Source organism: Streptomyces sp. NPDC047000 (genome assembly GCF_040644295.1).
Classification (GTDB): domain Bacteria; phylum Actinomycetota; class Actinomycetes; order Streptomycetales; family Streptomycetaceae; genus Streptomyces.
In genome coordinates this window covers 1-54,400 of sequence record NZ_JBEYWE010000016.1, presented here as the reverse complement: position 1 = coordinate 54,400, position 54,400 = coordinate 1, and the positions used below count along the sequence as shown (strand labels likewise).

Below are 54,400 nucleotides of genomic sequence, written 5' to 3'. Positions count from 1 at the left end.
CTGTTCTTTTTTTTTTTTATAACCTCAACCCCCACCCACCCCGGGGGGGGGGTTTGTGGGTTTTAACCAACACACCCCCCCCCACCCCCCCCCTCCACCGGACTCAGTGCGCGGCTTCGGCGAGGTGCTGCGTACCGATCCGCTTGCGGAAGACCCAGTATGTCCACCCCTGGTAGAGCAGGACGACCGGCGTCGCGATCCCCGCGCACCACGTCATGATCGTCAGGGTGTACGAGCTCGAGGAGGCGTTGGAGACCGTGAGGCTCCAGGCGTCGTCGAGGGTGGACGGCATGACGTTCGGGAAGAGCGTCAGGAAGAGCATCGCGACCGCGGCCACGATGGTGACGCCGGACAGGGCGAACGCCCAGCCCTCACGGCCGATCTGGTTGGCGCCCAGCGCCCCGAGCAGGGCGAGCACGGCCACGACCAGCGCGACCAGGCTGGCGGCGTCACCGCCGTCGAACTGCGTCCACACCAGGAAGACCAGCGCCAGGACGGCGGTGGCGATCCCGACCTGGAGGGCGAGCTTGCGGGCCCGCTCCCGGATGTCCCCGACCGTCTTCAGCGCCGTGAACACCGCACCGTGGAAGGTGAACAGGGTCAGGGTGACCAGTCCGCCCAGCAGCGCGTACGGGTTGAGCAGGTCGAAGAAGGTGCCCGCGTACTCGTGGTTCTGGTCGATCTTCACGCCGTGCACGATGTTGCCGAAGGCGACACCCCACAGCAGGGCGGGAACGAGCGAGGACCAGAAGATCGCGTGCTCCCAGTTGGTCTGCCACTTCTCGTCGTCCCTCTTCGAGCGGTACTCGAAGGCGACACCCCGGACGATCAGGCTGACCAGGATGATCAGCAGGGGCAGATAGAAGCCGGAGAAGAGCGTGGCGTACCACTCGGGGAACGCGGCGAAGGTCGCGCCGCCCGCCGTGAGCAGCCACACCTCGTTGCCGTCCCAGACGGGGCCGATGGTATTGATGAGCACCCGGCGCTCGGGCCGGTCGCGGGCGAGCAGCTTGGTGAGGATGCCGACCCCGAAGTCGAAGCCCTCGAGGAAGAAGTACCCGATCCACAGGACGGCGATCAGGGTGAACCAGACGTCGTGCAGTGCCATGACTGTGCAGCTCCCTCGGCCTAGTAGGAGAAGGCCATCGGCTTGTCGGCGTCACGGGAGTCGCCGCCGATCTTCGTGGGCGGGTTGAGATCGGCTTCCGTGAGCTCGGGCGGACCGACCTTGACGTACTTGACCAGCAGCTTGACCTCGATCACGGCGAGGATGGCGTAGAGCAGGGTGAGTACGGTCATGGAGGTGAGGACCTCGCCCTGGGAGACACCGGGGGAGACCGAGTCGGCGGTGGTCAGCACGCCGAACACCGACCACGGCTGACGGCCCATCTCGGTGAAGATCCAGCCCCAGGAGTTGGCGATCAGCGGAAAGGCCAGCGTCCACAGAGCGATCCGCCAGAACCAGGTGGTGGACTGCTCGCCGAGGGCCTTGGTCTTGAAGAGAACCAGGTTCGGCACCTCGTCCTCACCCACCCGCAGGTGCTCGGGCAGCATGAACTTCTTGCGCGTCATCCACAGGCCGACCAGGCCGAGCGCGAAGGAGGTCATGCCGAAGCCGATCATCCAGCGGAAGCCCCAGTAGGTGACCGGGATGACAGGCCGGTAGTCGCCGGGGCCGTACTTCTGCTGCTCGGCCTTGTTGACGTCGTTGATGCCGGGGACGTGCGAGCCGAAGTCGTTGTTGGCCAGGAAGGACAGCAGGCCGGGGACCTCTATGGCGACGGAGTTGTGGCCCTTGTCGACGTCGCCGTAGGCGAAGATCGAGAACGGCGCGGAGTCCTCACCGTTCCACAGGGCCTCGGCGGCGGCCATCTTCATCGGCTGCTGCTTGAACATGACCTTGCCGAGGGTGTCACCGCTGACGGCGGTGAGCAGACCGGCGATGACCACGGTGATCAGGCCGAGACGCAGCGAGCTCTTCATCTCCGGGATGTGGCGCTTGCGGGCCAGGTGGTAGGCCGCGATGCCGATCATGAAGGCGCCACCGGTCAGGAACGCGGCGGACAGCGTGTGGAAGACCTGGCTCAGCGCGGTGTTCTGGGTCAGCACATGCCAGAAGTCGGTCAGCTCGGCCCGCCCCTTGGCCTTGTTGATCTTGTATCCGACCGGGTGCTGCATCCACGAGTTGGCCGCGAGGATGAAGTACGCCGACAGCGCCGTGCCGAGCGCGGTCATCCAGATGGTCGCCAGGTGGATCTTCTTGGGCAGCTTGTCCCAGCCGAAGATCCACAGCCCGATGAACGTCGACTCGAAGAAGAAGGCGATCAGGGCCTCGAAGGCGAGCGGCGCGCCGAAGATGTCACCGACGAAGCGGGAGTAGTCGGACCAGTTCATACCGAACTGGAACTCCTGCACGATGCCGGTGACGACACCCATCGCGACGTTGATCAAAAAGAGTTTGCCCCAGAACTTGGTGGCCCTGAGGTACTTCTCCTTGTCCGTTCGCACCCAGGCGGTCTGCAGGCCGGCCACCAGGGAGGCCAGCGAGATCGTGAGGGGGACGAACAAGAAGTGGTAGACGGTGGTGATTCCGAACTGCCATCGCGCCAGCGTCTCCGGCGCCAAAGCCAATTCCACGTCGTCAGTCTCCTTATGTCGCCGTGGTCACAAGCGGCAGTTTGCCCCGGACGCATCGGACATCACGGGAGCAACCGGGACACGTTTGTGAACGCGTTCACATTCACAAGGATTATGCAGCATGTCTTGAACATGTTCGAGGGCCGGGGGTCCCTGATGCGAACCGGCGGACTCAGGCACACCGTCCCCCGACGACCCTGCCGTGGTGGCCCCTACGGCCCATGGCCGGGCCGGACGTGTGGCACGCAAGCTGGGAATTTCATCGGCCGACACCTTGTCGGCACGCGGTGAGCGGGCGGAGTGATCTTCTTCACCCGCGCACGGCCGCGCCCGGGACCGTGCGGGCCGGAGATCACGGCCCGCGAGCCGAGCGCGGGGCCCGGGTCGGGGCCGGTGCGGGACTCCCGGCCGGCCCCTTGCCTGCGGGGTACCGGGCGCCGTCCGGGCGTACCGGAAGCCGACCGGAGTCCCCGCCGCAAGACGGCCGGAAGCCGAGCGAGCCGGAAACCACCGGAGGCCGGCCGGGCCGGAAACCGAGCCGACCGGGAACCGACCGGGCCGGAAACCACCGCAGCCCGGCCGGGGCCCGGCCGGAGCCCCGGGCCGGGCCCGGACCTGCCGGCTAGAGCTCCCTGCGGAACGCCTCCGCCGCCTTCAGGAAGATGTCGTTCCCCTCGGCCTCACCGATGGTCACCCGCACGCCGTCGCCCGGGAACGGCCGTACGACGGCTCCCGCCTGCTCACAGGCCTGTGCGAACGCGACCGTGCGCTCCCCCAGCCGCAACCACACGAAGTTGGCCTGGCTCTCCGGAACGGTCCAGCCCTGGGCGGCGAGCGCCTCGGCCACCCGGGTGCGCTCGCACACCAACGAGCCGACCCGGCCGAGCAGCTCGTCCTCGGCGCGCAGCGAGGCGATCGCCGCCTCCTGGGCCAGTTGGCTCACCCCGAACGGCACCGCCGTCTTGCGCAGCGCCGCGGCCACCGGATCGTGCGCGATCGCGAATCCGACCCTGAGCCCGGCGAGGCCGTACGCCTTGGAGAAGGTCCGCAGCACGCACACGTTCGGCCGCTCGCGGTACAGCTCGACGCCGTCGGGCACCTCGGGGTCACGGATGAACTCCCGGTACGCCTCGTCCAGCACGACGAGCACATCGCCGGGAACCCGGTCCAGGAACCGCTCCAGCTCGGCCCGCCGGACCACCGTGCCGGTCGGGTTGTTGGGGTTGCAGACGAAGACCAGCCGGGTCCGCTCGGTGATCGCGTCGGCCATCGCGTCCAGGTCGTGCACATCACCCGGCGTCAGCGGCACCTGCACGGCGGTGGCGCCGGAGATCTGCGTGATGATCGGATAGGCCTCGAAGGACCGCCAGGCGTAGACGACCTCGTCGCCGGGGCCGCTGGTCGCCTGGACCAGTTGCTGGGCGACGCCGACCGAGCCGGTGCCGGTGGCGAGGTGGGAGAGCGGGACGGCGAAGCGTTCGGCGAGCTCGGCCGTCAGTCCGGTGCAGGCCATGTCGGGGTAACGGTTGAAAGAGGCCGCGGCCGCGGTGACGGTCTCCATCACGCCGGGCAGCGGGGGGTAGGGGTTCTCGTTGGAGGACAGCTTGTAGGCCACGGGGCCGCCCGCCGCGGCGGGCCTGCCCGGCTTGTAGGTGGGGATACCCTCCAGCTCGGCTCGTAGCTTGGGGCTCGTCTCGCTCACCGCAGTCCTCCTCGTGACCACCGGCGGCCCGTCAGCGCCGCCGGCTTCCCATACTTCTCACCTTATGAGCACGGGGCACCCCTGCGAACGGGGGCCGGCGACCTCGTTCAGCGACCCGCGCCACGGATCCCGGCATGGCTTTCCGGCCAGGAATCCGGACCTCTTCCGGCACGGGAGCAATCAGGGGCATCACCGGACGGAATCACACGAATCAGGGGCGCGTCGTACATATATCTACGCGCCGGTGGCTCACGCCGTGGCGCGCATCGCTCGTGCAGGTGAGTTGAGACCTCTTCGAAACATGAAGAACTTGGCAGGCCCATCCGCTCCGATGCCGCACGTACCACCATGGGATCGTGCAACTGGCTTGCTTTCCAAGGCCGTTGATATGTTTTGACCTTGCAGAAACGTGCCTGTCGATGCCTGCATATGCGTCCGCCCTACCCCACCGCAGGAGCCCTACTATCGGCACGCCATGACAGCAGCAGGGAAGCACCAGGTGAGCCGCGCGGAAACCTCACGCCGAGGCAACAGGCCGGGACGGGCGGGCATCAGGGACGTGGCCGCCGCCGCCGGAGTCTCCATCACGACCGTATCCGACGCCCTGAACGGCAAGGGCAGGCTCCCGGACGCCACCCGCCGCCACGTCCGCGAGGTCGCCGAACGGCTGGGCTACCGCCCGTCGGCCGCGGCCCGCACGCTCCGTACCGGCAAGTCCGGTCTCATCGGCCTGACCGTGACCACGTACGGGGATGAACCTTTCACCTTCACCGAGTTCGCGTACTTCGCCGAGATGGCGCGCGCCGCCACCTCGGCCGCGCTCGCCCGCGGCTACGCCCTGGTGATCCTGCCCGCGACCTCGCGCCACGACGTGTGGTCCAACGTCGCCCTGGACGGCACGGTCGTCATCGACCCCTCCGACCAGGACCCCGTGGTCAGCGAGCTGGTCCGGCAGGGCTTACCCGTCGTCTCCGACGGCCGCCCCGCCGGCGCGCTCCCGGTCACCGCCTGGGTCGACAACGACCACGAGGCCGCCGTCCTCGGCATCCTCGACCATCTGGCCGAGTCCGGTGCCCGCCGCATCGGCCTGCTCACGGGGACCAGCACCGACACCTACACCCATCTGTCGACCAGTGCCTATCTGCACTGGTGCGAACGCGTCGGCCAGGAGCCGGTGTACGAGGCCTACCCGGCGCACGACCCGTGTGCGGGCGCCGTCGCCGCCGACCGGCTGCTCGCCAGGCCCGACCGGCCCGACGCCGTCTACGGCCTGTTCGACCCCAACGGCACCGATCTCCTCGCCGCCGCCCGGCGCTACGGACTGCGCGTCCCGGAGGACCTGCTGCTCGTGTGCTGCAGCGAGTCCACCGTCTACGCCAACACCGAGCCGCCCGTCACCACCCTGTCCCTCAAGCCGCGCCGTATCGGCACCGCCGTGGTGCAACTGCTGATCGACGCCATCGAAGGGGCCGGGACCGACGATCCCGTCGAACAGGTGATACCGACCGAGCTGATCGTGCGCACGTCGTCCCAGCGGCGACCGCCACGCACGACGGTCAGCCCGCCGAGATCACCCGAGCAGGGGTGAACCAGGCCCTCACCGAGGGCCGAACCCCTGCCCAATCGGGGCGAAAACGGCTGTGAACCGGAGTCCGGTCCCGATTCACCACCCCTGGGTCATCACATGGCGCGATCCGCATTCCTATGATGGGCCCACGACACCGCGGGCCGCTGCGACCAGGCAGTCCGAGGAGGTGCAGATGCGGCGCGATGGTGGAGGGGTCTGATGACTCAGGGGGCCGGTCAGGGACCCGAGGTGGAGCGGACGGCGACGTTGCGCGACTTCCGGGTACCGGCATACGTCCACGAGACCGGAGCGTACGACCAGGAAGCGGCCCCCGGTGAGGCCGGCCGGCCGCTCCCCGAGCCGCCGGCGGAGTATCCGGAGGACTACACGCCGACGCAACGCGACCTGCCCGTCATCCACCGCGGTGACACGGTCCAGGTGACCGTCGACCCGGCGGCGCTCGCGGCAGCACGGCCCGCCGACGGTCCGGGCCCGCTCTACGTCGTCGGCGATGTGCACGGCTATCTCGACGAGCTGGTCGCCGCGCTCCGGGAACAGGGCCTCGTCGACGCCGAGGCCCGGTGGTGCGCGGACAACGCCCGCGTCTGGTTCCTCGGCGACTTCACCGACCGGGGCCCTGACGGCATCGGCGTCATCGACCTCGTGATGCGGCTGTCCGCGGAGGCCGCGGCCGCCGGCGGCTACTGCAAGGCCCTCATGGGCAACCACGAGCTGCTGCTGCTCGGCGCCAAACGGTTCGGCGACACCCCCGTCAACTCCGGCGCGGGCACCGCCACCTTCCAGGCCGCCTGGCTCCTCAACGGCGGCCAGAAGACCGACATGGACCGCCTCCAGGACCACCACCTCCAGTGGATGGCACGCCTGGACGCCATGGAACTGGAGGACGGCTATCTGCTGGTCCACTCCGACACCACCTCCTACCTCGACTACGGCGACTCGATCGAGGCCGTCAACGACACCATCCGCGAGACCCTCACCCGTAACGACGCGGACGAGGTCTGGGACCTCTTCCGCAAGTTCACCAAGCGCTTCTCCTTCCGCGACGAGGGCGGCGCCGACGCCGTGCGCTCCCTGCTCGATACGTACGGCGGCACCCGCATCGTTCACGGGCACAGCCCCATCCCCTATCTGCTCGGTGAAGTCGGTTCCGAGGACGGCGAGGAGGGAACGGGCCCGGTCGTCGAAGGACCACACGTGTACGCCGAGGGCCTCGCCATCGCGATGGACGGCGGGGTGACCATGGCCGGAAAACTGCTGGTCCAGCAACTGCCCACGGAGAACTGAGCGTTCACCGGGCGGGCGACCGCGGGCGGCGAGCCCGGGGACAGGGGGGCCGAATTCGGCAAACCCCCTGTCACCACGTGCCGTCGCCGCTCTACCATCGGAATATCCGTAGCAGGCTCCCCTCCGTTTCTGCCCGACGGCTCGTCAGCGTGCGAGCCCCAAGCCCTACGGAGCATCGGGGGATGCACATGAACAGCGTTCCGCAGCACCTGCTGAACGAGGACCGCGTCGAGTTCGAGCGGATCCTCGACGAGGCGCTGCGCTCCGCACCTCAGCACCCGGAACTGGCCGCTGTCACCCAGCGGCTGAACACGGAACAGCTGCGCACCGCGGCGCTCAACGCCTCCGCGCTCATAGCGGCGGCCGCGGCGACCGAGTACCAGCACTATGTGAAGGTCCGCGAGGAACTGCGCCACCCGGCGCCGTCCACCCCGTCGGCCGCCGACCTCACCGGCATCCTGGATCCGGACGGCGCGACGGGGCTCGCCACCACCATGGAGGGCGTCGCGGAGACGACCGGCGCGGGCGCCGTCGCCGTCGCCGCCGTCCTCACTCCCGTCCTCGCCGGAACCGCCGCGGCGATCTTCCTGCTCGTGGGTTACATCCTCAAGATGCTCGACCCGCAGCCGGCGTTCGCCCGGACCATGCTCACCACCGGATGGGTGTTCGGCGCCCTGACCGCGGCAGCGATCCTCGTCGCCGGTGCGGGACTGCTGCTCACGGCCGTGCGCAACCGCCCCGCCCTGGACGACGGACCGTACGGCGAACTGCCGGCGGACGTCGCCGAGGCCAGGGACGCCTGGCGGGAGGCCCTGCTCGAACGGGGCATACTGCCCTTCCTTCAGGAAGCCGTCACCGGGCCCGGCGCGACCGCCGCACCGCCCCGCCCGACCCCGCCGGCACCGACCAGCCGCATACCGCGCCTCGGCTACGACAGCCCCGGATTCAGCAGCCCGGACGACGGACCCTCCCCGGGCCACCGCCCGAGCTTCACGAGCCCGGACTTCACCAGCCCGGACGACGGACCCGCCCCCGGTCACCGCCCGAGCTTCACCAGCCCGGACTTCACCAGCCCGGACTTCGGGGGACCGGAGCACCAGCCCGAGTAGCCCTCGGCCCGCGGACCGAGCAGCCCTCGGCTTGTGTCTCCGGGAGCCGGCACACCGGCCGAACCGGCGCCGACGGCCACAGGGACCCCTCGCGAGGCAGGCCCCTTCTCCGGGGCGGGCCCGCGAGGTCAGTCCGTCACGGGCAGATAGACCCGGTTGCCCGCGGCCGCGAACTCCTCCGATTTCTTCGCCATGCCCTCCTCGATCTCCTCCCGAGTGCCGCCGTGTTCACGGCGGATGGTCTGGCTGATCTTCATGCTGCAGAACTTGGGCCCGCACATGGAGCAGAAATGGGCCGTCTTGGCCGGCTCCGCCGGCAGGGTCGCGTCGTGGAACTCCCGTGCCGTGTCCGGATCGACGGCCAGGTTGAACTGGTCCTCCCAGCGGAACTCGAAGCGGGCGTCCGACAACGCGTCGTCCCAGGTCTGCGCGTCCGGGTGCCCCTTGGCCAGGTCGGCCGCGTGCGCGGCGATCTTGTAGGTGATCACACCGGTCTTGACGTCGTCGCGGTCCGGCAGGCCCAGATGTTCCTTGGGTGTCACGTAGCAGAGCATCGCCGTACCCCACCAGGCGATCATCGCGGCACCGATGCCCGAGGTGATGTGGTCGTACCCGGGAGCGACGTCCGTCGTCAGCGGGCCGAGCGTATAGAACGGAGCTTCATCGCAGATCTCCTGCTGAAGGTCGATGTTCTCCTTGATCTTGTGCATCGGGACATGTCCCGGGCCCTCGATCATGGCCTGAACGTTGAAACGCCTGGCGATCCGGTTGAGTTCCCCGAGCGTGCGCAGTTCCGCGAACTGCGCCTCGTCGTTGGCATCGGCGATCGAGCCCGGTCGCAGACCGTCACCCAGCGAGTAGGTGACGTCGTAGGCGGCCAGGATCTCGCAGAGCTCCTCGAAGTGCTCGTACAGGAACGACTCCCTGTGGTGCGCCAGGCACCAGGCCGCCATGATCGAGCCGCCGCGCGAGACGATGCCGGTCTTCCGGTTCGCCGTCAGGGGGACGTACGCCAGCCGGACACCCGCGTGGACGGTCATGTAGTCCACGCCCTGCTCGGCCTGCTCCACGACGGTGTCCCGGTAGATCTCCCAGGTCAGCTCCTCCGCCCTCCCGTCGGTCTTCTCCAGCGCCTGGTAGAGCGGAACCGTGCCGATGGGCACGGGGGAGTTGCGCAGCACCCACTCACGCGTGGTGTGGATGTTGCGGCCGGTGGACAGGTCCATGACCGTATCGGCGCCCCAGCGGGTCGCCCAGGTCATCTTCTCGACCTCCTCCTCGATGGAGGACGTGACCGCGGAGTTGCCGATGTTCGCGTTGACCTTCACCAGGAACCGCTTGCCGATGATCATCGGCTCGCTCTCCGGATGGTTGACGTTGGCGGGCAGCACGGCCCGGCCGGCCGCGATCTCCTCACGGACCACCTCCGGAGAGACGTTCTCGCGCAGTGCCGCGAACTCCATCTCCGGCGTGATCACGCCCCGTCGCGCATGGGCGAGCTGGGTCACCGCCGTACCGTCCCGGCCGCGGCGCGGCTGCCGGGGCCGTCCCGGGAAGACCGCGTCGAGATTGCGCAGGCCGCCCCGCGGCGAGGTGTGCCGGATGCCGTCGTCCTCCGGGCGCACCGGCCTGCCCGGATACTCCTCGGTGTCACCGCGGGCGGTGATCCAGTTCTCCCTCAGCGGCGGCAGACCCCTGCGGACATCGGTACCGACGAGCGGATCGGTGTACGGGCCGGAGGTGTCGTACAGCGCGACCGACCGCCCGTCGGTGAGATGCACCTGACGGACCGGCACCCGCACATCGGGGCGCGAACCCTCGAGGTACGCCTTGTGCCAGCCGACGGACCCCGCGGCCTCCGGGGACCGCCCGTCCTGGACGGAGGCAGGCGTGCGCACGTCCTTGTTGGTCATGAGACCTACTCCCTACGCCGGCATTACCCGGTAACAGGTTCGGCGGTCGGCGCAGCGGTTCACCGTCGTCCGGTGTTTCCCGGTGAAACAGCACTCGTTCCACGTGAAACATCGCGAAGACGGAGGTCAGCGCCCTCTCAGCCCGGTGCTCCGAGCTCCCGCGTGTGCAAAGGTGCCTCCACGCTAGCGGCACATGTGACGCGCTGAACAGTGGGCGCCCGCCGTTCTTGCGATGATCTGGCGGTGACCTCGACGCACCAGCCCCCACACCCGCCGCCGCCCGGGCCGCACGCCGGTGACGGACCCGGTCCCCCGCCGGACCTCCGAGGCGGCCACGGGCACAGCCACAGCCATGGCCCGGCGGCGCCCGTCTCCAAGCGGCTGCGCAAGGTCATCGCGGCGGTCCTGATCCCGTTCACCGTGGCGGTCGTCGCGGGACTCGTCGTGCTGTGGCCCGGTGACGCCCCCGCGCACAAACGCACCGGTGTCGGCTTCGACCGGCAGTCGCACCAGGCGACGGTCACCGAGGTCGTGGGCGTGAGCTGCAAGTCCGTGAACGCCTCGGGCTCGGTGCCGACAGGCGACACCGCCGGCACCGGGAACACCGCCGGGGCGGAGAAGGAGGGCGGCACCTGCAAGAAGGCGACGATCCGGGTCGACACCGGAAGCGACAAGGGCAGGACCTTCACGGAGATCGTGCAGCCCGACCAGTCGCGGCAACTGCACCAGGGCGAGAAGGTCGTGGTCGCCTACGAACCCTCGGCGCCGAAAGACCTGCAGTACTCGGTCGCCGATGTGAACCGCAGACTGCCCGTGGGACTGCTCGCCGCCGTCTTCGCACTCGCCGTGGTCGTGGTGGGCCGGATGCGCGGTGTCATGGCGCTGGTCGCACTGGCCGTCAGCTTCCTGGTGCTGACCCTCTTCATCCTCCCGGCGATCCTGGAGGGCTCGGATCCGCTGGTCGTAGCGGTGGTCGGGGCGAGCGCCATCATGCTCATCGCCCTCTACCTGTGCCACGGTCTGTCGGCCCGTACCTCGGTGGCGGTGCTCGGCACCCTCGTCTCCCTGACCCTGATCGGCGTCCTGGGCTCCCAGTTCATCGGCTGGGCCGCACTGACCGGCAACACGGACGACAACACCGGTCTGATCCACGGTCTGTATCCGTCGATCGACATGAGCGGTCTGCTGCTCGCCGGTGTCATCATCGGCTCGCTCGGCGTCCTGGACGACGTCACGGTCACCCAGACGTCCGCCGTGTGGGAGCTGCACGAGGCGAATCCGTCGATGGGCCGGCGGGCGCTGTACCGCGCCGGTATCCGCATCGGCCGCGACCACATCGCCTCCGTGGTCAACACCCTCGTCCTCGCCTACGCGGGCGCGGCGCTCCCCCTGCTGCTGCTGTTCTCGATAGCGCAGAGCAGCGTGGGCACGGTGGCCAACAGCGAACTCGTCGCCGAGGAGATCGTCCGGACGCTGGTCGGCTCGATCGGGCTCGTCGCATCGGTGCCGGTCACCACGGCACTCGCCGCCCTGGTGGTCGCCGCCGACCGCCCCGGCCCGCAGCAGGCTCCCGCGGATCCGGCGCAGGCTCCCGCACGCGGGGGACGGGGACGGCGCCGCAAGCGCTGAGAACGCCTCAAGGGCGCTTCTGAGGCCCTTGGAGGACCGGGACGGGGACGGCGCCTGAAGAAGCGTTACGGCACCGCCCTGGGCCTCACCGGCCGCCCTCAGCCCGCGTTCTGTTCCTCGGTCAGGATCCTGTCCAGCACGTCGTCGAGACGGTCGTCGAGGTCGGCCCCGGCACCCTCCTGGCCGATCGGCACCAGCCGGTCGGTCCGGTCCAGAAAAGCCACCAGGGGCGCCGCCCCGGAGCGGAACAGGGCCTGTTCGCCGCCCACCTGAAGCCGGATCAGCACCTCGCCGGCCGACTCCCCGTCCGCGGGCGCGATGCGCACATCGCCGTCGCCGGTCGGTGCGCCGATTCCGTCGACCATCAGCTCCCGGGCGAACGTCCAGGTCACCGGGGCGTCGCCGGGCAGATGAAAGGTCAGCCGCACGGCGTAGGGATCACAGGTCTCGTAGCGCAACTCCACCGGGATCCGGAACGAGAGCTCCTCGGAGACGAGGAAACTCATCATGACTTCTGCCTGTACGGACTCGCCCATCGCCTACCCCGCATATGACACCGACTGGCCGGGAATGATCCCCCACACATTGTGGGCATCTTGCTCACCGTAGGCATCAGATCACAAGGAGTAAGTTTTCAGATACTGATAAAGAGGGCGCGCGAACCCATCAGCCGCTCCAGTTCCGCCTGTAGCCAGCGGGCCGCGGGCAGCAGCCGTTCCGCCTGGTCAGAGGGCAGGGAGATGGCCATACTGGCCGCCGCGCCGCCGATCGTGATGGGGATCGCGGCACACACCGTGCCCAGGGCGTATTCCTGGCGCTCGACCACCGGTTCGGCCCGCCGGGCCCGCTCCAGACGGCGTAGCAGGGTGTCACTGTCACGCACCGTGTACGGAGTGAGAGGGCGCACGGGGTGGCGCTCGAGGTGGTCACGGCGTGCGTCGTCGTCCAGCTGGGCCAGCAGACACTGACCGATGGCGTGCGCGTGCGCCGTCTCGCGCAGGTCGGCCCACTCCTCGACAGCCGGGTTCCCTGGAGTGTCGGCGACGCCCAGGATGTCGATCTCGCCGTCGCGATAGACCGCGTAGTACACAGGTGCGCCGATCGAATCACGCCACCGGCCGAGTGTGTCGGCGATCGTGCCGCGACGTTTCTGCTCGGCGGCGCCGATGCCGAGCCGCTCCACAGCGGCACCGAGATGGAACCGCCCTCCGTCGCGCCGCAGATAGCCCTCGTGCACCAGGGTGCGCAGCAGGTGGTACGCGGTGGGGAGGGCGAGCCCGGTCTCCCGGGCGAGTTGCTTGGCGGGCGCTCCGCGCTCGTGCCCGGCGACGGCTTCCAGCAACCGCATGGCCCGCTGCACGGACCCGATGAGCGTCACCTCACGCGTCCGGTCCGCCGGAGCCCGCTGTCCCGGGGGCCCTGCCGTGCCGGCCTCCGGGGAGCGCCGCTGCTTCGGTGGTGCGGGGAGTGCCTGGGGTTGTGCGGGTGCGGTGTCAGCCGTGGCCAAGGGTCACTCCCGGAGCGCGAGGGGGGCCGACCCGTGCCGGAGAGGAACACGGGCGGAGTCGTACGGCGCCCGTGGGGACCGGTCCCACGGGGAACTTCGGACTCTAACCTCGCCCCGCCGTCCGCAGTCACCCCGCGCGGGCAAACTTCCCTCCCGCGAGGGAACGAGCGGAACCGGATCCCTCACCGGTCACCGGTCACCGGCCGCCGCGGCGCTCACCAGTCGCCGCGCGACGAGGAACCCGACATGAACCTCCGCACCACATAGATCAGTCCGCCGACCAGGGCCACGAAGACCAGCAGCTTGAACAGCAGACCGATCACGAAGCCGACGACGGTGGCGATCAGCCCGCCGAACACGACCAGCGCGATGACCGGCACCGCGATCCACTTCACCCACCACGGCAGTCCTGTGAAGATCTCACCCATTGCCTTCGTCCTTTGCCTCTCTGCCCGTCGTCACTGCCGGGGTCCGTAGAGGTCCCGCACCTTCGGGTGCCGGATCCTCCTGTCCTCTGCCCTTGATGCTAGGCCGGGCAGTGCCCGGGCGGGGGCCTCGCGTCCCTTGTCCGCCCCTGAGCGATCCCCTAGGGAATCGGGGAGAACCCCTCAGGCTTCCGGGGGAGAGAAGACGACGAGCACCCGGAGGTCCTCGCTGATGTGGTGGAACTTGTGAGCCACCCCGGCCGGCACGAACACCACGCTGCCGCGTGCCACCTGGGTGGTCTCCAGGCCGACGGTGAGCGAGGCACGACCGCTCACGACGAAGTACACCTCGTCCTGGCGGTGCGGGTTCTGGGGGTCGTGCGCACCCGCGTCGAGGGCGTAGAGACCGACCGACATGTTCCGCTCCCGCAGGAACTGCAGGTAGGCCCCGTCGTTGGCGGCGCGTTCCGCCTCCAGCTCGTCCAAGCGGAATACCTTCATCGTCCTCGCCCGTACTCGTGACCGATCTCGTCTGCCACGATCAGACACATGAAGAATTTCGTAGTCAAGACGATCGCCAACGCGGGCGCCCTGGCCGTGGCCGTATGGCTGCTCGACAAGATCACGCTGACCGGGGACAACACGGGCCGGAAGGCCTGGACGCTGATCCTCGTGGCTCTGGTGTTCGGCCTGGTGAACGCCGTGGTCAAGCCCCTCGTCAAGGTGCTGACCTTCCCGCTGTTCATTCTGACGCTGGGTCTGATCACCTTGGTGGTCAACGCCTTGATGCTGCTGCTGACCTCCTGGGTGTGCGACAAGCTCGACCTGAGCTTCCACGTCGACGGCTTCTGGGCGGCCATATGGGGCGGATTGATCATCTCGATCGTCTCCTGGGCCCTGCACCTGGTCCTGCCCGACGAGGACTGAGCCCGATGGCCTATCGCGTCTGCTTCGTCTGTACGGGCAACATCTGCCGTTCCCCGATGGCGGAGTGGGTCTTCCGCGCACGTGTCGAGGAAGCCGGCCTCGACGGTCTGGTCGAGGTCGACAGCGCCGGCACCGGAGGCTGGCACGCGGGAGACGGCGCGGATCCGCGCACGGTCTCAGCGCTCGCGGCGGGCGGCTACGGCACCGCCCACACGGCACGCCGGTTCGAGCCGTCCTGGTTCGCCGACCGGGATCTCGTGATCGCCCTCGACACCGGTCATCTCAGAGCACTGCGCAGCATGGCGTCGGCACCGGAGGACGCGGCGAAGGTGCGGCTGCTGCGCTCGTACGACCCGGCTGCCGGGGGCGACCTCGACGTACCGGACCCTTATTACGGCGACATGAGCGGTTTTCTCGAGTGTCTCGAGATGGTGGAGGCGGCCAGTTCCGGTCTGCTGGACGCGGTGCGCGACCACTTGGAGAGGCGAGCGGCCTGAAGAACCCCCGCCCGCGAGGCGAACGGTCCGAGCCTCCCCCCTCGTGGCTCGGACCGTCCCCGGTTCCGCGCGCCGAGAACCGCGCGAACAAGGCTAGTTGACTGTGTGTCAGTGTCCAATCACTGTAGCGACAGAGACCTATCGACTTATTTATAGTTGGGCCCTGCCGCGGGGGCGGGGAGAAGGGCAGGGACCGTGGAGGGACCCACCATGGATCTGGCCTTGCTGCGCACTTTCGTGACCGTGCACCGGGCCGGTTCCTTCACCCGTGCCGCCGCGTTGCTCGGCCTCTCCCAGCCCGCCGTCACCTCCCAGATCCGTACCCTGGAACGGCAGGTGGGCCGCCCGCTGTTCCTGCGGCAGGCCCGCGGGGTGATCCCCACATCCATCGGCGACGAACTCGCCCACAAGGCCGCCCCGCACCTCGACGCGCTCGTGGAGATCACCGAATCCGGTCTGGACGACGACTCCTCCTTACGCACGCTGCATCTCGCCGGACCACCCGAATTCACCGCCGAACGCGTCCTGCCGGCCCTCGTGGCGCTCACCGGCGAGGACGGCCAGGGCATCGCGTTGCGCGCCTCCTTCAAAACCGCCGATGAAGCGCTGGAGGGACTGGCCGCCGGACACCACGATCTGGCCGTCAGCACGGCCCGGCCACGCGGCCCGCTGCTCACCGCGACCCCGCTCTGCGACGAGGTGCACATCCTGGTGGCCGCCCCCCGCTGGGCCGCGCGGATCGACGCCGACGCCCTGCGCCACAAGGGCGCGTCCGCGCTGGAGAACCTGCCCGTGGTCGAGGTCCACGAGTCGCTGCCGTTCGTCTCCCGTTACTGGGCCTCCGTGTTCGACGCCCTCCCGGCCACCTCCGGCGCCGTCGTCGCGCCCGACCTGCGGGCGGTCCTGTCCTGCACGACCGCGGGCGCGGGACTCGCGGTCCTGCCCCGCTACCTGTGCACCGGCGCGCTGGAACGCGGTGACGTGGTCGCCCTGCACGAGCCCGCGGTACCGCCGCTGCGGACATACTTCCTGGTGGTCCGTACCGGAACGCTGTCCCTGCCGCCGGTCACCCGCGCGCATGAGTGTCTGCAGCGCGCGGCCGCCGACTGGTGCTGAACGGCACTGCACCCAAGATCACACAACGGGGTCGGTTGGTGACGTTTCGCGATGTTTCACGTGGAACAAGCTGGGCCACATTTCTCCCATGACCGTCCGACCCGTGGTCAAGCGCACCGCCCGAGCCGTCCTGCTGGACGGCGACGACCTCATCCTGATCAAACGCACCAAACCCGGCATCGATCCCTACTGGGTCACTCCAGGTGGCGGGGTCGAGCCGGACGACACGACCGTCGTCGACGCCCTGCACCGCGAGGTGCACGAGGAACTCGGCGCCAAGATCACCGACGTGGTGCCCTGCTTCGTCGACACCGTGGAGCACATCGGCGAGGACGGCGGGGCGACCGGCGTCAAAGTGCAGCACTTCTTCGTCTGCCACCTGGAATCCATGGACCCGGCCCTGCGGCACGGGCCCGAGGTGGAGGCACCCGCCGGCGAGTACGAGATCGTACGGGTACCCTTCACCAGGGTCGGCATCGCCTCCGTCCATCTCGTCCCGCTCTCGCTGCGGCACTACCTGGACGGCAACATCGAGGGCGTCCGCGCCCTGCACGCCCCCGACCTGGGCTGACACCGGGTTCCCGTCACCCCTCGGCCCGGGCCGCCTCCTCCTCCACGGGGTCGTGCCGGATGCGGTGGGCCGCCACTCCGTTGTCCGCCAGAGCGCTCACGGCACTGCGGATCAGGGCGGGCGGGCCGGCGACACAGCCGTCATAGCCGTCCCAGGGCCCCAGCGCCCTGACGGCATGCGGGAGCTGGTGCACCCCGTTGCGGTCCGGCACCGGACGGACCTCCAGCCATGTGTGGCGCTTCTGGAGGAGCCGCAGATCCTCGAGTCCGTACAGGTCCCGCTCGCTACGGGCGCCGTACACCACCTCGACGGTCCGCCGGCCGCCCTTCCCGGCGATGTCCTCCACGATCGCTTTGACCGGGGCTATACCGGTGCCGCCGGCGACGCAGACGATTCCGCAGTCGGTGGTGTGGTCGACGGTCATCGTGCCGGTCGGGGCACCGAGCCGGACGACATCGCCGAGTCGGGCCCGGTGCACCAGGGCGTTCGACACCCAGCCCGCGGGGACGGCCTTCACATGGAAGGTCAGCAGCCCGTCGGGCCGAGGAGCCGAGGCGAAGGAGTACGAGCGCCAGACCCGGGGCCACCACGGGGTCTCCACCCCGGCGTACTGCCCGGCCAGATAGGGGTAGGGCTGGTCGGGGCGGACGGTCACGGCCGTCACGTCCTGGGTCAGCGGCTCATGCGCGACGATCTCCGCCTGCCACCACGCCGGGGCGCGCAGTTCGTCTGCGGCCGCGGCATCGATCATCTCCTGGGAGAACGTCGTGTACGCCCGCACCCACGCCGCCTCCGTCCCGGCGCTCCAGACGCGGCCCGCGTAGAAGCTCAGAGCACCCAGAAGGCACTCTCCGACGGCCGGGTAGTGCTCGGCACGGATGCCGTACTTGCGGTGGCTGCGCCCCAGGGTCTGCAGATAGCCCACCAGGAACCGGGCGTCGTCGAGGTGCTCGGCCGTGGTGAGCAGCGCCTTCAGCAGACGGTCCCGCTGGGTGTCCATCCCGGCGGGGAACATCGGGCGCAGTCCCGGGTGGCGCACGAAGAGCAGCGCGTAGAAGTAGGCGGTGAACTCGTCGGCCACGGGAGCGATCTCGGCCATGGTGCGACGGATCAACTCGCCGTCCGGGGGCGTACCGGGAGCCGTGGGGGCGCCCGGTACGGACACGGCCGCAGCGGCGCCCGGACCGGACGGCTGCAGAGCGGCGTTCGGACCGGACGGGGACACGGCGGTGTGAGGGTCGTCCGGGGTCCGGGCGCCGGAGGGCGGCGCCGCCCGGCCAAGCGGTCCGCCCCGGACCGGCGGCACGGTGCCGGCGGGCACGGGCGGTATGCCCTCCTGGGCCGCACCGGCCGGGCCGGATCGCCCGGTACCCGTACCCGGGACGTTGCCGTCCGCCGCAGGGCCCTCCACCCGCCGCACCACCGCAGGACGCAGTCCCTCGCCCGCCCCCCGCGCGCCGGACGGCCGTTCCTCCACCGGCCTGTGCGGGCTGAACCAGCCGCCCTCACCGGGTGCACCGTTGTCGGCCGACGGGGTGGTAGGAGCGTCCATCGTGTGCCTCGCCTCGAACTGCCTTCGGTCGGTCGGCGCCTTCCCTGCACGGAAAGACACGCTTCCTCCGTGGACGACGTGCTTTTCACCGTTCCGGCCGGACGTCCGCAGCTCGTCCGGCGTCGGGTTCAATCCATTCACATTGAACCCGCATTCCCGCCCCCTACGGGTGAGTAAGGCAAGAGTGCGCCAAGCTCGCCGCTGCTCATTTCCTTCAATTCCCGGGCGGGCCGGACGACTTGTCCGGACCCGGTCACACACCGCAGATCCGTGGCGGCCACCGGCCGGGAGCTCCACGGGAAACAGCGGCCATCTGTCCGAACCCTGTACACGCGGCCACGGCATGGCCAAAAGCACGTATGTCTCCCGGGAAACGGTGGACGCCGAGGGTGCCTGTCGGACAGCCTGACCTGCGTGCCGACTCCTGCCCTCGCAACCCTTCCCATTCGCCGGCTGACGATTCGCGATCTGGCCGCCTGCGCCGACTTGTCCGAGGATCGGGGGTGGCCTCGCGAAGAACACAAATGGGGCTTCCTTCTGACCGCGGGAAAGGGATATGGCATCGACGATCCCGGCGGCGGACTGGTCTGCGCATGCGTGGTCACGGAATACGGCCCCTGGGACCGTCCCTCACTGGGCGCCGTCGGAATGGTCCTGGTCTCCGAACGCCACGCCCGGCAAGGCGTCGGGCGCCGGTTGATGCGGCATGTCGTCACGACGATGAGTACCACTCCGCTGACCCTCTACGCGACACCGGACGGCCGCCCGCTGTACGAGGAAATCGGCTTCAAGGTGACCGGCGGCGCGCATACGGTGCGCGGGCACTTCACACCCGGGGAAACGCGGCCCCGGGTGGCGACCCGCCCTGCCACCGGCGAGGATCTTCCCGCGATCCTCCGGCTCGACGAGGAGGTGTTCGGCGCCGACCGCACCCATGTCGTCACCCGGCTTCCCGCCTTCACCGACCGGCTCCGCGTCGCCGAGGAAGGGGGGCGGATCATCGGTTACGCGGGGTCGTGGCCCACCGACGGCGTCCAGGTCGTCGGACCGCTGATCGCTCGTGACACCGAGACCGCGAAGGCGCTCGTCAGCTCGCTCGCCGCCGGTACGGACCGTCCCCTGCGTACGGACATCGACGTACGGCACGAGGAACTGCTGGCCTGGGCCGTGGAACACGGCCTCACGGCCACCGCGCTCCACTCCGTGATGACGTACGGGACCGGGGAGTTGCCCGGCGACTGGAGCCGACGGTTCGCACCGGTGACGGTCGCGGCGAGCTGACGGTCGAGACACCCGCGGGCGCGTCGGTGCGCACCGGAGGCCCGAAACGCCGTTCCGCGACGGCCGCCCGCATAGGCTGCGCTCATGGGAGATCCCGAAACCGGAGCAACGGACCTCACCGTCCGCACCGCCGTCGCCGACGACGTACCGGCGATCGTCGCCCTGCTGGCCGACGACCCGTTGGGCGCCCTGCGCGAGTCACCGGACGATCCGGCCCCGTATCTGGCCGCCCTGCAGCGGCTGAGCGCCGATCCGCACCAGCACCTCGTCGTCGCGGTGCGAGAGGGTCGTGTGGTGGGCACCCTCCAGCTCACGATCGTGCCCGGACTGTCCCGCAGGGGTGCGACCAGATCGATCATCGAGGGTGTCCGCGTCCATGCCGATGAACGCGGCAGCGGCCTCGGTACCCGGCTCATCGAGTGGGCGATCGACGAATCCCGCCGACAGGACTGTCAGTTGGTCCAGCTGACCTCCGACAGCACCCGCACCGACGCGCACCGCTTCTACGAGCGGCTCGGATTCACCGCATCACACATCGGTTTCAAACTCCCTCTGTGACACGGCTGTGGGTGGGCTGTTTCACGTGAAACAGCCCACCCACAGCGGGAACCCGCGGCACGGGACGGGCTACTTGATGCCGCGCCATCCCTCCGGGTCGACCCCGCCGGGCACAGGGGCTCCCTCCTCGTACGGCTGACGGGTGAAGACGAACGATCCGAGGTCCAGGTGGCTCAGCGTCCCGTCCGGGCGCCGTACGGCCCGCAGAAGCTCTCCGTCGTAGTAGTCGTCCCGTCCGGTCCAGGTGCCGTCGCCATGGGGCTCGAACCGCGACCGGCGGCCGTCACCCGTCAGAGGCTCCAGCACGAGCAGTCCGTCCGCCGTCACCCGCAGACCGAAGCCGTAGGTTCCCCAGTACCACTGCCCCGCCAGCTCCAGGAGGGCCGGGTCGACCTCCCGCAGAGGGCGCCACGGCTCCGGGATCCTGGGCTCGGCCTCGGCGACGATGCCCACGAGATCGGCGGCCACTCCTGACAGCAGCGGACCCGAGGTGCAGTTGGCCAGCACCACGGCCGCGATGTCGTCCGCCACACCGATGGTGAGATGGGCCAGGAAGCCCGGCAGCGAACCCGAGTGTCCCACCAGCAGCCGCCCCCCACACTGCCGGACCTGCAGCCCGAGTCCGTACGACACGCCGTCCGCCACGTCCGCGGCGTCGGCCGGCGCCGACGGCGTCCGCATCTCCGCCACGGAAGCCGCACTCAGCACCCGGTCGTCACCCCGGGCCAGGAAGGCGGCGAACCGGGCCAGGTCACCGGTCGTCGACCAGAGCTGCCCTGCGGGTGCCATCCTGCCGAGATCCTCGGCGGGCTCCGGCAGCAGCGCGTCCGCCCACGGGTGCACGGCCCAGCCGACCGCGTACGGTGCCACGGGCCGCACGGTCGTACGGCTCAGGCCGAGCGGCTCGAGCACCTCCCGCCGCAGCACGTCCTCCCACCGCGCGTCCCGCAGCGCCTCCACCAGCGCGCCCAGCAGAGTGAAACCGGTGTTCGAGTAGTGGTGACGGCGGCCGGCGGGATGGACAAAAGGCCTCTCACCGAGGACGTCCGACAGTTCGGGACGCAGTGATCCAGGAGTCCGCTCCCACCACGGGCCCGGCGACTCGGCCGCCAGCCCGCTGCTGTGGGCGAGCAGTCCGGCGATCGTCGCCTCCCCCGCACCGGTGCCCGGCAGATGCTTCTCCAGCCGGTCACCGAGATCGAGCACGCCCTCGTCACGCAGCCTGAGCACCAGAACGGCGGTGAAGGTCTTGGTGATCGAGCCGATCCTGAACTGCACGTTCTCATCCGGAGCGGCCCCGTCGACCGCGCTGCGCGCTCCCGTCCACACGGCTGCCCCGCCCCGTACGACCGTCGCCACGAGCGAGGGTGCCCGGCCGTCGGCCTGGGCCACGGCGATCCGGTGCAGCAGCGCGCGGCGGGTGGCGGGAAGCAGTTCGTCCTGAGGTGTTGTCATGATCCCAGTGCACCCGCCCGGGCCGCCGTACGTCGAGTCCATTTGGCCCGACGGGTCTGACAGATCGCTTTTCCGTCAGACCCGTTTACCGACGGCCGGACGGGTGCACCGGCCGGCCGGGCGGATCAGGTCTGTGCCATGTCGACGAACCGTGAGTAGTGGCCCTGGAAGGCCACCGTGATCGTCGCGGTCGGACCGTTGCGGTGCTTGGCGACGATCAGGTCGGCCTCGCCCGCACGCGGTGACTCCTTCTCGTAGGCGTCCTCGCGGTGCAGCAGGATGACCATGTCGGCGTCCTGCTCGATGGAGCCGGACTCACGCAGGTCGGACACCATGGGCTTCTTGTCGGTGCGCTGCTCGGGACCGCGGTTGAGCTGGGAGAGCGCGATCACCGGGATCTCGAGTTCCTTGGCCAGGAGCTTGAGGTTGCGGGACATGTCGGACACTTCCTGCTGCCGGCTCTCGGCACGCTTGGAACCGCCGTTCTGCATCAGCTGGAGGTAGTCGATGACGACGAGCTTGAGGTCGTTGCGCTGTTTCAGACGGCGGCACTTGGCCCGGATCTCCATCATCGACAGGTTCGGGGAATCATCGATGTACAGCGGTGCGGCCGACACGTCCGGCATACGGCGGGCCAGCCGCGTCCAGTCGTCGTCGGTCATCGTGCCGGAGCGCATGTGGTGCAGGGCGACCCGGGCCTCGGCGGACAGCAGACGCATCGCGATCTCGTTGCGCCCCATCTCGAGGGAGAAGATGACGCTGGGCAGGTTGTGCTTGATCGACGCGATGCGCGCGAAGTCCAGCGCGAGGGTGGACTTGCCCATGGCCGGGCGGGCCGCGATGACGATCATCTGACCCGGGTGCAGTCCGTTGGTGAGAGAGTCCAGGTCGGTGAAGCCGGTGGGCACACCCGTCATCTCCCCGCTGCGTGAGCCGATCGCCTCGATCTCGTCGAGAGCGCCCTCCATGATGTCGCCCAGCGGCAGGTAGTCCTCGCTGGTGCGCTGTTCGGTGACGGCGTAGATCTCACCCTGGGCGCGGTTGACGATGTCGTCGACATCACCGTCCGCCGCGTATCCCATCTGGGTGATGCGCGTGCCCGCCTCGACCAGGCGGCGCAGGACGGCACGTTCGTGAACGATCTCCGCGTAGTACTCGGCGTTCGCCGCCGTCGGCACCGTCTGGACGAGGGTGTGCAGATAGGAGGCGCCGCCGACCTTGTTGATCTCGCCGCGTTTGGTCAGTTCGGCGGCGATGGTGATGGGGTCCGCCGGCTCACCCTTGGCGTAGACGTCGAGGATCGCCTGGTAGATCGTCTCGTGCGCGGGCTTGTAGAAGTCGTGGCCCTTGAGCAGTTCCACGACGTCGGCGATGGCGTCCTTCGACAGCAGCATGCCGCCGAGCACGGACTGCTCGGCGTCCAGGTCCTGCGGGGGGACCCGCTCGAAAGCCGGTCCTCCGCCGTCCCACTCCCCGCTCTCCCGGCCCCGGTCATGCTGATCGTCCCGGCCTCGGCCGCCCTCGCCGCGCCGACGCGAGGCAGGCAGACGATCACTGGGCCCGCTCTCGGCCCACGGGTCGTCCAAGGGCTCGGAAATGCTCACCGAGCCACCTCCTCCCGTCCGCCCGGCGGACCTCGCCGTGCCTCTCTTTTCTACGGCACGGCACTGACAAATGAGAGGCCCTGCTCCACTGGTGGCGCGTCGGTTCTACGGCATGTCCGAGGCCGGTGCGCGGAGCGGGCGCCGCACCACGGTAGGCCCGTCGGCACCGTCAGCCAATCTGGTTATCCACAGGCCATGTGGACGACGGGCCGGATGCTGTGGAGAAGTCGCCCAAACCTGTGCACGAGCCGGTGGACAGTGTGTGAACAAGCCAGCAAATGTTCCCCCCACACCCTTCTGACCTGCACTTTCACCGCCCAAGGGCTGTGCAGAAGAAAAACTTTTCCAGTCAGCCCAAGATCGCTTCGAACGCCGCGCGAAAGTACACCCCGTGCGAATCACAGTAAGGGTCACAAGTGGCTTGCATCACTTACCTGTGGACGATTAGATTGATGCCCATGACACAGGCTCCTCCGACCTCCCGCGCCGCCCGGCGACAGCACGACCGTGAGATCGTCGCGCTGGCCGTCCCGGCCTTCGGCGCCCTGGTCGCCGAGCCTCTCTTCGTCATGGCCGACAGTGCGATCGTGGGGCATCTCGGCACGGCTCAGCTCGCCGGACTCGGCATCGCCTCGGCCCTCCTCACCACGGCGGTGAGCGTCTTCGTCTTCCTCGCCTACGCCACCACGGCGGCCGTCGCACGCCGTGTCGGTTCGGGCGACCTGCCGTCCGCCATCCGCCAGGGTATGGACGGCATCTGGCTGGCGCTGCTGCTCGGTGCAGCCGTCATCACCGTCGTCCTTCCCACCGCACCCGCCCTGGTGCGGCTCTTCGGCGCCTCCGGCACCGCGGCACCGTATGCGACCACCTATCTGAGGATCTCCGCCCTCGGCATCCCGGCCATGCTCGTCGTGCTCGCGGCCACCGGTGTCCTGCGCGGGTTGCAGAACACCAGAACGCCGCTCTATGTCGCCGTCGCGGGCTTCGTCGCCAACGCCGTTCTCAATGTGGGGCTCGTCTACGGCTTCGGTCTCGGTATCGCCGGTTCGGCGTGGGGCACGGTGATCGCCCAGTGCGGGATGGCCGCGGTCTATCTCACCGTGGTCGTCCGCGGGGCCCGTGAACACGGTGCCTCTCTGCGGCCGGATGCCGCAGGTATCCGGGCCTCGGCACAGGCGGGCGTGCCACTGCTGGTCCGCACGCTCTCCCTGCGGGCGATCCTGATGATCGCCACCGCCGTAGCGGCCCGCCTCGGCGACGCCGATATCGCCGCCCACCAGATCGTCCTGTCCCTGTGGAGCCTGCTCGCCTTCGCGCTGGATGCCATCGCGATCGCAGGGCAGGCCATCATCGGCCGCTATCTGGGCGCCGACGACGCCCAGGGTGCCCGGAACGCCTGCCGGCGCATGGTGCAGTGGGGCATAGCGGCGGGATGCGTCCTCGGTCTGCTGGTGGTCGTGGCCCGGCCGGTCTTCCTGCCGTTGTTCACCGGTGACCCGACGGTGCAGGACGCGGCGTTTCCGGCACTCCTCCTGGTGGCGCTGTCCGAGCCGGTGTGCGGCGTCGTCTTCGTCCTGGACGGCGTCCTGATGGGCGCGGGAGACGGCCCCTATCTCGCAGGAGCGATGGTGCTCACCCTGGCGGTCTTCACCCCGGTCGCCCTGCTGGTGCCCGTCCTCGGCGGGGGCCTGACCGCCCTGTGGGGGGCGATGGCCTTGATGATGACGGTGCGGATGCTGACACTGGGATGGCGTGCCCGCTCGGGCCGCTGGGCCGTGACGGGTGCGGCGCGCTGAATCGGCACGAGGAACCGACCGTTTCACGTGAAACCGCGTGAAGCATCGCAGCTGTCACGTTTCACGTGAAACATGCGGATCACGCATGACCCGTCCAAGCAGGGGCGCCCGATACCGGATCACCGACGCCACCCCGTCCGTACGAGAGGGGCCGCACCCGGTAACGGTGCGGCCCCTCTTGTCACAACCGGCCCGGTGATCAGCCCGCGACGACCTCGATGCTGACCTTGGCGGCAACCTCGGGGTGCAGACGCACGGACGTCTCGTGGGCGCCCAGGGTCTTGATCGGCGAGCCGACCTCGATCCGGCGCTTGTCGACGTCGGGACCACCGGCGGCCTTGATCGCCGAGGCGATGTCGGCCTGGGTGACGGAGCCGAAGAGACGGCCGGAGTCACCGGAGCGGACGGCCAGGCGTACCTTGACGCCCTCGAGCCGGGCCTTCACGACGTTGGCCTGCTCGATGGTCTGAATCTCGTGGATCTTGCGAGCACGGCGGATCTGCTCGACGTCCTTCTCGCCGCCCTTGGTCCAGCGGATCGCGAACTTCCGCGGGATCAGGTAGTTGCGGGCGTAGCCGTCCTTGACGTCGACGACTTCGCCGGCGGCACCGAGGCCAGAGACCTCGTGGGTGAGGATGATCTTCATGAGTCGGTCACCCTTCCCTTAGCGCGCGGTGGACGTGTAGGGCAGCAGCGCCATCTCACGGCTGTTCTTAACGGCCGTGGCGACATCACGCTGGTGCTGGGTGCAGTTGCCGGTCACGCGGCGGGCACGGATCTTGCCGCGGTCGGAAATGAACTTCCGCAGCATGTTCGTGTCCTTGTAGTCCACGTACGTGACCTTGTCCTTGCAGAACGCGCAAACCTTCTTCTTCGGCTTGCGCACAGGCGGCTTCGCCATGGTGTTTCTCCTGTGTGATCAAGAAGTGTGGGTACGGCCCACCCTCGGTCCGGGGACCTAGAAGGGGGGCTCGTCCGAGTAGCCGCCGCCACCGCCGCCGCCGGAGTTGCCACCCCAGCCGCCACCGCCGCCCTGGTTGCCGGCGGGAGCGCTGGTCGCCCAGGGGTCGTCGGCGCCGCCGCCGCTCTGCTGACCGCCGCCGGGGCCACCGCCCCAGCCGCCGCCACCCTGGCCGCCACCGCCGCCCGGCCCGCCCTGGCCACCGCGGCCGGAGGTCTTGGTGACCTTGGCCGTGGCGTTGCGCAGGCTGGGGCCGACTTCCTCGACGTCCAGCTCGTAGACCGTGCGCTTGACACCCTCCCGGTCCTCGTAGGACCGCTGCTTCAGCCGGCCCTGCACGACGACGCGCATGCCTCGCTGGAGCGACTCGGCGACGTTCTCAGCCGCCTGGCGCCAGACCGAGCAGGTCAGGAACAGGCTCTCGCCGTCCTTCCACTCGTTCGTCTGCCGGTCGAAGGTGCGGGGGGTGGACGCGACACGGAACTTCGCGACCGCCGCACCGGAGGGGGTGAAACGCAGCTCGGGGTCGTCGACAAGATTGCCGACCACCGTGATGACGGTCTCGCCTGCCATGGATGAACCTCTCGGCGGGTGTGCTGCTGCTGGTTGCTGCTACTCGAAGTCCCGGGACCTGCTGAGCGGAGGAGCTCAGTGGGTCTCGGGGCGGAGGACCTTGGTCCGGAGGACCGACTCGTTCAGGTTCATCTGGCGGTCGAGCTCCTTGACGACCCCAGGCTCGGCCTGGAGGTCGATGACCGAGTAGATGCCCTCGGGCTTCTTCTTGATCTCGTACGCGAGCCGACGACGGCCCCAGGTGTCGACCTTCTCGACCTTGCCGCCGCCGTCACGGACGACGGACAGGAAGTTCTCGATCAACGGAGAGACAGAGCGCTCCTCGACATCGGGGTCGAGGATGACCATCACCTCGTAGTGACGCATGTGAAACCCACCTCCTCTGGACTCAACGGCCACGGTCGTTCCGTGGCAGGAGGGTTGTGATGCGTACGCAACGGTATCGGCCGCCACTGACAATCGGGGCAGCTCTCCCCGGATCCTGGCGGACCCACGGGCGCGGACCCCGGCCGCAGACGGGCCGCGGATCGTCCGCCGGGCCCGGACAGACGCACCCGGGACGGACTTGTGGCCCGGACAGACACCGGTGCAGACGGTACACACTACCCGCACACCCGCTTCCGGTTGAAATCAAGCGGCCCGGACAGTCAGTCTGTACACGTCGGGTGTACGAGGCGCTACGATGCGCCGCCTTCCGCAGGAGGTGCCCCATGGCACAGGCATTGCGACCCAACACCGCCGGATCCCTCTTCGCCACGGACGGCAGGTCCCACCCCCTCCAGGACACCCTGCTCGCGGTGACCCTGACCCTGGGTGTGACGGCCTTCGTCACGGGATTCTTCGACCAGCTGAACCTGCTCGCCTCCTGGACCGGCCTGGCCGGGATCGTCACCGGGGCCTACGGTCAGTGGATCTCGGAGACCACGCGCGAACGCTTCGGACTGGTCCTGGGCCTCGGTGCCGCAGGCGTCGGGTTCTATCTCGGCATGGCGCACGGCGGCCTGTTCGGCTGACGCGGCAAGAGCCTCACGGACCGCGGGAAGAGCCTCACGGACCGCGGGAGGGACCTTCGGACGCCGAACAAACCACCGCACACACCATCACATCGTCACCCCGTCACCACCACGTGGCGGTCCTGGCCCGCCCCGGCCCCCAAACGGCCGGGGCGCCGGGTGCGTCTGCCCAGCCAGGCCATGGCCAAGGCGCAGTAGGCTTCGGCGCGTGAGCCGGCACCCCTGACCCATGGGGACACACCAGCCCGAGGAGCGCCCCGACATGAGCCTGACACTGAGGACCATCAGCCGCGAGCAGCATCTGGCGTACATCCAGAGCCTGCCGGCGGCCAGTCACATGCAGGTCCCGGCCTGGGCCGACGTCAAGGCGGAGTGGCGCTCCGAGAGTCTCGGCTGGTTCGACCCCCGTACCGGTGAACTGGTCGGTGTCGGCCTGGTGCTCTACCGCCAGCTGCCCAAGATCAAGCGGTATCTGGCCTATCTGCCCGAGGGCCCGGTCATCAACTGGTTCGCGCCGAACCTGGACGACTGGATGCAGCCGATGCTGGCGCACCTCAAGCAGCAGGGCGCGTTCTCCGTGAAGATGGGCCCGCCGGTGATCATCCGGCGCTGGAACTCGAACTCCATCAAGCAGGGCATCCAGAGCCCCGACGTGAAGCGGCTGCGTGACATCGAGGCCGACTTCATCGAGCCGCGCGCCTTCGAGGTGGCCGACAAGCTGCGCCGGATGGGCTGGCAGCAGGGCGAGGACGGCGGTGCGGGCTTCGGCGACGTACAGCCGCGCTACGTCTTCCAGGTGCCGCTGGCGAATCGTTCCCTGGAAGAGGTCCACAGGAACTTCAACCAGCTGTGGCGCCGCAACATCAAGAAGGCCGAGAAGGCCGGCGTCGAGGTCGTCCAGGCCGGCTACCAGGACCTCGAGGAGTGGCAGCGGCTGTACGAGATCACGGCCGTGCGCGACCACTTCCGGCCGCGCCCGCTGTCGTACTTCCAGCGTATGTGGACGGCCCTCAACTCCGAGGACCCCAACCGCATGCGGTTGTACTTCGCACGCCACAACGGGGTGAATCTGTCGGCGGCGACCATGCTGATCGTCGGCGGGCACGTCTGGTACTCGTACGGCGCCTCCGACAACATCGGCCGTGAGGTGCGGCCGTCGAACGCCATGCAGTGGCGGATGCTCCGTGACGCGTACGCGCTCGGCGCCACCGTCTACGACCTGCGCGGCATCTCCGACTCGCTGGACGAGACCGATCACCTCTTCGGTCTGATCCAGTTCAAGGTGGGCACCGGCGGTGAGGCCGCCGAGTACCTCGGCGAGTGGGACTTCCCGCTGAACAAACTCCTCCACAAGGCGCTGGACATTTACATGTCGCGCCGCTGACCCGGCACAATTGCCTCTTGTCCCTCACACGTCCCCCATAACGTCGCAGCAACAGGAAGGGTCCGGGTCACGCCATGGCGCTCACGCTCTACGTCGACACCGCGCGCTGGCGGGCGCATCACAAGCACGTGCAGGAGCAGTTCCCGGGACTGGTCCCGGTCTGCAAGGGCAACGGCTACGGCTTCGGTCATGAGCGGCTCGCGGAGGAGGCCACCCGTATGGGCTCGGACGTCCTCGCCGTCGGCACGACCTACGAAGCCGCGCGGATCAAGGACTTCTTCAGCGGTGACCTGCTGGTGCTGACGCCCTACCGGCGTGGCGAGGAGCCCGTCCCGCTGCCCGACCGGGTGATCCGCTCGGTGTCGTCCGTGGACGGCGTCTACGGCCTCGTGGGAGCCCGCGTGGTCATCGAGGTGATGTCCTCGATGAAGCGGCACGGCGTCAGCGAGCAGGACCTGCCTCAGCTGCACTCGGCCATCGAGAGCATCCGGCTCGAGGGCTTCGCCATCCATCTGCCGCTGGACCGCACCGACGGCTCGGACGCCGTGGAGGAGGTCATCGCCTGGATGGACCGGCTGCGCGCGGCCCGGCTGCCGCTGCACACGATGTTCGTCAGCCATCTGCGGGCCGAGGAACTCGTCCGGCTGCGGCAGCAGTTCCCGCAGACGCAGTTCCGCGCCCGGATCGGCACCCGGCTGTGGCTGGGGGACCACGAGGCGACCGAGTACCGCGGCGCCGTCCTGGACGTCACCCGCGTCGCCAAGGGCGACCGGTTCGGCTACCGGCAGCAGAAGACCGCGTCCGACGGCTACCTGGTCGTCGTGGCGGGCGGTACGTCGCACGGGGTGGGCCTGGAGGCCCCCAAGGCGCTGCACGGTGTGATGCCGCGCGCCAAGGGCGTCGCCCGGGCCGGTCTGGCCACGGTGAACCGGAACCTGTCGCCGTTCGTGTGGGGCGGCAAGCAGCGCTGGTTCGCCGAGCCGCCGCACATGCAGGTGTCGATCCTGTTCGTGCCGTCCGACGCGCCCGAGCCGAAGGTGGGCGAGGAGCTGGTGGCCCATCTGCGGCACACCACGACCCAGTTCGACCGCATCGTGGACCGCTGACCCCTGGGACACCCGCAGCATCAGCCACAGCCGAAAGGCCGTACACGGAAGGTTCCGTGTACGGCCTTTCGGTTCCGGGCATACGGCGCCCACGCCGTGTTCGCTCAGACTGTGTTCGCTCAGAGCGAACCGTCGGTCGGCCCGCGCGTGCCCCACTCCACGGTCGGCCCCCCGAACGGAACGGCGGGCTGTGGACGGCGGGCGGCGGAGCCGAGCACGAAGACGTCCTCCGCACCGTCGAGCACCCCGCCGGAAGGGTCGTCGTCACCCGAGCGGCGCACCACGTCCCGCTCCGGCAGGAGAATGTCCCGGACGACGACGGCGCACAGGTACAGCGTCCCCAGCAGGTGCACGGCGATGGCCCAGTGGTAGCCGTGAGTGGGCAGTCCCTTGTGTGCGTCACCGCTGGTCGTGTACGCGAGGTACATCCAGATACCGAGGTAGTACGTCACCTCGCAGGCCTGCCAGACCAGGAAGTCCCGCCACTTCGGCCGGGCCAGCACCGCCAGCGGGACCAGCCACAGGACGTACTGGGGCGAGTAGACCTTGTTGGTGACGATGAAGGCCGCCACGACCAGGAAGGCCAGCTGGGCGAAGCGGGGGCGCCTGGGCGCGGTCACCGTCAGGACGGCGATGCCGGCGAAACAGAGCACCACCAGTGCCATGGCCGCGGCGTTCACGAAGTCGGTGCTGGGCGGGGTGGTGGTGTTCTGCGCCCAGATGAGCCAGAAGGACCCGAAGTCGACGCCGCGTTCCTGGCTGAAGCGGTAGAACTTCGACCAGCCGTCGAAGGCGAAGAGCATCACCGGAAGGTTCACCACAAGCCAGGACAGGGCCGCGCCCCCCAGCGCCCTCCCGAAGTCCCGCCACTTGCCGGCGCGCCAGCACAGCAGGAAGAGCGGGCCGAGCAGGAACACCGGGTAGAGCTTGGCGGCCGTGGCGAGGCCCAACAGAAGGCCGAACGCGAGGGAACGGCCACGGGACCACATCAGCATCGCGGCGGCCGTCAGAGCGACCGCCAGGAGGTCCCAGTTGATGGTGGCGGTCAGGACGAAGGCGGGGGCCAGCGCGAGCAGCAGGCCGTCCCAGGGACGCCGGACGTGGGTGCGGGCCACACAGACGGCGATGACGACCGCGCAGATCATCAGCATCCCGGCGTTGACCATCCAGTACCACTGTTCCTGGTGCTGGATGCTGCCGCTGCCGCTGCCGGGGGTCAGCCAGGCGGCCACCTCCATGAACACACCGGTCAGCACCGGGTACTCGAGGTAGTCCATGTCGCCGGGCAGCTTGTCGAAATAGGGCACGAGCCCGTCGGCGAATCCGCGGCCCTGGTAGAGGTGCGGAATGTCCGAGTAGCAGGCGTGCGTGTACTGCGAACTGGCGCCGAAGAACCAGGCGCCGTCATAGCAGGGCGCCTTCTGTACCAGGCCGAGGGCGAACATCCCGATCGCCACGAACACGACCACGCGCACCGGGGTCCACCAGGTCGCACCGAGCAGGGCGTGGCGACCGACCGGGCCTCCGATCAGCTCGCTGCCGCTCGCGGCGATCTCGTCGTCCCTGGTCGGCAGCACCGGCTCGGACTCGTCCACGCTCGCTGGCGTCGTTTCTGCACTGGGCATGGGGTCATCCTGCCGTATAGGCCTGGGAGCGGGGGAACTCGTCGCCACACCAAGCACCGAGACCCGTTTCATGCGGATAAATACAGAATCGAGAAATTTAGTGATCTTGCCGAAGCTGAACCTGCGCGATAGTTTCTGAGAAAAGAAGGAGGGTACATATGAAAATGCGAGGAAAGGCTTCCTTAGTGGCTGCCGGTTCCATGCTGCTCATCGGCTTCACGGCCGGCCCGTCGCAGGCCGCCGTGACGCACATCGCCGGCTGTTCCACCACCGGCGCCAGCGGGACTGTAAACACGAGCGGCTGGGATTACGGCGACAACAGCATTCCCTCACTCACTCTGACGGTCTGGGACACCGAGTCGGACGGCCATCATGCGCAGATCCGCCTTGTGGCGCAGTACCCGGACACCGTGAGCTTCTTCCCGTGGCACTCCAACTATGACGGATACGCCACCTCCAAGGAGTTCGACTCCTATGTAGCTGCGGGGGGAAGTATCTCGGACGTCGGAATTCAGGTGGCCAGGTACGAAGGAAGCACCCAATTGAATCACTGTACGAAATGGGTGTCCGGCTCCACCATGGAACCCTGAGCATTTCCGGTCGAGACCGAGGCGAACACAGTGGCCCGTGTCTGCATCTCTCCCCCAAGGGATGCAGACACGGGCCAGCTCTTTTCGGCGGGTCAGCCTCCGGAACCTCCGAAGAGGCCGCCCCCGTTCCCGTTGCCCTTGGTGCTGGAGGCACTCGCCGTCGGCGACAGGGTCACTCCGCCGGTACTGCCTCCGGTGGAGGTGCCTCCGTTGTTGTCACACTTCCAGCTGAAGCCGTTGCAGGTGTTCGTGGCGGACGGGGTGGGCGACTCCGGCGTGGCGCTGGGCGTCTCGCTCGGCGTCTCGCTCGGCGTCTCGCTGGGGGTGATGGTGACGGACGGGGTCGGGGACGGGGCGCCGTCCTCGTCCTGGAGCACACCGATCTTCGCGGCGTCCGGGAACCCGGGGTCGGACTTCCCCTTCAGAGCGCCCTTCATGTACTCGGTCCACACCAGCGTCGGGATGTCACCGCCGTGGATGGACGCGACGCCCGCGGTGCCGTTCATGGAGAGCAGCTCGTGGTCCTTGGGGTTCTCGCGGAACATCGCGACCGAGGTCGACAGCTGCTGGGTGTAGCCGACGAACCAGGCCGACTTGTTGCTGTCGGTGGTACCGGTCTTGCCGGCCGCGGTACGGCCCAGGGCCTTGGCGTTCTCGCCGGTGCCGTTCTGGATCACGTTCTCCAGGGTGTCCGTGACGTTGTTCGCCACGTCGGCGGGCAGGGCGCTCGTGGACTTCGGCTTGGTGAAGTCCGACTGCTCCTGGCCGTCCTTCTTGACGGCCGTCACCGAGTACGGGTCCACGTGCTTGCCCGACGCCGCGAACGTCGCGTAGGCGTCGGCCATGCGGATCGCACTGGGCGTCGACGTACCGATGGCGAACGATGGGTTGAGATCCTGCGACATGCTGTCCGGCAGGATGCCGGACGCCTTCGCGACGTCCCGCACCTTGGTCATCCCGACGTCCACACCGAGTTGCACGAAGGGTGTGTTGATGGACTGCTCCATCGCCTTGCGCAGGGTGATGTAACCCCAGGCGTGGTCACTCTCGTTGCGCTGCCGGAAGACCGACTGGTCCTTGTTCAGGTAGTAGCTGCCGTCCGGCTTCCGCACCTTGAGGTTGTCGTCACCGTTGTACTTGGCCAGCGGTGACAGCCCGTCAGGGTTGGTCTTGTACGTGCCGTACTCCATGGCCGCGGCGAGCACGAACGGCTTCCACGTCGAACCCACCGGGACACCGGAGGTGTCGGCGTTGTTGGTGAAGTGGTTGTTCTCGTAGCCCTCGCCGCCGTACAGCGCGACGATCGCGCCGTCGTTGGGCACCACCGAGGCCGCTCCGAACTGGACGTACTTGTCCAGATCGCGCTTCTTCGGGTCGAGGCGGGCCTTCTGGATCTTCTTGACGGCCGCGTTCAGGTCGTCGACCTTGCTCTTGTCGAAGGTCGTGTAGATCTGGTAGCCGCCCTGGTCGAACTGGGTCTGGGAGATGTCCGAGTGCGTCAGGACGTACTTCTTGGCGGTGTCCACCAGGTAGCTGATCTGTCCGGTCATGCCCTTGGTCGCCTTGCGGCCGTCGGGCTTCGGGTACTTCTTGATCGCTTCCTGGTACTGGGCGTCCGTGAGGTGCTTGTCCTTGTGCATCTCGCCGAGGATCCAGCTCCAGCGCTCCTGGGAACGCTTGAGGTTGGCGGACGCGGTCGCGGCGGGATCGATGCTCTCGTTGCCCGCCGGGTCGTAGTACGTCGCGCCTTTCAGGAGGGCCGCGAGGACGGCGCACTGGCTCGCCGTGAGTCTCTCCGCGTTCACGCCGTAGTACGTCTGGGCCGCCGCCTGGATGCCGTAGGCACCCCGGCCGTAGTACGAGGTGTTCAGATAGCCCTGGAGGATCTGCGACTTCTTGAGCTTCGTGCCCACCTTTATGGAGATGAACATCTCCTTGAACTTCCGGGAGACCGTCTGCTCCTGGCTCAGGTAGGTGTTCTTCACGAACTGCTGGGTGATCGTCGAACCACCCTGCGTCTGACCGCCCTTCGCCATGTTGACCAGGGCACGGGCGATGCCCATGGGGTCGACGCCGGAGTCCTGGTAGAAGCTCTTGTTCTCCGCGGAGATCACCGCGTACTGCATGGGCTTCGGGATCTTGTCGATGGTGACGTTCTGGCGGTTGACGCCGGTGCCGGTGGCCACCATCTGCTCGCCGTTGGCCCAGTAGTAGACGTTGTTCTGCGACTGGGCCGCGGCGTTCTCGTCAGGGATGCCCACCATGGCGTAGGCGACGCCGACCATGGCCACCAGGCTGCCGAAGAAGAAGATGCCCAGCCCGGTGACGAGCCTCCAGGACGGCACCCAGCGGCGCCAGCCGTACTTGTCGAAGCGGGGGTAGTCGACGAACCGCTTCGGACCCCCGGCGTCGGCTCTCCCACGCCCCGGACCGCCCGGACCGCCGGGTCCGCCGGGTCCGCGGCCGTTGTCGGGGGCCCTGCGGCGGTTGCCCGGGCCTCTCTGTGCGGCGCGCCTTGCCTCGGCACGGCTGCTGTACGAGGACTCGCCGCCCTCGTAGCGGTTCGGTCCACTCGGCCCATAGGAATCGGAAGGAGACCCGGTGGCGCCTCGCGGTGCCGCGCGGCGGCCGGCGGACGAGCCGGGCTGGCCGCGTCGGGCCGCGGCACGTCCGTCTCCCTGCGGCTGCGGCGGTTTGCGACGGTGCTCGCTCATCGAACGATTACTCCTCGGGCAGGCGCACCCTTGGGCGCCTGGAAACGGCGGCTGGTTTCCGGTCCCCCCGAAGTACGGATGTGGTCGGTCCTGCATTCACCCGTACTGCACCAAGGACGAGGACGCCCCCCAGGTGTCACTCGGTTCCCGGTGGTGTGCATGGCGCACAGACTACGCACCGCCAAAACCCGTCGTGGGACGAAGTTCACCTCAAACCAGGCACTTCGCCGCCGATGAATCCATGATGTGACCCCGTTCACTTTTCCCCCTCTTGTCGCATCCGGAAGGCCGTTCTATCGTCGTGATGTATCGAGTCGATACATCGGAGCGAGATAAAGTGGCCAGGACAGGGAGGAGGCGACGATGAGCCGGCGTGCCGGGATCCTCGAGTTCGCTGTTCTCGGTCTGCTCCGCGAGTCTCCGATGCACGGCTATGAGCTGCGTAAACGGCTCAATACATCGCTGGGTGTGTTCCGTGCGTTCAGCTACGGGACGCTGTATCCGTGCCTCAAGACACTGGTCGCGAGCGGCTGGTTGACCGAGGAGACGGGGAGAACCCCCGAGGAGGCCCTTGCCGCTCCGCTCGCGGGCCGCCGCGCCAAGATCGTCTACAGGCTGACGGCGGAAGGCAAGGAACACTTCGAGCAGTTGCTCTCGCAGACGGGTCCCGACGCGTACGAGGACGAGCACTTCGCCGCTCGTTTCGCGTTCTTCGGACAGACGTCGCGCGATGTCCGCATGCGCGTGCTGGAAGGCCGCCGCAGCAGGCTGGAGGAGCGACTGGAGAAGATGAGCCTCTCGCTGGCACGCACCCGGGAGCGGCTGGACGACTACACGCTCGAGCTCCAGCGCCACGGGATGGAGTCCGTGGAGCGCGAAGTGCGCTGGCTGAACGAGCTCATCGAGAGCGAACGGACCGGGCGGGACCTCACGGGTCCCCCCGCCGGGGGATCCGCCCAGCAGGACATCGCAACTGGATCGACGGGCGGCCTGCCCCGTCCCGGGGACACCCCGGAGACGGATACGCCCGGCGACACCGCCACGTGACGGCCCGTTCAGGGCGTCACTCGCACACACAGGGAGCAACCGGAATGGGTTCGGTTCGCGTAGCCATCGTCGGCGTGGGCAACTGTGCCGCCTCGCTGGTTCAGGGAGTCGAGTACTACAAGGACGCCGACCCGGCGTCCAAGGTCCCCGGCCTGATGCACGTGCAGTTCGGCGACTACCACGTCCGCGACGTCGAGTTCGTCGCCGCGTTCGACGTGGACGCCAAGAAGGTCGGCCTCGACCTCGCGGACGCCATCGGCGCCTCCGAGAACAACACGATCAAGATCTGCGACGTACCCGCGTCCGGTGTCACGGTCCAGCGCGGTCACACCCACGACGGCCTCGGCAAGTACTACCGCGAGACCATCGAGGAGTCCGCTGCCGAGCCGGTCGACGTCGTCCAGGTCCTCAAGGACAAGCAGGTCGACGTCCTGGTCTGCTATCTGCCGGTCGGCTCCGAGGACGCGGCGAAGTTCTACGCCCAGTGCGCCATCGACGCCAAGGTCGCCTTCGTCAACGCCCTCCCGGTCTTCATCGCCGGCACCAAGGAGTGGGCGGACAAGTTCACCGAGGCCGGCGTGCCGATCGTCGGTGACGACATCAAGTCCCAGGTCGGCGCGACCATCACGCACCGCGTCCTGGCGAAGCTGTTCGAGGACCGGGGCGTCGTCCTGGACCGCACGATGCAGCTGAACGTCGGCGGCAACATGGACTTCAAGAACATGCTCGAGCGTGACCGTCTGGAGTCCAAGAAGATCTCCAAGACGCAGGCCGTCACCTCCCAGATCCCCGACCGCGACCTCGGTGCGAAGAACGTCCACATCGGCCCGTCCGACTACGTGCCGTGGCTCGACGACCGCAAGTGGGCCTACGTCCGCCTCGAGGGCCGCGCCTTCGGCGACGTCCCGCTGAACCTGGAGTACAAGCTCGAGGTCTGGGACTCCCCGAACTCCGCCGGTGTGATCATCGACGCCGTGCGTGCCGCGAAGATCGCCAAGGACCGCGGTATCGGCGGCCCCGTGCTGTCCGCGTCCTCGTACTTCATGAAGTCCCCGCCGGTCCAGTACTTCGACGACCAGGCCCGCGAGAACGTCGAGAAGTTCATCCGCGGCGAAGTCGAGCGCTGACACCCAGCTCGCACAGCGCACCGCACACCGCGCGCCGGCCAGGCCGGACGGCGCGCGGTCACACAGCTCCTGCCAGGGCCGGAGAGGGTCCCCGGGTCGTCCGCCCGGGGACCCTCTCGGTATGTGAGGCTGGGGCCCATGCCCGTCGTCCGCGACCTGCGCGTCCTGCTCCGCTTCCGGAACTTCCGCCGTCTGCTCGCCGTGCGGCTGCTGTCCCAGGGCTCCGACGGGGTCTACCAGGTCGCACTCGCCACGTACGTCGTCTTCTCGCCGGAGAAGCAGACCTCGGCCGCCGCGATCGCCTCCGCGATGGCCGTCCTGCTGCTCCCGTACTCTCTGGTGGGCCCGTTCGCCGGAGTCCTGCTGGACCGCTGGCGGCGCCGTCAGGTCTTCCTGTACGGCAATCTGCTGCGCGCCCTGCTGGCGGCGGGAACGGCCGTGCTGATGGTCAGTCATGTCCCTGCCTGGCTTTTCTACCTCTCCGCCCTGTGCGTCACCGCCGTGAACCGGTTCGTCCTTGCGGGACTGTCGGCCGCTCTGCCCCGGGTGGTCGACGCCGAACGCCTGGTGATGGCCAACTCCCTGTCCCCGACGGCCGGGACGCTCGCGGCGACGGCAGGTGGCGGACTCGCCTTCACCGTACGGCTCGCGATCGCGGACTCGGACGCGGCCGTCGTCCTGCTGGGCGCCGTCCTGTATCTGTGCGCGGGCCTGACGTCGCTGCTGATGGCACCGGAGCTGCTCGGCCCGGAGCGGGCACTGGTCCGGCCGCACCTGCGAACGGCCCTCAGCGGCACCGTGCGCGGCCTCGTGGCGGGACTACGGCATCTGGGGGCGCCGGAGCGCCGTGCGGCCACCTGGGCGCTCACCTCGATGACGCTGATGCGCTTCTGCTACGGCGCCCTGCTGGTCCTGGTCCTGATGCTGTGCCGCTACGCACTGAGTTCCGGCACCGACGACGGGCTGCGGCTGCTGGGGCTGGCTCTGGGCGTCTCCGGAGCAGGTTTCTTCGCCGCCGCCGTCATCACGCCCTGGGCCGCGGGGCGGCTCGGTCCAGGCCGCTGGATCGCGGTGTGCGCCGCCTGCGCGGCCGTCCTGGAACCCGTGCTCGGGCTGCCCTTCGCCACGGGACCCATGCTGGTCGCCGCCTTCGTACTGGGGCTCACCACCCAGGCCGCGAAGATCGCCACGGACACCGTCGTACAGTCCACCGTCGACGACGGCTTCCGCGGCCGGGTCTTCTCGCTCTACGACGTGCTCTTCAACGTCGCCTTCGTCGGCGCCGCCGGGGTGGCCGCCCTGATACTCCCCCCGGACGGCCGCTCGGCGCCACTGGTGGTCACGGTGGCCGCGGTCTACGCGATGGTTGCTGCGGCTATGGCCCGCTTTGAGCATCGCCAAGTGTCACATCAATGACACAGAGGCCTCTGGGATTACTACGTTGTCAGAGGGTCCCGATACCTTACGTGCGTCTTAACTCGTGCGTTTCGCGCTCACGTTCTAGGGGGACCCCTGTGACCGTTCCACCGCCGCCTCATGGCCAGAATCCGTACGCCCAGACGCCCCCTCCTCCCATGGGGCAGCAACCCGGGGTCCCCCAGCAGCCCTACCCGCCGCAGCAACCGTACGCGGCCTTCCCCCAGCAGGGGGCACCGTTCCCTCAACAAGGCGCTCCCTTCCCCCCGCCGCCGGCCCCGCCCCGGCGAGGCGGCAAGAAGGTGCTCGGCATCCTGGGCGCGATAGGTGTCTTCGTCCTGATAGCCGCCCTGAAGTTCGGCGTCGGCTTCGGCCTCGGCTGGTTCCTGAACCGTGACGACGCGGAGACCACCTCGGTGGGCTCCTGCATGCACAACGACGGCACCTACACCTCGCCCGACCTCAACGAGGTCGACTGCTCATCCGGCAACGCGCAGTACAAGGTTCTCCAGAAGTTCGACGACTCGAGCGACGAGAACAAGTGCAAGTCCGTCACGGACTCGACGATCTACTACGTCCAGACCGGCGGAGGTCACGACGTGGTGCTCTGCCTGAAGGAAACCAAGTAACGGCGGTACCGGATCAACGGGCCTGGGGGCGGTGTTTCACGTGAAACACCGCCCCCAGGCCATGTCCGGATCCCCGCCACCGACCCCTTCGGGGGCATGTTTCACGTGAAACATGCCCCGTTCCACGGCTCAGCCCTGACCGGCCCACCACTCCTTGAGAGCGGTCACAGCCGCGTCATGTCCCATCGGGCCGTTCTCCAGACGCTGTTCCAGCATGTACGTGTACGCCTTGCCGACCACCGGCCCCGGCCCGACACCGAGGATCTCCATGATCTGGTTGCCGTCGAGGTCCGGGCGGATCGCGTCGAGCTCCTCCTGTTCCTGGAGCTGGACGATGCGCTCCTCCAGGCCGTCGTAAGCACGCGACAGCACGGCGGCCTTGCGCTTGTTGCGGGTGGTGCAGTCGGAGCGGGTCAGCTTGTGCAGACGGGAGAGCAGCGAGCCCGCGTCCCGGACATAGCGGCGCACGGCCGAGTCCGTCCACTCCCCGGTGCCGTAGCCGTGGAAGCGCAGGTGGAGTTCGACGAGGCGTGAGACGTCCTTCACGAGCTCGTTGGAGTACTTGAGCGCCGTCATCCGCTTCTTTGTCATCTTCGCCCCGACCAGTTCATGGTGGTGGAACGAGACGCGGCCGTCCTTCTCGAAACGGCGGGTACGAGGCTTCCCCACGTCGTGCAGCAGGGCCGCGAGACGGAGAGCGAGGTCGGGGCCGTCCTCCTCCAGCGCGATCGCCTGTTCCAGGACGATCAGCGTGTGCTCGTAGACGTCCTTGTGCCGGTGGTGCTCGTCGCTCTCCAGCTTCAGGGCCGGCAACTCGGGCAGGACCTGCCCGGCGAGGCCGGTGTCGACGAGCAGGGTGAGTCCCTTACGGGGGTGCGCCGACAGAATCAGCTTGTTCAGCTCGTCCCGGACCCGCTCGGCCGAGACGATCTCCAGCCGCCCGGCCATGTCCTTCATCGCCCCGACCACCTCGGGCGCGACCTCGAAATCGAGCTGGGCGGCGAAGCGGGCGGCACGCATCATACGCAGCGGGTCGTCGGAGAAGGACTCTTCCGGGGTGCCCGGGGTGCGCAGGATCCGCGCGGCAAGGTCGTCGAGCCCGCCGTGCGGATCGACGAACTCCTTCTGCGGCAGCGCCACGGCCATCGCGTTCACCGTGAAGTCCCGCCGGACCAGGTCCTCCTCGATGGAGTGCCCGTACGACACCTCGGGCTTGCGGGAGGTCCGGTCGTACGCCTCCGACCGGTAGGTGGTGACCTCGATCTGGTAGCCGTCCTTCTGCCCCCCCACGGTGCCGAAGGCGATCCCGACCTCCCACACCGCGTCCGCCCACGGCCGCACGATCCTCAGGACGTCCTGAGGACGCGCGTCGGTGGTGAAGTCCAGATCGTTGCCGAGCCGCCCGAGCAGCGCGTCCCGGACCGATCCGCCGACCAGCGCCAGGGAGAACCCGGCCTGCTGGAAACGGCGGGCCAGATCGTCGGCGACGGGGGCCACTCGCAGAAGTTCGGTCACGGCATGTCGCTGCGCATGACTGAGGGTGGCGGAGGAGGTGTCTTCGTTGGCGTTCGGCACAGCAGAACAGGGTACGTGGCCCGGACCCGCCACCGCGCCTCGATTGAGCGCGGACGGCCACCCTCTTCCTTTATCAGGGCAAGATGCGCCTTTAGGACTTTCATCAGCACATCGCCCCATACAGATTCATACAGAACCGCCCGGTGGATTCTCCGATCTTGTGAAGGCCCTCCATGGCACTTCCGCTCGGCGGGCATCGTTACGATGCGTGGACGTACATTGCGACGACCACTGACGACAAGGGACGGGCGAGCGCGTGGCCGAGGCGGCAGAACTCCTGGGGACGGTTCCCTCACCTGCCCGCCGGTGGTTGCGGCGGACCGGAGCGCTGCTCGCCGGGGCGCCCCTGCTGGCCGGTGTGCTCCAGCTGCCCGCCGCACTGCCCGCGCAGGCGTCCGCCACGGCCTCGGCCAAGGAGGCGTCCGGCTCCGGAACGGTCGCTGTCTCGGTGGACACCCTCAGCCCCAGCGTCCCCTCCGACGGGGACACCCTGACCGTCACCGGCACGGTCACGAACAGGAGCAAGCAGGCCGTCACCGGTGCCCATGTGGGCCTGCGGGTCGGACCGGCCCTGACCACCCGGTCGGCGATCGACAGCGCCGCCGGCCGCTCCGGCTACCAGCCCGGCGCCGACGCCGACGAGGTCGGCGACAAGTACACCGAGAAGTTCGCCACTCTCGCCCCCGGCGTCGCCGAGCACTTCCGGATCTCCGTACCGGTCGGCAAGCTCGGCCTCGACGCCGACGGCGTCTACCAGCTCGGGGTCTCGCTCTCCGGGCAGACCTCCGCGCAGCCGTGGGAACAGGTGCTGGGCATCCAGCGGACCTTCCTGCCCTGGCAGCCCGACGAGGCGGACACCAGGACGAAGACCACGTACCTGTGGCCGCTGATCTCCACCGTCCACATGACGGCCGAGTCGGGACCCGGCGAACAGCAGACGCCGGTGTTCCTCGACGACAGCCTCGCCGAGGACCTCGCCCCCGGCGGGCGGCTGGCGGAGCTGGTGTCGCTGGGCAAGAACCTGGACGTCACCTGGGTACTCGACCCCGACCTGCTGGCGGCCGTCGACGCCATGGCCGGCACCTACAAGGTCAGGAACAGCGACGGCACCACCGCCGCGGGCACCCACCAGGCGGTCGCCAAGCAGTGGCTCGCCGGGCTCCAGCAGGCGGTGGCCGGCAAGGAGGTCGTCGCGCTGCCCTACGGCGACCCCGACCTCGCCTCCCTCGCGCACAACGGCACCGGCGTCACCGGTTCGCTCAACCAGCTGAAGGCGGCCACGGACGTCGTCACGAACACCGTCGAGCCGATCCTCCACGTCAAACCGTCCACCGACTTCGCCTGGCCGGTGGACGGCGCCGTCGACCCGTCGATCGTCAAGGTCGCCACCTCCGCGGGCGCCGACACGGTGATCGCGCGCAGCGACAGCCTCCAGGAGACCGGCGGCCTGTCCTACACGCCCTCCGCGGCCCGCCCCGTCGGCGGCGGCACCACAGCCGTGGTCGCCGACGCCCGGCTGTCCACGGCCTTCCAGAGCGATCTCACGAAGACCGGCGCGAGCACGCTCGCCGTCCAGCGGTTCCTGGCCCAGAGCCTGGCCGTCGACCTCCAGTCGGACAAGCAGCGCAGCATCGTCGTCGCCCCGCAGCGCATGCCCTCGGTGAGCCAGGCGCAGGCCATGGCGGCGGCCGTCTCCGCGCTCCAGGACGGCACCTGGTCGCAGTCGCAGGAACTCACGGCCGCCGCCAAGGCCAAGCCGGACCCGGGCGCCACCACCCGCATCCCGTCCGGCTCCTCCTACCCCAGGTCGCTGCGCCGGCAGGAGCTGCCGAAGTCCGCCTTCGAGCAGATCGCCGTGACCCAGGACGGACTCGACAACTTCAAGATCGTCCTCACCAACAAGTCCCGGGTGGTGACCCCCTTCGGACGGGCCGTCAACCGCGAGATGTCGACGACGTGGCGCAGCCGTCCCGCCGACGCGACCGACTACCGGCAGGACGTGGAGAACTACCTCGGCGACCTCACCGACCAGGTCAAGCTGATCGACAAGTCCGAGACCAAGCTCTCCGGACGCAGCGCCACGATCCCCGTGACGGTGCAGAACAACCTGGTCCAGGGCGTCGACCACCTGGTGCTGCGGCTCACCTCGACCAACCCCACCCGGCTCAAGATCGACGGAAAGCACTACCAGGAGCAGCCCGTCGCGGTGTCCGGCGGCCACAGCCAGTCGGTGAAGTTCACCACGTCCGCCAACGCCAACGGCCAGGCGACCGTGATCGCTCAGCTGTACACGGAGGACGGCCAGGCATACGGTCAGGCCGTCACCTTCGACGTGAAGGTCACCGAGATCACGGCCACCGTGATGCTGGTCATCGGCGGCGGCGTCCTGCTGCTGGTCCTGGCCGGCTTCCGGATGTACACCCAGCGCAAGCGCGCGGCCGCCCGGGACACCGCGGCGGACGGCCCCGGCGAGCCGGAGGACGACTCCGCCGACGCCCACGGCCCCGAGACCCCGGAGGACCACCCGGACGAGGAGTCCGGCCCCGGGGCCCGGACCGACACCCCGGAGCAGCCGAGTGACCCGACACCGGACACCGCTCCGGAAAGCACCGCCCCGTCCGGCACGGGTGAGAGAGTGGACCGTTGAGCGATGTCGTGGCCCGTGGGCCGGGGACGATGAGGTGGAGTAACCGATGAACGCGCCGTACGACGGTGACCGCGGCCGGGCCGCGGGCAACCCGGGCCATCCCGGGGGTCCGCCGCCCGAGCACGGTCAGGTGCCCTCCCAGCCACCCGCCGACACGTACTTCCAGGACGCCTACCACCAGGACCCCTACGGAGCGCAGGACCTCGCCGCCCAGGACCCGGTCACGGAGGCGCTCTACGACCGCGCCGCGCACCCGCCGCCGGCGTCCCCGCGACCGCAGCAGCCCCTGTACGGCCGGCCACCCCAGTCGCCGTACGCCCCCGACCCGCGCCTGTGGGCACAGACCCCGGCCCCCGAACCGGAGCGCCCGGCGCCCCACCTGCCCTACGGCGACGACCCGCGCACCACCCAGTACGTGGGCGTGGACGACCTCGTGGGCGGTCCCGGTGACGGACAGCGCGAGCCGGACGCCTTCGCGCATCTCTTCCGTGACCAGCAGCAGGGCGGCGGCCACCCGCAGGCGGACGCCCCGGCCGTACCGGGTCCGGCGGGTCCGGCACCGGTTCCGGGCCTGCAGCGGAACTCCTGGCAGGGGCAGGCCCCGGCCGCCCCGCCCCGCGGGACCGACGCGACCATGAACCTCACCGCCACTCCGCCCGCTCCCGAGCCGGTGAAGAAGGGCGGACGGGCGTCGAACCTGATGAAGTCCAGCGCCGTGATGGCGGCGGGCACGATGGTCTCCCGGCTCACCGGCTTCGTCCGCTCCGCGCTGATCGTCTCCGCACTGGGCACCGCACTTCTCGGCGACACCTTCCAGGTCGCCTACCAGCTGCCGACGATGATCTACATCCTCACCGTCGGCGGCGGCCTCAACTCGGTCTTCGTGCCGCAGCTCGTGCGCGCCATGAAGGAGGACGACGACGGGGGCGAGGCCTTCGCCAACCGGCTGCTGACCCTGGTGATGGTGGCACTCGCCGCGCTCACCGCCGTCGCGGTCCTCGCCGCCCCGTTCCTGGTGCGGCTGCTCTCCGACCCGGTTGCCAGCGACCCCGCCGCCAACGCGGTGGCCGTCACCTTCACCCGCTACTTCCTGCCCTCGATCTTCTTCATGGGCATTCACGTCGTGATGGGACAGGTCCTCAACGCGCGCGGGAATTTCGGCGCGATGATGTGGACCCCCGTCCTGAACAACATCGTCATCATCGTGACGCTGGGCATGTTCCTGTGGGTGTACGGCACTTCGGCCCACTCCGGCATGACCGTCACCACCATCCCCGCGCAGGGCCAGCAACTCCTCGGGGCCGGCATCCTGCTCGGTCTGGTCGTCCAGGCGCTCGCGATGATCCCTTATCTGCGCGAGACCGGGTTCCGGCTCCGGCTGCGTTTCGACTGGCGGGGCCACGGCCTGGGCAAGGCCGCGATGCTCGCCAAATGGACCGTGCTGTTCGTCCTCGCCAACCAGGCGGGTGCGCTCGTCATCACCCAGCTCGCCACCGCGTCGGTCAAGGACACGAACATCCCCGGCACCGGCTTCAGCGCCTATGCCAACGCCCAGCTCATCTGGGGCCTGCCCCAGGCCATCATCACCGTGTCCCTCATGGCCGCCCTCCTCCCGCGGATCTCCCGCTCGGCCGCCGAGGACGACGCCGGTGCCGTCCGGGACGACATCTCCCAGGGACTGCGCACCACCGCCGTGGCGATCGTGCCGATCTCCTTCGGCTTCCTCTCGCTCGGCATCCCGATGTGCACCCTCATCTTCGGCACCTCGGGCACCGGCGCGGCCACGAACATGGGCTACATGCTGATGGCGTTCGGCCTCGGCCTGATCCCTTACTCCGTGCAGTACGTCGTCCTGCGCGCCTTCTACGCGTACGAGGACACCCGGACCCCCTTCTACAACACCGTCATCGTGGCGGCCGTCAACGCAGGCGCCTCGGCCGCCTGTTACTTCCTGCTCCCGGCCCGATGGGCCGTGGCCGGCATGGCCGCCTCGTACGGTGTCGCCTACGCCATCGGTGTGGGCGTCGCCTGGAAGCGGCTGCGCCAGCGGCTCGGCGGCGACCTCGACGGAGCCCGTGTCATCAGGACGTACGCCCGGCTGTGCATCGCCTCGGTACCGGCAGCACTGCTCAGCGGAGCGGCCTGCTACGGGATCGCCCACGTCCTCGGACAGGGCGCCGTAGGCTCCTTCGCCGCACTGCTCGCCGGTGGTGCCCTTCTGCTCGGCGTATTCTTCGTCGCCGCACGGCGCATGCGCATCGAGGAACTCAACTCCCTCGTCGGTATGGTGCGCGGGCGACTGGGACGCTGATAAGGGGGCAAGCGCACAACCATCGTCCGCCGCCGTGTGTCGTGCATAGCGCCGGACTGTGGGCACAATTGGTTTCGGCGTCGGACAGCGTGCAACGGATGGGGAGGCAGGAACGGCGGTGGCGGAACGGAGCACGGCTGCCGTCGACGTGGCAGACAACAGCGGTGACAAGCCGCTGACCGCGAAGGCGGACCAGTCCACGGCCGACGAGGTGGCCCAGAACGCGGAGCGGGACACGGTTAACAACCAGGCACAGGGGAGCGGCGGGATCGAAGGCCCCGGTACGGCGTCACCGCCGGAACTGCACAGCGGGCACAAGCTCGCCAGACGGTACCGGCTCGAGGAGTGTGTCACCCGGCTGGACGGCTTCAGCAGTTGGCGGGCGGTCGACGAAAAACTCCGCCGGGCCGTCGGGGTGCACCTTCTTCCCTCCGATCACACACGGGCCCGCACCGTACTGGCTGCCGCCCGCTCCGCCGCCCTGCTCGGCGATCCGCGCTTCGTCCAAGTCCTGGACGCCGTCGAGGAGAACGACCTCGTCTACGTCGTCCACGAGTGGCTCCCTGACGCCACCGAACTGACCACACTGCTCGCCGTCGGCACGCTGGAGGCACACGACGCCTACCAGATGGTGAGTCAGATCGCCTCCGCCATGGCCGCCGCGCACCGCGAAGGCCTCGCCCATCTGCGGCTGAACCCCAACGCCGTACTGCGCACCTCCACCGGCCAGTGGCGCATCCGCGGCCTCGCGGTCAACGCCGCGTTGCGCGGCATCGACTCCGACACCCCGCAGCGCACCGACACCGAGGCGATCGGCGCCCTGCTCTACGCGGCGCTCACCCAGCGCTGGCCGTACGAGGAGGACGCCTTCGGCCTGTCCGGGCTGCCCAAGGACGTGGGCCTCGTCGCCCCCGACCAGGTACGTGCCGGCGTCCACCGGGGACTGTCCGAGCTGGCCATGCGGGCGCTCGCCAACGACGGCGCCACGGCCTCGCGGCACGAGGCACCGTGCACGTCGCCGGAGGAACTGGTGAAGGCGATCGGCGAGATGCCCCGCATCCGCCCGCCGGAGCCCGCGTTCACGGCACCGCCGGAGTACCAGCGCACGACCTACCAGCAGGGCACCTACAGCCGTCCCGCACCGCACCCCGGCGTCACCCAGCCGCTCGCCACGCCGCCGCCCCCGCTGCAGAGCCGCACCGGCAAGGCCCTCAAGTGGGCCGTCTCCGCGCTTCTCATCGCCGCCCTGGGCCTGGGCAGCTGGCAGCTCGCGGACGCCTTGATGGACCAGGGCGGCAAGTCCGGCGACACGAACCAGACCCAGACGACGGACGGGCACGACAAGAACAGCGGGAACACCAAGCCGGTGAAGCCGATCACCATCCGGTCCGCACAGGAGTACTCGGCCCTGGGTTCCCTCCAGGCGCCCGAAGACGTCCCGAAGACGTATGACGGCAACGCCTCCACGTACTGGAGGACGAAGAGCTACAACGCAGGTCCCGAACTCGCGCCCTACAAGCCGGGAGTGGGCATCGTGTACCAGCTCGGCTCGGCCCAGACCCTCTCGACCGCGACCATAGGCCTGCGCTACGCGGGCGACCACACCACGGTCCACCTGTACGCCACCGACTCGCTGTCGCCTTCGACCTCGATCGACGGAATGCAGGAGATCGGAACCGGAACCACTTCCGGCACCTCTCTCACGGTGAAGGCCACGAAGAAGGTGAAGACCCAGTACGTGCTGATGTGGATCACGGACGTGCCTTCTGCGCCCGCGGACGACTACAGCAGCGCCGGCTACAAACAGGCCGTCACGGATGTGAAGTTCACGAGCTGACGTCTCACCGGAAAGGGAGGGACGGATGGCGGAGGGCGCCGGATACGACGGGACCAGCGATCAGGATCTGCTGGCCCGTCATCTGGAAGGCGACCCCGACGCCTTCGGGGAGCTTGTGCGGCGGCACCGGGACCGGCTCTGGGCGGTCGCCCTGCGGACCCTGGGGGACCGCGAGGAGGCCGCCGACGCCGTACAGGACGCCCTGGTGTCCGCCTACCGGGCCGCCCACACCTTCCGGGGCCAGTCGGCCGTCACGACATGGCTGCACCGGATCACGGTGAACGCCTGTCTCGACCGCGCCCGCAAGGCGGCCAGCCGCAGGACGTCCCCGGTCGACGACACCGAGCGGCTCGAACAGCTCCTGGAACCGCACGAGTCGGCCTCGGCCCCGGCGGAACGCAACGATCTGCACCGCCAGTTACTGAAGGCCCTCGCCACCCTCCCGTACGACCAGCGGGCCGCCCTCGTCCTGGTGGACATGCAGGGCTACCCCGTCGCGGAGGCCGCCCGCATCCTCGACGTCCCGACCGGAACGGTGAAGAGCCGCTGCGCCCGGGGCAGAGCCAGACTTCTCCCGCTGATCACCCACCTGAGACCGGAGAACGGCGACGACGAGGCCTCGGGGCCTGGACGGAACCGGGCGCAGGGGACATCCGTCCCACCGTCAGCGGGACCTCACGGCAGGGGACCCGATGATGCGGGACCGAGCGACACAGCGGCTGTGAAGGGCGGAGGTGGACGAGCGTGACGCCGACGACGGACACGACGGGGCACCCGGACGTCACGGAACTCTCCGACCTCACCGAGGGGCTGCTCCCGCCCTCCCGGACCACCGAGGTGCGACGCCACCTCGACGAGTGCGCGCTGTGCGCGGACGTCCATGCCTCACTCGCGGAGATCCAGGAGCTGCTCGGCACTCTGCCCCTCCCGACACGCATGCCCGACGATGTCGCACAGCGCCTCGACGCAGCCCTCGCCACCGAAGCGCTTGTTTCACGTGAAACATCGACAGGGACGGACCATCCCTGCGACCAGCCCGCAGGCCACTCCCCAGACCCCGCGGACAGGACCGTCGAGCGGTCGGCGGACCGTCCCGCAGGCCGCGCGTCCGCCGCGACCGGACCCGGCCGTAAGGAACGCAAGCCTCTGGGGCACCGCCGGAAGGCCGTCCTGGGCGCCGTGCTCACCGCCGCCCTCCTCGGTGGGGGCTCCCTGCTGGTGTCCACGCTCGTCGGCCACGACACGACACATACGAGCACCACTGCCGACACCTTCACCAAGGACCGTCTCAAGACCCAGGTGGCCGAGCTGCTCGCCCGGAAGCAGGGCACCGGACGCGGCTCCGACACCCAGAAGCCGTGGGGCATCCAGTCCGAGACCGATCACCCCCAGACCATGATCCAGCCCTCGGTCCCGATCCCCGGATGCGTCCGCGCCGGCACTCACCGCGGCACCGCCGATGTGCTCGCCGCCAAGAAGGGCACCTACGACGGCAAGGAGGCGTACCTCGTGGTGCTGCCCGCCGCCACCGACGACACCAAGGTCACGGTGTATGTCGTCGACGCGTCCTGCCACGAGCCGACGCCCGGCCAGGTGCTGCTCACGGAGTCCTACGACCGCCCCTGAGCTCCTCGTGCGCACAGTCACTCCGCACCTGCCCGTGTGCCCGAACCCACCGGGAATGCTCGCCCCTTAGGATCCGTTGGGTGGGTGAGAGCAGTCAGGAAGGCTCCCCCGGCCGTACGACGCAGTCCAGAGACGAGGAACCCAGTCGTGAGTGACGTCCGTAACGTGATCATCATCGGCTCCGGCCCCGCCGGCTACACGGCGGCGCTCTACACCGCGCGCGCGTCGCTGAAGCCTCTGGTGTTCGAGGGTGCCGTCACCGCGGGCGGCGCGCTGATGAACACCACCGAGGTCGAGAACTTCCCCGGCTTCCGGGACGGCATCATGGGGCCCGAGCTCATGGAAAACATGCGCGCCCAGGCCGAGCGCTTCGGGGCCGAGTTGGTGGCGGACGATGTCGTCGCCGTCGACCTGACCGGTGAGATCAAGACCGTCACGGACACCGAGGGCACCGTCCACCAGGCCAAGGCCGTCATCGTCACCACCGGGTCCCAGCACCGCAAGCTCGGCCTGCCGAACGAGGACACCCTCTCCGGCCGTGGCGTCTCATGGTGTGCCACCTGCGACGGCTTCTTCTTCAAGGACCAGGACATCGCCGTGATCGGCGGCGGCGACACCGCGATGGAGGAGGCCACCTTCCTCTCCCGGTTCGCCAGGTCCGTGACGGTCGTCCACCGCCGGGACACCCTGCGCGCCTCCAAGGCGATGCAGGAGCGCGCCTTCGCCGACCCGAAGATCAACTTCGTCTGGGACAGCGAGATCGCCGAGGTCCAGGGCGAGCAGAAGCTGTCCGGTCTCAAGCTGCGCAACGTCAAGACCGGCGCACTGTCCGACCTCCCGGTGACCGGCCTGTTCATCGCCATCGGCCACGACCCGCGCACCGAGCTGTTCAAGGGACAGCTCGACCTGGACGAGGAGGGCTACCTCAAGGTCGCCTCCCCCTCCACCCGCACCAACGTCACCGGGGTCTTCGCCGCCGGTGACGTGGTCGACCACACCTATCGCCAGGCGATCACCGCGTCCGGCACCGGCTGCTCCGCCGCTCTCGACGCCGAGCGTTTCCTGGCCGCACTCGCGGACCTGGAGAAGGCCGAGCCCGAGAAGACCGCTGTCTGATCCTCCCCGCACCCGACCGCACCATCCAGTGAAGGAGCCCGCAGTGGCCGGCACTTTGAAGCACGTGACTGATGCAACGTTCGAGGACGACGTCCTCAGGAGCGACAAGCCCGTCCTGGTGGACTTCTGGGCCGCCTGGTGCGGTCCGTGCCGTCAGATCGCACCCTCACTCGAGGCGATCGCCGCCGAGTACGGCGACAAGATCGAGATCGTCAAGCTCAACATCGACGAGAACCCGGGCACGGCCGCACGCTACGGCGTGATGTCCATCCCGACCCTCAACGTGTACCAGGGCGGGGAGGTCGCCAAGACCATCGTCGGGGCCAAGCCCAAGGCTGCGATCGTTCGCGACCTGGAGGAGTTCATCGGCGACGGCGCCACCAAGACCTTCTGAGAAGGTCGCGCCGCCCTTCACCGAGGGCGATGTTTCACGTGAAACATGAGATGGGGCCGACCCTGCGGGGTCGGCCCCATCTGTGTCCCGTCTCGACATGAACCCTGGTCCAAGGCTCGACGCGAACCCTGGCCTCAGAGAGGCCGAAGCGCTGGTTCCTTCTGTACAGCCCCCAGAAGCCGGTCCAGGGCCATCTCCACGTCTTCCTTCCAGGAGAGCGTGGAACGCAGCTCCAGGCGCAGTCTCGGGTGCACCGGGTGCTGCCGCACCGTCTTGAAGCCGACGGCGAGCAGATGATCCGCTGGAAGGACACACGCGGGCTCCTTCCAGCGGGCGTCGCCGAACGCCTCGATCGCCTTGAAACTGCGGCGCAGCAGATCCTTGGCGACCGTCTGCACCATGACCCGGCCGAGACCCTGCCCTTGAAAGCCGGGCAGGATGAAGCTGGTCATCAGTTGTACCGCGTCCGGGGAGACGGGGCTCGTGGGGAACGCCGCAGAACGCGGCACATAAGCGGGAGGGGCGTAGAGGACGAAGCCCACCGGTGAATCGTCCACGTAGGCGACCCGGCCGCAGGAACCCCAGTCGAGCAGGACCGCGGAGATCCAGGACTCCTTCTCGAGAGCCGCCGTTCCCGTCCTCACCGCGGCTGCGCCACTGACGGGATCCAGTTCCCAGAAGACGCAGGAGCGGCAGCGTCGAGGAAGATCCTGGAGGTTGTCCAGCGTCAGCGGTACGACCCGGCGCCCCATGAAGGCTGTTCCTCGCTTCCCTCGCCCACGATGCCGCAGGCGGCCGTCCGAGCGTTCCGTTCCCCGAGCCGGCCACCGCCTGGTCCTCAAAGGTGCTGCTGGGCGGATGCGCCACACCTGATCGCATCGTATCCACCCGGCGATCGCATCGATACCGACGGACAGCAAAGAGCGGACCGTGTTCCGGTACACCGGACACCGCCCGCCCCGCGCCTCCACCGGCCCCACTGATCCGTTCGTCCTACCGCTCGGCCGCGGTCCGACGGGATCACCGGGAGACCCGGTCCTCCGTGTCCTCAGTCCTCCGTGTCCTCAGTCTCGTCCTCGCTCAGATTCTTCTCGAAGACCGGTCCCTCACCCGGGGCGAGGGTGCCGAGGATCCGCTCCAGGTCGTCCATGGAAGCGAACTCGACCGTGATCTTGCCCTTCTTCTGGCCCAGATCCACCTTCACCCGGGTCTCGAAGCGGTCCGACAACCGCGTCGCGAGATCGGACAGCGCGGGCGAGACGAGAGCACCGGCCCGCGGCCCCCTGGACCGCTGGGCCCTCTGAGGACGCGAACCCATCAGGGTCACGATCTCCTCGACGGCCCGCACGGACAGTCCCTCGGCGACGATCCGGTGTGCCAGCCGGTCCTGCTCCTCCGAGTCCTCGACCGAGAGCAGAGCACGGGCGTGTCCGGCGGACAGGACACCTGCGGCAACCCTCCGCTGGACGGCCGCGGACAGCTTCAGCAGACGCAGGGTGTTGGAGACCTGCGGACGGGAGCGTCCGATCCGGTCCGCCAACTGGTCGTGCGTGCAGTTGAAGTCCTTCAGCAACTGCTCGTAGGCGTGCGCCTCCTCCACGGGGTTGAGCTGGACCCGGTGCAGGTTCTCCAGAAGGGCATCGAGGAGAAGTTTCTCGTCGTCGGTGGCCCGTACGATCGCCGGGATGGCGTCGAGACCGGCTTCACCGCAGGCCCTGAACCGGCGCTCGCCCATGATGAGCTCATAGCGCTCGGGGCCCACCTGCCTGACGACGACGGGCTGGAGCAGGCCGACCTCCTTGATGGAGATGACCAGTTCTTTCAGCGCCTCCTCGTCGAACACCTCACGCGGCTGCTGCGGGTTCGGGGCGATGGCATCGATCGGGATCTCTGCGAAGTAGGCACCGACCGGGGAGTCCGCCGTGCCGCTCGCCGGAAGTTCCTCGGTCTCGGGGGCAACCGGCGCCAGGTTGGCGACCTTGGCCACGGCCACCCCCCGGTCTCCGGTCAGCTGGGGAACGCTCCCCACCGATGCGGAAGCACCGCCCCCCAGCGGGGCCGGGACCACCGTCTTCTCGGCCGGTGCCTGGGGGATCAGTGCGCCGAGACCACGGCCCAAACCCACCCTCCGTCGCTCACTCACTGAACCCCTCCACCATGCTCGGGTCGTTCTGGGCACCGATGTGGGCGTGGGTCGGGTCGTAGCTGACACCGACGCCCCTCAGTGCGATCTCTCGTGCCGCCTCGAAATAGGAGAGGGCACCGCTCGATCCTGGATCGTAGGTCAGAACCGTCTGACCGTAGCTCGGCGCCTCGGAGATACGGACGGAGCGGGGGATGCTCGTTCGCAGCACCTCGTCGCCGAAGTGGGTACGGACCTCCTCGGCGACCTGGGACGCCAGACGCGTCCGGCCGTCGTACATGGTGAGGAGGATGGTCGACACATGCAGGGTGGGGTTGAGGTGCCCACGCACCAGGTCGACGTTGCGGAGAAGCTGGCCGAGGCCCTCGAGTGCGTAGTACTCGCACTGGATCGGGATCAGAACCTCTTGGCCGGCGACCAGCGCATTGACCGTCAGCAGTCCCAGGGAAGGTGGGCAGTCGATGAGGACGTAGTCCAGCGGCTGCTCGTAGGCCTGGATGGCCCGCAGGAGGCGGCTCTCCCGCGCCACCAGTGACACCAGCTCGATCTCGGCACCGGCAAGATCGATCGTGGCGGGGGCACAGAAGAGACCCTCGACATCAGGGACCGGCTGAACGACATCGGCAAGCGGCTTGCTCTCGATCAGCACGTCGTAGATGGACGGGACTTCGGCGTGATGGTCGATTCCCAGGGCGGTCGACGCATTGCCCTGAGGATCGAGGTCGATCACCAGGACACGGCTGCCGTGCAGGGCCAGCGATGCGGCAAGGTTGACGGTCGTCGTCGTCTTGCCCACTCCGCCTTTCTGATTGGCGACCACGATGACGCGGGTCCGCTCGGGTCGCGGCAAACCTTCACCGGCCCGTCCCAGTGCCTCGACCGCCAGTTGGGCAGCACGACCGATGGGGGTGTCGTCCATCGGAGGCGGTGTTTCACGTGAAACATCCGCCCCCATCGACTCACTTCGGGGACCGGGGACCGGGTCGGTCATCGGTCCCGCGATATTGGCGTCGGACCGCAAGGATTCACTCTCCTCGACTTCAGGCTCGCAATGAACAGAGCCTCCCATGCCACCGGGGTCATGAACCAGTGAGCCCTGGCCTTCTGTGGAGAAATCCACCTCTGTGGACAACTCGGCACCCCTTACGGAGGGCGAAGCACCGTCGGAGGCGGAACTCTTTCCGAGCGAGCCACGGGGCTTACGGTCACGGGGAGCGGCCGCGGCGCGGCCCCGGCTGATGATGCCGTGCAGCAGTGAGCGATGTTTCACGTGAAACACGATGCAGGGCACCCCTGACCGGAGTGTCGCGACACTCCGGCATGCACGGGTTCGGCAGCTTGTGTGGAGTACGACACGCCAGAAACGGCCTCGCGTCCGGCTTGGTCCCATCCCCGAGGCGGGACCAAGCCGGACG

General features: G+C 68.8%; 47 protein-coding genes and 1 riboswitch. Of the genes, 26 read left to right on the top strand and 21 right to left on the bottom strand.

What is annotated here, in order from left to right:
* Nucleotides 1–103: 103 nt before the first annotated feature.
* The 3 genes from cydB to hisC all read right to left on the bottom strand — a co-directional run bounded on the left by cydB (nt 104) and on the right by hisC (nt 4,339).
* Nucleotides 104–1,108 carry a cytochrome d ubiquinol oxidase subunit II gene (gene cydB / locus ABZ862_RS23910; protein ID WP_360961338.1) on the bottom strand — a complete coding sequence of 335 codons (1,005 nt, stop codon included), beginning with the start codon at nt 1,106–1,108 and terminating at the stop codon, nt 104–106.
* Nucleotides 1,109–1,128: 20 nt separating this feature from the next.
* A complete protein-coding gene (locus ABZ862_RS23905) occupies nt 1,129–2,637 on the bottom strand; it encodes a cytochrome ubiquinol oxidase subunit I (RefSeq protein WP_360961335.1) in 1,509 nt (502 codons plus the stop codon).
* Between the two features lie 622 nt (nt 2,638–3,259).
* Nucleotides 3,260–4,339 carry a histidinol-phosphate transaminase gene (hisC, locus tag ABZ862_RS23900; RefSeq protein ID WP_360961332.1) on the bottom strand — a complete coding sequence of 360 codons (1,080 nt, stop codon included), beginning with the start codon at nt 4,337–4,339 and terminating at the stop codon, nt 3,260–3,262.
* A gap of 475 nt (nt 4,340–4,814) precedes the next feature.
* Between hisC and ABZ862_RS23895 the strand changes: the two genes are divergently transcribed.
* The 3 genes from ABZ862_RS23895 to ABZ862_RS23885 all read left to right on the top strand — a co-directional run bounded on the left by ABZ862_RS23895 (nt 4,815) and on the right by ABZ862_RS23885 (nt 8,320).
* Complete coding sequence (locus tag ABZ862_RS23895; protein WP_360961329.1) at nt 4,815–5,927, top strand: LacI family DNA-binding transcriptional regulator; 1,113 nt, start codon at nt 4,815–4,817, stop codon at nt 5,925–5,927.
* Between the two features lie 198 nt (nt 5,928–6,125).
* Complete coding sequence (locus tag ABZ862_RS23890; protein ID WP_360961326.1) at nt 6,126–7,211, top strand: metallophosphoesterase; 1,086 nt, start codon at nt 6,126–6,128, stop codon at nt 7,209–7,211.
* Nucleotides 7,212–7,393: 182 nt separating this feature from the next.
* Nucleotides 7,394–8,320, top strand: a complete 927-nt coding sequence (locus ABZ862_RS23885) for a hypothetical protein (RefSeq protein WP_360961324.1) — start codon at nt 7,394–7,396, stop codon at nt 8,318–8,320.
* A 128-nt stretch (nt 8,321–8,448) separates the two neighbouring features.
* Here ABZ862_RS23885 and thiC read toward each other — a convergent pair whose 3' ends face one another.
* Complete coding sequence (gene thiC, locus ABZ862_RS23880; RefSeq protein WP_360961321.1) at nt 8,449–10,233, bottom strand: phosphomethylpyrimidine synthase ThiC; 1,785 nt, start codon at nt 10,231–10,233, stop codon at nt 8,449–8,451.
* Nucleotides 10,226–10,405, bottom strand: a riboswitch (TPP riboswitch). Its footprint overlaps the gene before it by 8 nt.
* Before the next feature lie 71 nt (nt 10,406–10,476).
* On the opposite strand from thiC, the gene ABZ862_RS23875 reads away from it, so the two are divergent.
* Complete coding sequence (locus ABZ862_RS23875; protein ID WP_360961319.1) at nt 10,477–11,862, top strand: YibE/F family protein; 1,386 nt, start codon at nt 10,477–10,479, stop codon at nt 11,860–11,862.
* Between the two features lie 98 nt (nt 11,863–11,960).
* Here the strand turns inward: ABZ862_RS23875 and ABZ862_RS23870 are convergent, their stop codons facing one another.
* The 4 genes from ABZ862_RS23870 to ABZ862_RS23855 all read right to left on the bottom strand — a co-directional run bounded on the left by ABZ862_RS23870 (nt 11,961) and on the right by ABZ862_RS23855 (nt 14,295).
* Complete coding sequence (locus ABZ862_RS23870; RefSeq protein WP_360961316.1) at nt 11,961–12,398, bottom strand: SsgA family sporulation/cell division regulator; 438 nt, start codon at nt 12,396–12,398, stop codon at nt 11,961–11,963.
* 98 nt (nt 12,399–12,496) lie between these two features.
* Nucleotides 12,497–13,240, bottom strand: a complete 744-nt coding sequence (locus tag ABZ862_RS23865; protein ID WP_360961313.1) for a helix-turn-helix domain-containing protein — start codon at nt 13,238–13,240, stop codon at nt 12,497–12,499.
* 344 nt (nt 13,241–13,584) lie between these two features.
* Entirely contained in the window at nt 13,585–13,797 is a 213-nt protein-coding gene (locus ABZ862_RS23860; RefSeq protein ID WP_360961311.1) for a DUF5326 family protein, read from the bottom strand.
* A 180-nt stretch (nt 13,798–13,977) separates the two neighbouring features.
* Entirely contained in the window at nt 13,978–14,295 is a 318-nt protein-coding gene (locus tag ABZ862_RS23855; RefSeq protein WP_360961308.1) for a cupin domain-containing protein, read from the bottom strand.
* Between the two features lie 48 nt (nt 14,296–14,343).
* On the opposite strand from ABZ862_RS23855, the gene ABZ862_RS23850 reads away from it, so the two are divergent.
* The 4 genes from ABZ862_RS23850 (at nt 14,344) to ABZ862_RS23835 (ending at nt 16,905) form a co-directional block, all read left to right on the top strand.
* The gene (locus ABZ862_RS23850) at nt 14,344–14,721 is read left to right on the top strand and encodes a phage holin family protein (RefSeq protein WP_360961305.1); all 378 of its coding nucleotides are present in this window, start codon (nt 14,344–14,346) and stop codon (nt 14,719–14,721) included.
* 5 nt (nt 14,722–14,726) lie between these two features.
* The gene (locus ABZ862_RS23845) at nt 14,727–15,218 is read left to right on the top strand and encodes a low molecular weight protein-tyrosine-phosphatase (protein ID WP_360961302.1); all 492 of its coding nucleotides are present in this window, start codon (nt 14,727–14,729) and stop codon (nt 15,216–15,218) included.
* Between the two features lie 210 nt (nt 15,219–15,428).
* Nucleotides 15,429–16,334 (top strand): LysR family transcriptional regulator, encoded by a 906-nt coding sequence (locus tag ABZ862_RS23840; protein ID WP_360961299.1) that lies wholly within the window; start codon nt 15,429–15,431, stop codon nt 16,332–16,334.
* An 88-nt stretch (nt 16,335–16,422) separates the two neighbouring features.
* Nucleotides 16,423–16,905, top strand: coding sequence for an NUDIX hydrolase (locus ABZ862_RS23835; RefSeq protein ID WP_360961296.1), 483 nt, complete (start codon nt 16,423–16,425; stop codon nt 16,903–16,905).
* A gap of 13 nt (nt 16,906–16,918) precedes the next feature.
* On the opposite strand, the gene ABZ862_RS23830 is transcribed toward ABZ862_RS23835, so the two are convergent.
* Nucleotides 16,919–18,004 (bottom strand): globin domain-containing protein, encoded by a 1,086-nt coding sequence (locus ABZ862_RS23830; RefSeq protein WP_360961293.1) that lies wholly within the window; start codon nt 18,002–18,004, stop codon nt 16,919–16,921.
* Nucleotides 18,005–18,871: 867 nt separating this feature from the next.
* On the opposite strand from ABZ862_RS23830, the gene ABZ862_RS23825 reads away from it, so the two are divergent.
* Together ABZ862_RS23825 and ABZ862_RS23820 are read left to right on the top strand one after the other, a co-directional pair.
* On the top strand, nt 18,872–19,738 hold the full coding sequence (locus ABZ862_RS23825) for a GNAT family N-acetyltransferase (protein WP_360961290.1): 867 nt from the start codon (nt 18,872–18,874) through the stop codon (nt 19,736–19,738).
* 84 nt (nt 19,739–19,822) lie between these two features.
* Nucleotides 19,823–20,296: a GNAT family N-acetyltransferase gene (locus tag ABZ862_RS23820; protein ID WP_360961287.1), complete on the top strand. Its 474-nt coding sequence runs from the start codon at nt 19,823–19,825 to the stop codon at nt 20,294–20,296.
* Nucleotides 20,297–20,365: 69 nt separating this feature from the next.
* Here ABZ862_RS23820 and ABZ862_RS23815 read toward each other — a convergent pair whose 3' ends face one another.
* Together ABZ862_RS23815 and dnaB are read right to left on the bottom strand one after the other, a co-directional pair.
* Nucleotides 20,366–21,751 (bottom strand): serine hydrolase domain-containing protein, encoded by a 1,386-nt coding sequence (locus tag ABZ862_RS23815; protein ID WP_360961285.1) that lies wholly within the window; start codon nt 21,749–21,751, stop codon nt 20,366–20,368.
* 125 nt (nt 21,752–21,876) lie between these two features.
* Entirely contained in the window at nt 21,877–23,355 is a 1,479-nt protein-coding gene (gene dnaB, locus ABZ862_RS23810) for a replicative DNA helicase (protein WP_360961282.1), read from the bottom strand.
* Nucleotides 23,356–23,813: 458 nt separating this feature from the next.
* Here dnaB and ABZ862_RS23805 point away from each other — a divergent pair, with 458 nt between their 5' ends.
* On the top strand, nt 23,814–25,151 hold the full coding sequence (locus ABZ862_RS23805; protein WP_360961279.1) for an MATE family efflux transporter: 1,338 nt from the start codon (nt 23,814–23,816) through the stop codon (nt 25,149–25,151).
* Between the two features lie 199 nt (nt 25,152–25,350).
* On the opposite strand, the gene rplI is transcribed toward ABZ862_RS23805, so the two are convergent.
* From rplI to rpsF, 4 genes are all read right to left on the bottom strand, one after another.
* Nucleotides 25,351–25,797 carry a 50S ribosomal protein L9 gene (gene rplI, locus ABZ862_RS23800; RefSeq protein WP_360961276.1) on the bottom strand — a complete coding sequence of 149 codons (447 nt, stop codon included), beginning with the start codon at nt 25,795–25,797 and terminating at the stop codon, nt 25,351–25,353.
* Nucleotides 25,798–25,815: 18 nt separating this feature from the next.
* Nucleotides 25,816–26,052 (bottom strand): 30S ribosomal protein S18, encoded by a 237-nt coding sequence (gene rpsR / locus ABZ862_RS23795; RefSeq protein WP_003949403.1) that lies wholly within the window; start codon nt 26,050–26,052, stop codon nt 25,816–25,818.
* Nucleotides 26,053–26,109: 57 nt separating this feature from the next.
* The gene (locus tag ABZ862_RS23790) at nt 26,110–26,685 is read right to left on the bottom strand and encodes a single-stranded DNA-binding protein (RefSeq protein ID WP_360961273.1); all 576 of its coding nucleotides are present in this window, start codon (nt 26,683–26,685) and stop codon (nt 26,110–26,112) included.
* A 75-nt stretch (nt 26,686–26,760) separates the two neighbouring features.
* The gene (gene rpsF / locus ABZ862_RS23785; RefSeq protein WP_360961270.1) at nt 26,761–27,051 is read right to left on the bottom strand and encodes a 30S ribosomal protein S6; all 291 of its coding nucleotides are present in this window, start codon (nt 27,049–27,051) and stop codon (nt 26,761–26,763) included.
* Nucleotides 27,052–27,395: 344 nt separating this feature from the next.
* Here rpsF and ABZ862_RS23780 point away from each other — a divergent pair, with 344 nt between their 5' ends.
* From ABZ862_RS23780 to ABZ862_RS23770, 3 genes are all read left to right on the top strand, one after another.
* Entirely contained in the window at nt 27,396–27,698 is a 303-nt protein-coding gene (locus tag ABZ862_RS23780) for a hypothetical protein (protein ID WP_360961267.1), read from the top strand.
* A 262-nt stretch (nt 27,699–27,960) separates the two neighbouring features.
* Nucleotides 27,961–29,082: a peptidoglycan bridge formation glycyltransferase FemX gene (gene femX / locus ABZ862_RS23775; RefSeq protein ID WP_360961264.1), complete on the top strand. Its 1,122-nt coding sequence runs from the start codon at nt 27,961–27,963 to the stop codon at nt 29,080–29,082.
* 74 nt (nt 29,083–29,156) lie between these two features.
* Nucleotides 29,157–30,188: an alanine racemase gene (locus ABZ862_RS23770; protein WP_360961261.1), complete on the top strand. Its 1,032-nt coding sequence runs from the start codon at nt 29,157–29,159 to the stop codon at nt 30,186–30,188.
* Between the two features lie 119 nt (nt 30,189–30,307).
* On the opposite strand, the gene ABZ862_RS23765 is transcribed toward ABZ862_RS23770, so the two are convergent.
* Nucleotides 30,308–31,813, bottom strand: a complete 1,506-nt coding sequence (locus tag ABZ862_RS23765; protein ID WP_360961258.1) for a glycosyltransferase 87 family protein — start codon at nt 31,811–31,813, stop codon at nt 30,308–30,310.
* Nucleotides 31,814–31,971: 158 nt separating this feature from the next.
* Between ABZ862_RS23765 and ABZ862_RS23760 the strand changes: the two genes are divergently transcribed.
* A complete protein-coding gene (locus tag ABZ862_RS23760) occupies nt 31,972–32,403 on the top strand; it encodes a hypothetical protein (protein WP_360961256.1) in 432 nt (143 codons plus the stop codon).
* 92 nt (nt 32,404–32,495) lie between these two features.
* On the opposite strand, the gene ABZ862_RS23755 is transcribed toward ABZ862_RS23760, so the two are convergent.
* A complete protein-coding gene (locus ABZ862_RS23755) occupies nt 32,496–35,117 on the bottom strand; it encodes a transglycosylase domain-containing protein (RefSeq protein WP_360961253.1) in 2,622 nt (873 codons plus the stop codon).
* A gap of 363 nt (nt 35,118–35,480) precedes the next feature.
* On the opposite strand from ABZ862_RS23755, the gene ABZ862_RS23750 reads away from it, so the two are divergent.
* The 4 genes from ABZ862_RS23750 to ABZ862_RS23735 all read left to right on the top strand — a co-directional run bounded on the left by ABZ862_RS23750 (nt 35,481) and on the right by ABZ862_RS23735 (nt 39,336).
* Nucleotides 35,481–36,164: a PadR family transcriptional regulator gene (locus tag ABZ862_RS23750; RefSeq protein ID WP_360961250.1), complete on the top strand. Its 684-nt coding sequence runs from the start codon at nt 35,481–35,483 to the stop codon at nt 36,162–36,164.
* A gap of 44 nt (nt 36,165–36,208) precedes the next feature.
* Complete coding sequence (locus tag ABZ862_RS23745; protein WP_360961248.1) at nt 36,209–37,291, top strand: inositol-3-phosphate synthase; 1,083 nt, start codon at nt 36,209–36,211, stop codon at nt 37,289–37,291.
* A gap of 138 nt (nt 37,292–37,429) precedes the next feature.
* On the top strand, nt 37,430–38,707 hold the full coding sequence (locus tag ABZ862_RS23740; protein WP_360961245.1) for an MFS transporter: 1,278 nt from the start codon (nt 37,430–37,432) through the stop codon (nt 38,705–38,707).
* 158 nt (nt 38,708–38,865) lie between these two features.
* Nucleotides 38,866–39,336 (top strand): hypothetical protein, encoded by a 471-nt coding sequence (locus tag ABZ862_RS23735; RefSeq protein ID WP_360961243.1) that lies wholly within the window; start codon nt 38,866–38,868, stop codon nt 39,334–39,336.
* 129 nt (nt 39,337–39,465) lie between these two features.
* Here ABZ862_RS23735 and ABZ862_RS23730 read toward each other — a convergent pair whose 3' ends face one another.
* Complete coding sequence (locus ABZ862_RS23730; protein WP_360961241.1) at nt 39,466–40,911, bottom strand: CCA tRNA nucleotidyltransferase; 1,446 nt, start codon at nt 40,909–40,911, stop codon at nt 39,466–39,468.
* A gap of 256 nt (nt 40,912–41,167) precedes the next feature.
* Between ABZ862_RS23730 and ABZ862_RS23725 the strand changes: the two genes are divergently transcribed.
* From ABZ862_RS23725 to trxA, 7 genes are all read left to right on the top strand, one after another.
* The gene (locus tag ABZ862_RS23725) at nt 41,168–43,558 is read left to right on the top strand and encodes a DUF6049 family protein (protein WP_360961238.1); all 2,391 of its coding nucleotides are present in this window, start codon (nt 41,168–41,170) and stop codon (nt 43,556–43,558) included.
* Nucleotides 43,559–43,604: 46 nt separating this feature from the next.
* Entirely contained in the window at nt 43,605–45,869 is a 2,265-nt protein-coding gene (gene murJ / locus ABZ862_RS23720; protein ID WP_360961235.1) for a murein biosynthesis integral membrane protein MurJ, read from the top strand.
* 118 nt (nt 45,870–45,987) lie between these two features.
* The gene (locus ABZ862_RS23715) at nt 45,988–47,706 is read left to right on the top strand and encodes a serine/threonine protein kinase (RefSeq protein WP_360961232.1); all 1,719 of its coding nucleotides are present in this window, start codon (nt 45,988–45,990) and stop codon (nt 47,704–47,706) included.
* Nucleotides 47,707–47,731: 25 nt separating this feature from the next.
* Nucleotides 47,732–48,454, top strand: a complete 723-nt coding sequence (gene sigM / locus ABZ862_RS23710; protein ID WP_360961229.1) for an RNA polymerase sigma factor SigM — start codon at nt 47,732–47,734, stop codon at nt 48,452–48,454.
* A complete protein-coding gene (locus tag ABZ862_RS23705) occupies nt 48,451–49,332 on the top strand; it encodes a hypothetical protein (protein ID WP_360961226.1) in 882 nt (293 codons plus the stop codon). Before sigM ends, ABZ862_RS23705 begins: the two co-directional genes overlap by 4 nt.
* Before the next feature lie 147 nt (nt 49,333–49,479).
* Nucleotides 49,480–50,448, top strand: a complete 969-nt coding sequence (gene trxB / locus ABZ862_RS23700) for a thioredoxin-disulfide reductase (protein ID WP_360961223.1) — start codon at nt 49,480–49,482, stop codon at nt 50,446–50,448.
* Nucleotides 50,449–50,491: 43 nt separating this feature from the next.
* Nucleotides 50,492–50,842 carry a thioredoxin gene (trxA, locus tag ABZ862_RS23695; RefSeq protein WP_360961220.1) on the top strand — a complete coding sequence of 117 codons (351 nt, stop codon included), beginning with the start codon at nt 50,492–50,494 and terminating at the stop codon, nt 50,840–50,842.
* Nucleotides 50,843–50,976: 134 nt separating this feature from the next.
* On the opposite strand, the gene ABZ862_RS23690 is transcribed toward trxA, so the two are convergent.
* The 3 genes from ABZ862_RS23690 to ABZ862_RS23680 all read right to left on the bottom strand — a co-directional run bounded on the left by ABZ862_RS23690 (nt 50,977) and on the right by ABZ862_RS23680 (nt 54,054).
* Nucleotides 50,977–51,594: a GNAT family N-acetyltransferase gene (locus ABZ862_RS23690; RefSeq protein WP_360961217.1), complete on the bottom strand. Its 618-nt coding sequence runs from the start codon at nt 51,592–51,594 to the stop codon at nt 50,977–50,979.
* A gap of 296 nt (nt 51,595–51,890) precedes the next feature.
* Nucleotides 51,891–52,985, bottom strand: coding sequence for a ParB/RepB/Spo0J family partition protein (locus tag ABZ862_RS23685; protein WP_360961214.1), 1,095 nt, complete (start codon nt 52,983–52,985; stop codon nt 51,891–51,893).
* Entirely contained in the window at nt 52,978–54,054 is a 1,077-nt protein-coding gene (locus ABZ862_RS23680; protein ID WP_360961591.1) for a ParA family protein, read from the bottom strand. The genes ABZ862_RS23685 and ABZ862_RS23680 overlap by 8 nt, the downstream gene beginning before the upstream one ends.
* Nucleotides 54,055–54,400: the final 346 nt, after the last annotated feature.

Bases quoted from the DNA above. Each gene is read 5' to 3' on its own strand.
- cydB (WP_360961338.1), bottom strand. From the start codon at position 1,108: ATGGCACTGCACGACGTCTGGTTCACCCTGATCGCCGTCCTGTGGATC.
- ABZ862_RS23895 (WP_360961329.1), top strand. From the start codon at position 4,815: ATGACAGCAGCAGGGAAGCACCAGGTGAGCCGCGCGGAAACCTCACGC.
- ABZ862_RS23890 (WP_360961326.1), top strand. From the start codon at position 6,126: ATGACTCAGGGGGCCGGTCAGGGACCCGAGGTGGAGCGGACGGCGACG.
- ABZ862_RS23885 (WP_360961324.1), top strand. From the start codon at position 7,394: ATGCACATGAACAGCGTTCCGCAGCACCTGCTGAACGAGGACCGCGTC.
- thiC (WP_360961321.1), bottom strand. From the start codon at position 10,233: ATGACCAACAAGGACGTGCGCACGCCTGCCTCCGTCCAGGACGGGCGG.
- ABZ862_RS23870 (WP_360961316.1), bottom strand. From the start codon at position 12,398: ATGGGCGAGTCCGTACAGGCAGAAGTCATGATGAGTTTCCTCGTCTCC.
- ABZ862_RS23860 (WP_360961311.1), bottom strand. From the start codon at position 13,797: ATGGGTGAGATCTTCACAGGACTGCCGTGGTGGGTGAAGTGGATCGCG.
- ABZ862_RS23855 (WP_360961308.1), bottom strand. From the start codon at position 14,295: ATGAAGGTATTCCGCTTGGACGAGCTGGAGGCGGAACGCGCCGCCAAC.
- ABZ862_RS23850 (WP_360961305.1), top strand. From the start codon at position 14,344: ATGAAGAATTTCGTAGTCAAGACGATCGCCAACGCGGGCGCCCTGGCC.
- ABZ862_RS23845 (WP_360961302.1), top strand. From the start codon at position 14,727: ATGGCCTATCGCGTCTGCTTCGTCTGTACGGGCAACATCTGCCGTTCC.
- ABZ862_RS23840 (WP_360961299.1), top strand. From the start codon at position 15,429: ATGGATCTGGCCTTGCTGCGCACTTTCGTGACCGTGCACCGGGCCGGT.
- ABZ862_RS23835 (WP_360961296.1), top strand. From the start codon at position 16,423: ATGACCGTCCGACCCGTGGTCAAGCGCACCGCCCGAGCCGTCCTGCTG.
- ABZ862_RS23830 (WP_360961293.1), bottom strand. From the start codon at position 18,004: ATGGCCGAGATCGCTCCCGTGGCCGACGAGTTCACCGCCTACTTCTAC.
- ABZ862_RS23820 (WP_360961287.1), top strand. From the start codon at position 19,823: ATGGGAGATCCCGAAACCGGAGCAACGGACCTCACCGTCCGCACCGCC.
- ABZ862_RS23815 (WP_360961285.1), bottom strand. From the start codon at position 21,751: ATGACAACACCTCAGGACGAACTGCTTCCCGCCACCCGCCGCGCGCTG.
- ABZ862_RS23805 (WP_360961279.1), top strand. From the start codon at position 23,814: ATGACACAGGCTCCTCCGACCTCCCGCGCCGCCCGGCGACAGCACGAC.
- rplI (WP_360961276.1), bottom strand. From the start codon at position 25,797: ATGAAGATCATCCTCACCCACGAGGTCTCTGGCCTCGGTGCCGCCGGC.
- rpsR (WP_003949403.1), bottom strand. From the start codon at position 26,052: ATGGCGAAGCCGCCTGTGCGCAAGCCGAAGAAGAAGGTTTGCGCGTTC.
- ABZ862_RS23790 (WP_360961273.1), bottom strand. From the start codon at position 26,685: ATGGCAGGCGAGACCGTCATCACGGTGGTCGGCAATCTTGTCGACGAC.
- rpsF (WP_360961270.1), bottom strand. From the start codon at position 27,051: ATGCGTCACTACGAGGTGATGGTCATCCTCGACCCCGATGTCGAGGAG.
- ABZ862_RS23780 (WP_360961267.1), top strand. From the start codon at position 27,396: ATGGCACAGGCATTGCGACCCAACACCGCCGGATCCCTCTTCGCCACG.
- femX (WP_360961264.1), top strand. From the start codon at position 27,961: ATGAGCCTGACACTGAGGACCATCAGCCGCGAGCAGCATCTGGCGTAC.
- ABZ862_RS23770 (WP_360961261.1), top strand. From the start codon at position 29,157: ATGGCGCTCACGCTCTACGTCGACACCGCGCGCTGGCGGGCGCATCAC.
- ABZ862_RS23765 (WP_360961258.1), bottom strand. From the start codon at position 31,813: ATGCCCAGTGCAGAAACGACGCCAGCGAGCGTGGACGAGTCCGAGCCG.
- ABZ862_RS23760 (WP_360961256.1), top strand. From the start codon at position 31,972: ATGAAAATGCGAGGAAAGGCTTCCTTAGTGGCTGCCGGTTCCATGCTG.
- ABZ862_RS23755 (WP_360961253.1), bottom strand. From the start codon at position 35,117: ATGAGCGAGCACCGTCGCAAACCGCCGCAGCCGCAGGGAGACGGACGT.
- ABZ862_RS23750 (WP_360961250.1), top strand. From the start codon at position 35,481: ATGAGCCGGCGTGCCGGGATCCTCGAGTTCGCTGTTCTCGGTCTGCTC.
- ABZ862_RS23745 (WP_360961248.1), top strand. From the start codon at position 36,209: ATGGGTTCGGTTCGCGTAGCCATCGTCGGCGTGGGCAACTGTGCCGCC.
- ABZ862_RS23740 (WP_360961245.1), top strand. From the start codon at position 37,430: ATGCCCGTCGTCCGCGACCTGCGCGTCCTGCTCCGCTTCCGGAACTTC.
- ABZ862_RS23735 (WP_360961243.1), top strand. From the start codon at position 38,866: ATGGGGCAGCAACCCGGGGTCCCCCAGCAGCCCTACCCGCCGCAGCAA.
- murJ (WP_360961235.1), top strand. From the start codon at position 43,605: ATGAACGCGCCGTACGACGGTGACCGCGGCCGGGCCGCGGGCAACCCG.
- sigM (WP_360961229.1), top strand. From the start codon at position 47,732: ATGGCGGAGGGCGCCGGATACGACGGGACCAGCGATCAGGATCTGCTG.
- ABZ862_RS23690 (WP_360961217.1), bottom strand. From the start codon at position 51,594: ATGGGGCGCCGGGTCGTACCGCTGACGCTGGACAACCTCCAGGATCTT.
- ABZ862_RS23680 (WP_360961591.1), bottom strand. From the start codon at position 54,054: ATGGGAGGCTCTGTTCATTGCGAGCCTGAAGTCGAGGAGAGTGAATCC.